The organism is Micromonospora sp. WMMD975, from assembly GCF_029581215.1.
In the GTDB taxonomy this organism is placed as follows: domain Bacteria; phylum Actinomycetota; class Actinomycetes; order Mycobacteriales; family Micromonosporaceae; genus Micromonospora.
In genome coordinates, this window is record NZ_CP120739.1 from 3,914,217 (window position 1) to 3,971,887 (window position 57,671).

52 protein-coding genes (2 of these 52 cut by a window edge) are annotated in these 57,671 nt (G+C 74.0%); 22 read left to right on the plus strand and 30 right to left on the minus strand.

Annotated features, from left to right (window positions below):
* Positions 1 to 505: the final stretch of a DUF3488 and transglutaminase-like domain-containing protein gene (locus O7613_RS16895; RefSeq protein ID WP_281587445.1), read on the plus strand. 1,949 nt of this gene lie to the left of the window's left edge; 505 of the gene's 2,454 nt are visible here — the last part of the coding sequence; its start codon lies off the left edge, out of view; the stop codon is at positions 503 to 505.
* Between the two features lie 122 nt (positions 506 to 627).
* On the opposite strand, the gene O7613_RS16900 is transcribed toward O7613_RS16895, so the two are convergent.
* The 9 genes from O7613_RS16900 to O7613_RS16940 all read right to left on the minus strand — a co-directional run bounded on the left by O7613_RS16900 (position 628) and on the right by O7613_RS16940 (position 11,582).
* On the minus strand, positions 628 to 1,032 hold the full coding sequence (locus tag O7613_RS16900; protein ID WP_281587444.1) for a DUF3040 domain-containing protein: 405 nt from the start codon (positions 1,030 to 1,032) through the stop codon (positions 628 to 630).
* Positions 1,033 to 1,147: 115 nt separating this feature from the next.
* Positions 1,148 to 2,410, minus strand: a complete 1,263-nt coding sequence (locus O7613_RS16905; RefSeq protein ID WP_282289266.1) for a DNA polymerase IV — start codon at positions 2,408 to 2,410, stop codon at positions 1,148 to 1,150.
* A 41-nt stretch (positions 2,411 to 2,451) separates the two neighbouring features.
* The gene (locus tag O7613_RS16910) at positions 2,452 to 3,615 is read right to left on the minus strand and encodes a nucleotide pyrophosphatase/phosphodiesterase family protein (RefSeq protein ID WP_282289267.1); all 1,164 of its coding nucleotides are present in this window, start codon (positions 3,613 to 3,615) and stop codon (positions 2,452 to 2,454) included.
* A complete protein-coding gene (locus tag O7613_RS16915; protein WP_282289268.1) occupies positions 3,612 to 4,361 on the minus strand; it encodes a methyltransferase domain-containing protein in 750 nt (249 codons plus the stop codon). Before O7613_RS16915 ends, O7613_RS16910 begins: the two co-directional genes overlap by 4 nt.
* A 149-nt stretch (positions 4,362 to 4,510) precedes the next feature.
* Positions 4,511 to 4,693, minus strand: a complete 183-nt coding sequence (locus O7613_RS16920) for a hypothetical protein (RefSeq protein WP_281587440.1) — start codon at positions 4,691 to 4,693, stop codon at positions 4,511 to 4,513.
* 97 nt (positions 4,694 to 4,790) lie between these two features.
* Entirely contained in the window at positions 4,791 to 8,186 is a 3,396-nt protein-coding gene (locus O7613_RS16925; RefSeq protein WP_282289269.1) for an error-prone DNA polymerase, read from the minus strand.
* 132 nt (positions 8,187 to 8,318) lie between these two features.
* Positions 8,319 to 10,007, minus strand: a complete 1,689-nt coding sequence (locus O7613_RS16930; RefSeq protein WP_282289270.1) for a DNA polymerase Y family protein — start codon at positions 10,005 to 10,007, stop codon at positions 8,319 to 8,321.
* A 161-nt stretch (positions 10,008 to 10,168) separates the two neighbouring features.
* Positions 10,169 to 10,924 carry a hypothetical protein gene (locus tag O7613_RS16935; protein WP_281587437.1) on the minus strand — a complete coding sequence of 252 codons (756 nt, stop codon included), beginning with the start codon at positions 10,922 to 10,924 and terminating at the stop codon, positions 10,169 to 10,171.
* Between the two features lie 169 nt (positions 10,925 to 11,093).
* The gene (locus tag O7613_RS16940; protein ID WP_281587436.1) at positions 11,094 to 11,582 is read right to left on the minus strand and encodes an SAV_6107 family HEPN domain-containing protein; all 489 of its coding nucleotides are present in this window, start codon (positions 11,580 to 11,582) and stop codon (positions 11,094 to 11,096) included.
* A gap of 544 nt (positions 11,583 to 12,126) precedes the next feature.
* Between O7613_RS16940 and O7613_RS16945 the strand changes: the two genes are divergently transcribed.
* The 10 genes from O7613_RS16945 to crtI all read left to right on the plus strand — a co-directional run bounded on the left by O7613_RS16945 (position 12,127) and on the right by crtI (position 21,216).
* Positions 12,127 to 13,524 carry a ferredoxin reductase family protein gene (locus O7613_RS16945; protein ID WP_281587435.1) on the plus strand — a complete coding sequence of 466 codons (1,398 nt, stop codon included), beginning with the start codon at positions 12,127 to 12,129 and terminating at the stop codon, positions 13,522 to 13,524.
* 20 nt (positions 13,525 to 13,544) lie between these two features.
* Positions 13,545 to 14,063, plus strand: coding sequence for an FMN-binding protein (locus tag O7613_RS16950; protein ID WP_281587434.1), 519 nt, complete (start codon positions 13,545 to 13,547; stop codon positions 14,061 to 14,063).
* Positions 14,060 to 14,857: an FAD:protein FMN transferase gene (locus tag O7613_RS16955; RefSeq protein WP_281587433.1), complete on the plus strand. Its 798-nt coding sequence runs from the start codon at positions 14,060 to 14,062 to the stop codon at positions 14,855 to 14,857. Before O7613_RS16950 ends, O7613_RS16955 begins: the two co-directional genes overlap by 4 nt.
* A 36-nt stretch (positions 14,858 to 14,893) precedes the next feature.
* Positions 14,894 to 15,664, plus strand: coding sequence for a TetR/AcrR family transcriptional regulator (locus O7613_RS16960; protein ID WP_282289271.1), 771 nt, complete (start codon positions 14,894 to 14,896; stop codon positions 15,662 to 15,664).
* 261 nt (positions 15,665 to 15,925) lie between these two features.
* Positions 15,926 to 16,414, plus strand: a complete 489-nt coding sequence (locus O7613_RS16965) for a YbaK/EbsC family protein (protein ID WP_282289272.1) — start codon at positions 15,926 to 15,928, stop codon at positions 16,412 to 16,414.
* Entirely contained in the window at positions 16,411 to 17,142 is a 732-nt protein-coding gene (locus O7613_RS16970) for a monooxygenase (protein WP_281587430.1), read from the plus strand. The genes O7613_RS16965 and O7613_RS16970 overlap by 4 nt, the downstream gene beginning before the upstream one ends.
* Entirely contained in the window at positions 17,139 to 17,693 is a 555-nt protein-coding gene (locus O7613_RS16975; protein ID WP_281587429.1) for a GNAT family N-acetyltransferase, read from the plus strand. Before O7613_RS16970 ends, O7613_RS16975 begins: the two co-directional genes overlap by 4 nt.
* A gap of 56 nt (positions 17,694 to 17,749) precedes the next feature.
* Entirely contained in the window at positions 17,750 to 18,592 is an 843-nt protein-coding gene (locus O7613_RS16980) for a carotenoid biosynthesis protein (protein ID WP_282294555.1), read from the plus strand.
* Positions 18,589 to 19,716, plus strand: coding sequence for a glycosyltransferase family A protein (locus tag O7613_RS16985; protein WP_282289273.1), 1,128 nt, complete (start codon positions 18,589 to 18,591; stop codon positions 19,714 to 19,716). The genes O7613_RS16980 and O7613_RS16985 overlap by 4 nt, the downstream gene beginning before the upstream one ends.
* 12 nt (positions 19,717 to 19,728) lie before the next feature.
* Complete coding sequence (crtI, locus tag O7613_RS16990; RefSeq protein ID WP_282289274.1) at positions 19,729 to 21,216, plus strand: phytoene desaturase family protein; 1,488 nt, start codon at positions 19,729 to 19,731, stop codon at positions 21,214 to 21,216.
* 64 nt (positions 21,217 to 21,280) lie between these two features.
* On the opposite strand, the gene O7613_RS16995 is transcribed toward crtI, so the two are convergent.
* Positions 21,281 to 21,970, minus strand: coding sequence for a CDP-alcohol phosphatidyltransferase family protein (locus O7613_RS16995; RefSeq protein WP_281587426.1), 690 nt, complete (start codon positions 21,968 to 21,970; stop codon positions 21,281 to 21,283).
* A 44-nt stretch (positions 21,971 to 22,014) separates the two neighbouring features.
* Complete coding sequence (gene metF, locus O7613_RS17000; protein WP_281587425.1) at positions 22,015 to 22,932, minus strand: methylenetetrahydrofolate reductase [NAD(P)H]; 918 nt, start codon at positions 22,930 to 22,932, stop codon at positions 22,015 to 22,017.
* A gap of 900 nt (positions 22,933 to 23,832) precedes the next feature.
* On the opposite strand from metF, the gene O7613_RS17005 reads away from it, so the two are divergent.
* Positions 23,833 to 24,915 carry a polyprenyl synthetase family protein gene (locus O7613_RS17005; RefSeq protein WP_281587424.1) on the plus strand — a complete coding sequence of 361 codons (1,083 nt, stop codon included), beginning with the start codon at positions 23,833 to 23,835 and terminating at the stop codon, positions 24,913 to 24,915.
* 141 nt (positions 24,916 to 25,056) lie between these two features.
* Here the strand turns inward: O7613_RS17005 and O7613_RS17010 are convergent, their stop codons facing one another.
* Positions 25,057 to 25,437: an Rv2175c family DNA-binding protein gene (locus O7613_RS17010; RefSeq protein WP_281587423.1), complete on the minus strand. Its 381-nt coding sequence runs from the start codon at positions 25,435 to 25,437 to the stop codon at positions 25,057 to 25,059.
* 143 nt (positions 25,438 to 25,580) lie between these two features.
* Here O7613_RS17010 and pknB point away from each other — a divergent pair, with 143 nt between their 5' ends.
* A complete protein-coding gene (gene pknB / locus O7613_RS17015; protein WP_281587422.1) occupies positions 25,581 to 27,566 on the plus strand; it encodes a Stk1 family PASTA domain-containing Ser/Thr kinase in 1,986 nt (661 codons plus the stop codon).
* 114 nt (positions 27,567 to 27,680) lie between these two features.
* A complete protein-coding gene (locus O7613_RS17020) occupies positions 27,681 to 28,559 on the plus strand; it encodes a deoxyribonuclease IV (RefSeq protein WP_281587421.1) in 879 nt (292 codons plus the stop codon).
* A gap of 330 nt (positions 28,560 to 28,889) precedes the next feature.
* On the opposite strand, the gene O7613_RS17025 is transcribed toward O7613_RS17020, so the two are convergent.
* The 4 genes from O7613_RS17025 to O7613_RS17040 form a co-directional block, all read right to left on the minus strand.
* Positions 28,890 to 29,924 carry a GntG family PLP-dependent aldolase gene (locus O7613_RS17025; RefSeq protein WP_281587420.1) on the minus strand — a complete coding sequence of 345 codons (1,035 nt, stop codon included), beginning with the start codon at positions 29,922 to 29,924 and terminating at the stop codon, positions 28,890 to 28,892.
* Positions 29,917 to 31,323, minus strand: a complete 1,407-nt coding sequence (locus tag O7613_RS17030) for a 3-deoxy-7-phosphoheptulonate synthase class II (protein ID WP_281587419.1) — start codon at positions 31,321 to 31,323, stop codon at positions 29,917 to 29,919. Before O7613_RS17030 ends, O7613_RS17025 begins: the two co-directional genes overlap by 8 nt.
* A 79-nt stretch (positions 31,324 to 31,402) precedes the next feature.
* The gene (locus tag O7613_RS17035; protein ID WP_282289275.1) at positions 31,403 to 31,888 is read right to left on the minus strand and encodes a hypothetical protein; all 486 of its coding nucleotides are present in this window, start codon (positions 31,886 to 31,888) and stop codon (positions 31,403 to 31,405) included.
* A 207-nt stretch (positions 31,889 to 32,095) separates the two neighbouring features.
* Positions 32,096 to 33,739: a glycosyl hydrolase family 18 protein gene (locus O7613_RS17040; RefSeq protein ID WP_282289276.1), complete on the minus strand. Its 1,644-nt coding sequence runs from the start codon at positions 33,737 to 33,739 to the stop codon at positions 32,096 to 32,098.
* Positions 33,740 to 33,883: 144 nt separating this feature from the next.
* On the opposite strand from O7613_RS17040, the gene O7613_RS17045 reads away from it, so the two are divergent.
* The gene (locus O7613_RS17045; RefSeq protein WP_281587416.1) at positions 33,884 to 34,372 is read left to right on the plus strand and encodes a glutathione peroxidase; all 489 of its coding nucleotides are present in this window, start codon (positions 33,884 to 33,886) and stop codon (positions 34,370 to 34,372) included.
* Between the two features lie 61 nt (positions 34,373 to 34,433).
* Here O7613_RS17045 and O7613_RS17050 read toward each other — a convergent pair whose 3' ends face one another.
* Positions 34,434 to 35,240: an SGNH/GDSL hydrolase family protein gene (locus O7613_RS17050; protein WP_282289277.1), complete on the minus strand. Its 807-nt coding sequence runs from the start codon at positions 35,238 to 35,240 to the stop codon at positions 34,434 to 34,436.
* A 303-nt stretch (positions 35,241 to 35,543) separates the two neighbouring features.
* Positions 35,544 to 35,894, minus strand: a complete 351-nt coding sequence (locus O7613_RS17055; RefSeq protein ID WP_282289278.1) for a DUF2203 domain-containing protein — start codon at positions 35,892 to 35,894, stop codon at positions 35,544 to 35,546.
* 450 nt (positions 35,895 to 36,344) lie between these two features.
* Between O7613_RS17055 and O7613_RS17060 the strand changes: the two genes are divergently transcribed.
* The gene (locus tag O7613_RS17060; protein ID WP_282289279.1) at positions 36,345 to 37,775 is read left to right on the plus strand and encodes a metallophosphoesterase; all 1,431 of its coding nucleotides are present in this window, start codon (positions 36,345 to 36,347) and stop codon (positions 37,773 to 37,775) included.
* Positions 37,772 to 38,707, plus strand: a complete 936-nt coding sequence (locus O7613_RS17065; protein ID WP_282289280.1) for an HAD-IA family hydrolase — start codon at positions 37,772 to 37,774, stop codon at positions 38,705 to 38,707. The genes O7613_RS17060 and O7613_RS17065 overlap by 4 nt, the downstream gene beginning before the upstream one ends.
* Here the strand turns inward: O7613_RS17065 and O7613_RS17070 are convergent.
* The 5 genes from O7613_RS17070 to O7613_RS17090 form a co-directional block, all read right to left on the minus strand.
* Entirely contained in the window at positions 38,659 to 39,303 is a 645-nt protein-coding gene (locus O7613_RS17070; RefSeq protein ID WP_282289281.1) for an SLATT domain-containing protein, read from the minus strand. The two genes, O7613_RS17065 and O7613_RS17070, sit on opposite strands and share 49 nt — an antisense overlap.
* Before the next feature lie 240 nt (positions 39,304 to 39,543).
* Positions 39,544 to 40,353: a pyrroline-5-carboxylate reductase gene (gene proC, locus O7613_RS17075; protein WP_282289282.1), complete on the minus strand. Its 810-nt coding sequence runs from the start codon at positions 40,351 to 40,353 to the stop codon at positions 39,544 to 39,546.
* Between the two features lie 85 nt (positions 40,354 to 40,438).
* Positions 40,439 to 41,467, minus strand: coding sequence for a 6-phosphofructokinase (locus O7613_RS17080; RefSeq protein ID WP_281590178.1), 1,029 nt, complete (start codon positions 41,465 to 41,467; stop codon positions 40,439 to 40,441).
* A 179-nt stretch (positions 41,468 to 41,646) separates the two neighbouring features.
* Positions 41,647 to 42,150, minus strand: coding sequence for a pyridoxamine 5'-phosphate oxidase family protein (locus O7613_RS17085; RefSeq protein WP_281587404.1), 504 nt, complete (start codon positions 42,148 to 42,150; stop codon positions 41,647 to 41,649).
* An 82-nt stretch (positions 42,151 to 42,232) separates the two neighbouring features.
* Positions 42,233 to 42,730, minus strand: a complete 498-nt coding sequence (locus O7613_RS17090) for a polyadenylate-specific 3'-exoribonuclease AS (RefSeq protein ID WP_281587403.1) — start codon at positions 42,728 to 42,730, stop codon at positions 42,233 to 42,235.
* A 246-nt stretch (positions 42,731 to 42,976) separates the two neighbouring features.
* On the opposite strand from O7613_RS17090, the gene O7613_RS17095 reads away from it, so the two are divergent.
* Positions 42,977 to 43,669, plus strand: a complete 693-nt coding sequence (locus tag O7613_RS17095; protein ID WP_091059444.1) for a Crp/Fnr family transcriptional regulator — start codon at positions 42,977 to 42,979, stop codon at positions 43,667 to 43,669.
* Between the two features lie 66 nt (positions 43,670 to 43,735).
* Here the strand turns inward: O7613_RS17095 and O7613_RS17100 are convergent, their stop codons facing one another.
* Entirely contained in the window at positions 43,736 to 43,939 is a 204-nt protein-coding gene (locus tag O7613_RS17100) for a hypothetical protein (protein ID WP_282289283.1), read from the minus strand.
* Positions 43,940 to 44,124: 185 nt separating this feature from the next.
* Here O7613_RS17100 and O7613_RS17105 point away from each other — a divergent pair, with 185 nt between their 5' ends.
* From O7613_RS17105 to O7613_RS17115, 3 genes are all read left to right on the plus strand, one after another.
* Positions 44,125 to 47,607, plus strand: a complete 3,483-nt coding sequence (locus O7613_RS17105; RefSeq protein WP_282294556.1) for an adenylate/guanylate cyclase domain-containing protein — start codon at positions 44,125 to 44,127, stop codon at positions 47,605 to 47,607.
* A 267-nt stretch (positions 47,608 to 47,874) separates the two neighbouring features.
* Positions 47,875 to 48,708, plus strand: a complete 834-nt coding sequence (locus O7613_RS17110) for a DUF308 domain-containing protein (protein ID WP_282289284.1) — start codon at positions 47,875 to 47,877, stop codon at positions 48,706 to 48,708.
* A gap of 162 nt (positions 48,709 to 48,870) precedes the next feature.
* Positions 48,871 to 50,289 carry a trehalose-6-phosphate synthase gene (locus tag O7613_RS17115; RefSeq protein ID WP_281587400.1) on the plus strand — a complete coding sequence of 473 codons (1,419 nt, stop codon included), beginning with the start codon at positions 48,871 to 48,873 and terminating at the stop codon, positions 50,287 to 50,289.
* 15 nt (positions 50,290 to 50,304) lie between these two features.
* On the opposite strand, the gene O7613_RS17120 is transcribed toward O7613_RS17115, so the two are convergent.
* From O7613_RS17120 to O7613_RS17145, 6 genes are all read right to left on the minus strand, one after another.
* On the minus strand, positions 50,305 to 51,129 hold the full coding sequence (locus O7613_RS17120; RefSeq protein WP_281587399.1) for an alpha/beta fold hydrolase: 825 nt from the start codon (positions 51,127 to 51,129) through the stop codon (positions 50,305 to 50,307).
* Positions 51,126 to 52,538, minus strand: coding sequence for an NAD(P)-binding domain-containing protein (locus O7613_RS17125; protein ID WP_282289285.1), 1,413 nt, complete (start codon positions 52,536 to 52,538; stop codon positions 51,126 to 51,128). The genes O7613_RS17120 and O7613_RS17125 overlap by 4 nt, the downstream gene beginning before the upstream one ends.
* Positions 52,539 to 52,998: 460 nt before the next feature.
* The gene (locus O7613_RS17130) at positions 52,999 to 53,700 is read right to left on the minus strand and encodes an endonuclease/exonuclease/phosphatase family protein (protein WP_281587397.1); all 702 of its coding nucleotides are present in this window, start codon (positions 53,698 to 53,700) and stop codon (positions 52,999 to 53,001) included.
* 1 nt (position 53,701) lies between these two features.
* On the minus strand, positions 53,702 to 54,649 hold the full coding sequence (locus O7613_RS17135; RefSeq protein WP_281587396.1) for an ROK family glucokinase: 948 nt from the start codon (positions 54,647 to 54,649) through the stop codon (positions 53,702 to 53,704).
* 73 nt (positions 54,650 to 54,722) lie between these two features.
* On the minus strand, positions 54,723 to 55,355 hold the full coding sequence (locus O7613_RS17140; RefSeq protein WP_281587395.1) for a hypothetical protein: 633 nt from the start codon (positions 55,353 to 55,355) through the stop codon (positions 54,723 to 54,725).
* Positions 55,356 to 55,397: 42 nt separating this feature from the next.
* Positions 55,398 to 55,853, minus strand: coding sequence for an SRPBCC family protein (locus tag O7613_RS17145; RefSeq protein ID WP_281587394.1), 456 nt, complete (start codon positions 55,851 to 55,853; stop codon positions 55,398 to 55,400).
* 95 nt (positions 55,854 to 55,948) lie between these two features.
* Here O7613_RS17145 and O7613_RS17150 point away from each other — a divergent pair, with 95 nt between their 5' ends.
* Positions 55,949 to 57,671, plus strand: partial view of a long-chain fatty acid--CoA ligase gene (locus tag O7613_RS17150; protein WP_282289286.1) — the 5' portion only. It continues 86 nt past the right edge of the window; the window shows 1,723 of its 1,809 coding nt (coding positions 1-1,723); it begins with the start codon at positions 55,949 to 55,951; its stop codon lies off the right edge, out of view.

Here is a 57,671-nt window from a genome sequence, read left to right on the forward strand (position 1 = left end):
CGTGCCGGCGGCCACCGCCGTGACCGTGCCCGGGCAGCGGGGCGAGACCCGCGAGGTGGTGGTCGGGGTGGACGCCGAGGCGGCCCGCGCCGACGCGCACGCCGTCTGGGACGAGTTGCTGGACACGCTTGTCGACTTCCACGTCCCGGTGGACGGCACGGAGACCCCGCGGGCGACCGCGGAGCGGTTGGCCCGGGAGGCGCTTGTCGAGGACGCGGGCGCGGCCACCGGGGTACGACTGCTGGGCCGGGCCGAGGAGCGGGCCCGCTACGCCCGGGACCCGCTGACCGGCGCGGAGTTGCAGCCGGCGCTGCGGACGGTACGCGGGGCTCTCGCGGCCGGCGCGAGCCGGCGGACCCGGCTGCTGGCGGCGGTGCTGCCGCCGTCGGTGCTGATCCGGTGGCGGACCGCCCTGGCCGAGCGGTCGGCCCGCTTGGTCATCACCACCGGTCAGGTACGGCAGCGGCTGCTGCGCTGGAATCCCCGTCGCCTGCTGGCCCGCTGACCCACCCCCCAGTGAATCAGGGGAGGACGGGGAGGGGACGGGAGGGCGCGCGGGGAGTGCGCCTGCCGGCACACGCCGGCAGGCGTCCGTCGCGGCCCGCCTCGGTCAGCGGTGGATCGCGGTCAGCGGTGGCCCTCCGGGCGCTGCCGCCAACGGTCCTCCATCCGGTCGAGGAAGGAGCCCCGACGGCCGCCGCTGCTGCGGCCACGGGGACGACGCCGGCTTGTCGTTGTGCCGCCCACCACGTGCAGGTCGGGCGTCTGGGACCGGCGGTGCGACTGCACCGCGTAGCCCGACGAGGCCAGCATGACGACGAAGCCCGCCACGGCCACCGCAGGAATCTTGATCACGACCCCGTAGATCAACAGGGCCAGACCAACGACGACCACGCCGGCAGCGACGAGCACGCGACGCCGCGCGTGGAAACGCGGGTCGCTGGCGCGCACAGCCGAGGCGAACTTGGGATCCTCGGCAAGCGACTGCTCGATCTGCTCGAACAGCCGCTGCTCGTGCTCCGAGAGCGGCACGGCACTCCTCCCCGGTCACGTTGGTCGGCCCGGTCGGGCCGACAGACCGTGGCAGCCAACCGGCTGCTTACCCGCAAGTCTACGAGGGTGCTCGCGCGTCGGAAAGCGGGACGACCTACGGCCGGGTCGGTTTTTCGACTCGGTGCTTATCACGCCGCCCGAGAAGACTGGCCGGACCTATGACGGATCGCCCGAAACGGGCAGCCGCCGCGTCGGCCGCCGCCTCCGCCTCCCGCCAGCCGCGCTCCGGCGCACCCAGGGTGAGCTGCTGTGGTGTCTCCTCCGCCACGGCGAGCCCTTCCATCCGCACGCCCACCAGGCGAACCGGCTCGCGCGGGGCGAGAACGCCCCAGAGCGCCCAGGCCGTGTCGAACATCTCGCGGGCCGTGTCGGTCGGCACGGCGAGGGTGCGGGAGCGGCTCACCGTGCGGAAGTCGGCGAACCGGACCTTCAGCGACACCGTGCGCCCCACCTGCCCGGCCGCCCGCAGCCGGGTGCCGGCCTTGTCGGCGAGGGCGAGCAGGGCCCGCCGGATCTCCACCGGGTCGGTGACGTCGGTGTCGAACGTGACCTCCGCGCCGATCGACTTCTCCACCTGTTCCGGGGACACCCCGCGCGGATCCCGCCCCCAGGCCAGCTCGTGCAGGTGCGTGGCGGACGCCTCGCCCACCGCCCGGCGCAGCAGGCCGGGCGGCGCCTCGGCCAGGTCACGCACGGTGCGCAGGCCGAGCCGGCGCAGCGCGTCCGCCGACCGCTCCCCCACCCCCCACAGCGCCGACACCGGCAGCGGGTGCAGGAACTCCAGCACCTGGTCGGCGGGCACCACGAGCAGGCCGTCCGGTTTGGCCCGGGTGGAACCGAGCTTCGCCACGAACTTGCTCGGCCCGACGCCGACCGAACACGTCAGCCGCTGTTCCTCGGCCACCCGGCGACGGATCAGCGCGGCGATCGCCGCCGGCGGGCCGAACAGCCGCCGGGCGCCCGCCACGTCGAGGAACGCCTCGTCCAGCGAGAGCGGCTCGACGAGCGGCGTGACGTCCCGGAAGATCCGCATCACCGCGCGGGACGCCTCCGAGTAGGCGCCGAAGTCGGGCGGCAGGTAGACCGCGCCCGGGCAGAGCGCGCGGGCGCGGGCGGTGGGCATGGCGCTGCGTACGCCGAACTGTCGGGCCTCGTAGCTGGCCGAGCTGACCACCCCGCGCGGACCGACACCACCCACCACCACCGGCCGACCGCGCAGCTCGGGACGGCGACGCACCTCGACCGAGGCGAAGAACGCGTCCATGTCGACGTGCAGGATCGGGCAGCCGGTGTCGTCGGCGTCCGGCCCGAAGCGCGGGTCTCCGCCGCCCCGCGGCAATGACTGGCTGCGCCCCATGCCCCGCAGGCTAACCCGCCGGTCCGACAACGACCCGGCGGTCAGCCCCGGACCACGAGCAGCGGAACGGTCATCTCCGCGGCGGTGTCCGCCCCGTGGTACGCCACCAGCCGCGACGCCATCGGCGGCTCCGAGCGGGTGGCGACCACCGCGTACGTGTCCCGGCAGACCACCACCACGTCGCCGATCCGGGCCAGGTGCGCCTCGGGCACCGCCCCGAACCAGCCGGTGGCCACCGCTTCGGCGCGGGTCAGCACGTCCGCCGCGCCGTCGAGCACCGCCGTCCAGGCGGCCACCACGTCGGCCTCGGCGCCCGGCTCGGTGTGCAGGTAGCGGACCCGGGGCTCGCCGGCCACCACCCGCACCCCGGCCCGCAGCCGGGGATCGGCGTCCAGGTCGAACCGGTGCCCGGCCGGCACGTCGAGCTGGCCGTGGTCGGCGGTGACCAGCAGCGCGGCGTCCGGCGGCAGTCCGTCCACCAGCCGGGCCAGCAACGCGTCCACCTCGGCGGCGGCGGTCCGCCACGGTACGGAGTCGACGCCGCTGAGGTGCCCGTGCCGGTCGAGGTCGGGGTGGTAGCCGGAGACCAGGGTGGGACCGGCGCCGGCGGCCAACGCGGTGAGCATCCGCGCGGCGAGCGCGTCGACCCCGGTCGCGCCCCGGTAGTCGCCGCCCCGGTTGGCGGCCAGGGTGAGACCGCTACCGGCGAACTCGGGCCGGCTCACCACGGTCACCGCCACGCCTGCCGCGCGGGCCCGCTCGTACCAGGTGGGCACCGGCTGCCAGCGGGACGGGTCGGGGTCGCCGGCCCAGTCGACGTGGGTGAGCACCCGGTCGGTGCCGGGCACCCGGACGGTGAAGCCGAGCACCCCGTGCGCGCCCGGCGGCACGCCGGTGCCGAGGCCGACCAGGCTGGTCGGGGTGGTGGACGGGAAACCCGCGGTGAGCGGGACGCCGGTGGCGGCGGCCAGCCCGGCCAGCGTCGGCGCGTACCGGGCGGCGGTGGGGATCTGGTACCAGCCGAGCCCGTCGACCAGGAGCACGGCGATCCGGCGTACCCCGGCCAGCCGGGGGGCCAGGCCGAGCCGGTCGACCGCGCCGGGCACCCCGAGCAGCGCCAGCGCGCTGGGCAGCACGTCGACCAGGCTGCCACCGTCGTAGCGGGGCGCGACCCGGTCGAGCGGACCCGGCGCCGGGCCGGTCATGCCGGGCGGCGGGCGAACAGGTGCAACTGGGCGGCGAGGTCCCGGTACGGCAGCTTCGCCGCCAGGGCGCACTCCAGGTCCAGCAGGGCGGCCGGTTGACCGTCCGCCACGGCCGCCGGGAGCAGGTCGGCGAGCACGCGTACGCCGTGGATCTCCTCGACGACGAGCCCGGCGGCGGTGAGCAGCGCGCCCGCGCCGTCGGCGTCGTAGCGACGGCGCAGGGTGTCCCGGCCGCCGGCGGTGCCCTGCGGGTCGGCGGCGAGCGCGACGGCGGCGTCGAGCTGACCGTTGATCGCCCGGCCGAGCACGGCGGCGGCCCGCGCGGCGACGAGCACACTCGCCGCGCCACCCGGGCGCAGCGCGGCGGCCAGCGCCGCGGTCACCGGCTCCGGGTCGTCGACCACCTCCAGGACGGAGTGGCAGAGCACCAGGTCCACCGCGGCCGGTTCGACAAGCCCGGCGAGCGCGTCGGCGTCGCCCTGCGTGGCGCGTACCCGATCGGCGACCCCGGCCTCGGCGGCCCGGCGGGTCAGCGCGGCGAGCGCGTCGGGACTGGCGTCGACCACGGTGACCTGGTGGCCGGCCTCGGCGAGCGGCACGGCGAAGCCGCCGGTCCCGCCGCCGACGTCGAGCACGGAGAGTCGTTCGCCGGCCCGCCGGTCCAGCTCGGCCCGGAGCACCGTCCAGATCACGGCGGTGCGGGGGGTGAGGGTTCGGGTCTGCTCCACGCCGCCGAGCCTAGCCATGGCCAAACGCACCGAACGCAGTGAGGGCCGTGCGGCCATGGCCAGTAGGACCAGCCATGGCCAAACGCACCGAACGCAGTGAGGGCCGTGCGGCCATGGCCAGTAGGACCAGCCATGGCCATCAGGGCCGGTCACCCCCCGGCCCGGGGTCAGGACTCGCCGCCGCCGGCCGGGTCCTCCTCGGCGCCGCGGGAGCGCTGCGCGTTGGCCACCGGGCCGTCGGTCACCTGGTGCTCGCGCGGCTCGATCTCGTGGGTGGGCGCCCAACCGGCGCCCAGGCGGGTCCGTCGGGCGTTGGCCACGCCACCGGGGTACGTGCGCTGAAAGGTCATCTGGTCATCCCCCATACCCGGGTGGGCCGCTCTGCCCACCCGTGTCCGGGAGTCTCCCGCGTCCGGCCCCGGGAAACCGTAATGTGGATCACTACGGTCAACGGAAATCCCGGGACGCCGGCGTGACGGGCGGCTCGATCGCGTCCAGCCGGTCCGCGGTGAGGTTCGTGACGCCCTCGTGCCGCTGCAACCGGCCCCGCACCACAAGTGCTCCGCTGGTGCGGGCGACTCGACGGTATCTCTGCCACAACCCCGGGGAGCAAGTGACATTGAGCATCCCGGTCTCGTCCTCCAGGTTGAGGAACGTGACCCCGCCGGCGGTCGCCGGCCGCTGCCGGTGGGTGACGATCCCACCGACCCGGATCCGCTGCCCCGGCGGCACCTGACCGAGCCGGGCGATCGGCACCGCGCCCAGCGCGTCGAGCCGGTCCCGGATGAACCGGGCCGGGTGGCTCTCCGGGGACAGGCCGGTGGCCCAGACGTCGGCGACCAGCCGGTCCACCGCCGCCATGCCGGGCAGGGTGGGCGGGTCGGCGCCGGTCACCGTGCCGGGCAGCCGGCCGGGCCGGTCCTGCGCCGCCGCGCCGGCGGCCCAGAGGGCCTGCCGCCGGGTCAACCCGAAACAGGCGAAGGCGTCCGCGGTGGCCAGCGCCTCCAGCTGCGCGGCGGTGAGACCGACGCGGCGGGCCAGGTCCGGCATGTCCCGGTACGCCCCGTGCGCCGTCCGCTCCGTCTCGATCCGCTCGGCCACGTCCTCGCCGAGGGTACGGACGCTGCCCAACCCGAGGCGGACCGCCGGACCGCCCAGCCCCCAGGCGTGCGGCGGCTCCCCGGGCAGGCTGCCCCAGCGGGTCTGCGGCGTCGACTCCAGCACCGCCTTGGCGCCGCTGGCGTTGATGTCCGGCCGGCGCACCTCCACGCCGTGCCGGCGGGCGTCCTCGGCGAGCGTCTGCGGTGAGTAGAAGCCCATCGGCTGGGCGTTGAGCAGCGCGGCCAGGAACGGGCCCGGGTGGTAGCGCTTGAGCCACGAGCTGGCGTACACCAGGTAGGCGAAGCTCATCGCGTGGCTCTCCGGGAAGCCGTAGCTGGCGAACGCGGTGAGCTTGCGGTAGACGTCGTCGGCCAGCTCACCGGTGATGCCCCGCTCGGCCATTCCGGCGTAGAGCCGGTCGGCGATCTGCGCCATCCGCTCCACCGAGCGTTTCGCCCCCATGGCCCGGCGCAACTGGTCGGCCCCGGCCGCGTCGAACCCGGCCAGGTCGATGGCGAGCTGCATGAGCTGCTCCTGGAACAGCGGCACGCCGAGCGTCTTCTCCAACGCGTTGCGCATCAGCGGGTGCGCGTACGTCACCGGCTCCTGGCCGTTCTTGCGCCTGATGTACGGGTGCACCGAGCCGCCCTGGATCGGGCCGGGACGGATCAACGCCACCTCCACCACCAGGTCGTAGAACTCGCGGGGCCGGAGCCGGGGCAGGGTCGCCATCTGCGCCCGGCTCTCCACCTGGAACACACCCACCGAGTCGGCCCGGCAGAGCATGTCGTAGACCTCGGGGTCGTCGAGCGTCATCCCGCCCAGGTCCAGGCTGGCTCCGATCAGGTCGTAGCCGTAGTGCAGCGCCGACAGCATGCCGAGGCCGAGCAGGTCGAACTTGACCAGGCCGACGGCCGCGCAGTCGTCCTTGTCCCACTGGAGCACGCTGCGGCCGGGCATCCGGCCCCACTCCACCGGGCACACCTCGATCACCGGCCGGTCGCAGATCACCATGCCGCCGGAGTGGATGCCCAGGTGCCGGGGAAACGTCTGCAACTCGTTCGCGTACGCGACCACCTGCTCGGGGATGTCCGCCACGTCGACCGCGGCGACCGAGCCCCACCTGTCGATCTGCTTGCTCCAGGCGTCCTGCTGGCCGGGCGAGAAACCGAACGCCTTGGCCACGTCCCGCACCGCCGACCGCGGCCGGTACGAGATGACGTTGGCGACCTGGGCGGTGTGCTCCCGGCCGTAGCGGGCGTACACGTGCTGGATCACCTCCTCCCGGCGGTCGGACTCGATGTCCACGTCGATGTCGGGCGGTCCGTCCCGTTCCGGGGCGAGGAAGCGCTCGAACAGCAGCCGGTGCCGGACCGCGTCCACGTTGGTGATGCGCAGCGCGTAGCAGACCGCCGAGTTGGCCGCCGACCCCCGGCCCTGGCAGTAGATGTCCTGCTCGCGGCAGAACATGACGATGTCGTAGACCACCAGGAAGTAGCCGGGGAAGCCCAGCTCGTCGATCATCCGCAGCTCGTGCTCCAGTTGCGCGTACGCCTCCGGGTGCGCCTCGGGCGGGCCGTAGCGCTCCCGGGCGCCGTCCATGGTCAGCTTGCGCAGCCAGCTCATCTCGGTGTGCCCGGCCGGCACCGGGTACGCCGGCAACTGCGGCGCGACCAGGTGCAGGTCGAACGCGAGTTCCGCGCCGAACTCGGCGGCCCGCGCCACCGCCCCCGGGTACGCGGCGAAGCGCGCCGCCATCTCCGCGCCGCTGCGCAGGTGGGCGGTCGCCGCGGCGGGCAGCCACCCGTCGATCTCGTCGAGGCTGCGCCGGGCCCGGACCGCGGCCACGGTGGTGGCCAGCCGACGCCGGCCCGGGGTGGCGTAGTGCACGTTGTTGGTGGCCACCGTGGGCAGCCCGGCCGCCGCGGCCAGGTCGGCGAGCGCGTCGTTGCGGTCGGCGTCCACCGGGTGACCGTGGTCGGTCAGCTCCACCGCCACCGTCTCCGCGCCGAACAGCGCGGTGAGCCGGTCCAGCTCCCGGGCCGCCGCGTCGACCCCGTCGGCGAGCAGCGTGGCCGGCACGTGCCCCTTGCGGCAGCCGGTGAGCACCAGCACGTGGTCGCGCAGCTCCTCGGCGATCTGCTCCAGCTCGCCGTAGACCGGGCGGCCCTTCTCCCCGCCGCGTAACTGGGCCCGGGAGACGGTGGCGGCGAGACGCGCGTACCCCTCATGCCCGTGCGCGAGCACCAGCAGATGCCGGCCGAGCGGGTCGGGCTCGCCGTTCTGCGGACCGGGCAGCCCGAGGGACAGTTCCGCCCCGAAGATCGTCGGCAGCCGCAGCGCGCGGGCCGCCTCGGCGAAGCGCACCACGCCGTAGAAGCCGTCGTGGTCGGTGACGGCGAGCGCGGTGAGCCCCAGCCGGGCGGCCTCCTCGGCCATCTCCTCCGGGTGGCTGGCCCCGTCGAGGAAGCTGAAGTTGGAGTGCGCGTGCAGCTCCGCGTAGGGCACCGCGTCGTCCGGGCGGGCCAGCTCCGGCGGCCGGTATTCCTGGCGCTTGCGACTCCAGGCCGGCGAGTCACCGCCGTCGGCGTCGACCGCGAGCGGGTCGACCACGTGCAGGTGGCGCTCACCGTCGGCCCGCCCACCCTCGGCCCGCCCACCGTCGGCCCGCCCACCCTCGGCCCGCCCGGAGAGCACCTGCTCCAGCTTCGACCAGGGCATCCTCGGATTGTGGAAGCTCACGCCGCGCTCCCCCACCCGGCGCCCGCCGAGATCTTGGAAGATTTCGGCCCCCCGAGGGGCCACGAGCTTCCAAGATCTTCCCTGCCGGCCCGCCGCGGCAGGGGGGCATACCAACGCGGCGCGGCACTCCGCTCAGTCATAGACGGCCTCCACCAGCCACTGCCCGCCCTCGACCGCGAGCAGCAGGGCCGTGCCGTCGGCCAGGCAGACCTGGAACCGGGCCCGGCGGCGAGCCTCGGCCGGCGCCCACCAGCGCTCGTCCACCGGCCACGGACCGGCCCATCCGGCGATCTCGGCCGGCCGGCCGGTGCCCACGGTCAGCCGGGCCGGCGCCGCGCTGACCGCCAGTCGGGCGCTCACCACGACCGGTTCCCCCGCCGAGTCGTGCACCTCGGCCGGCAGCGGGACGGGCAGGACCACGGCCGGTGCCGGCGGCGGGATCCGACCCGGCCACGGCGGCTCGGGCACCACCCTGACCCGGCCGGCCCGGCGACCGGCCCGCACCGCCATCCCGCCCGAATCGGCGGAACCGACCGGCGGGACGGGTGGGGTGACGCCCGGCGGCGGAAGGGCCGGCAGCGGTGGTGGGCCGGGGCGGGCGGGCACCCGCTCGTCGCCCCACGGGACCAGGCGCACCTGGTCGGCCGGGGAGCGCCCGCCGCCGAGGACGGCGGTGACCACCGCCTCGGGGCCGAGGATGCCCTGCACCCGGTGCAACGCGCGGTGCGCCCGCTCCCGCTCCGCGCCGGCCTCACCCCACAGGCCGGGTTGCAGACCAGCCTGGGCGAGCACGCCGTCCGGCACCAGCCGCAGCCGGATGATCCCGGCGGTCGGCCGGGTCGGGCGGGCCCCGCCCCGGCCGTTGCTGCCGGAGAGCCAGCCGTCGAGCTGCCAGCGGACCCGATCGGCGATGGCCGCCGCGGTGAGCAGGCCGTCGTGCCGCCACACCCGGTGCAGTTCCTGGCCGTGCGCGGTGACCGCCTCGATGCCGATCCGGGTGCAGGCCAGACCGTACGCGGCCAGCCGCTCGTGCAGGCTCTCGGCCAGCGTCCGGGCGGCGAACGCGGCGGCGTCGACCCGGTCGATCGGCTCGTCGTACTCGGCGGTGACAGTCAGGTCGGCGGGCGGCTGCCGGACGGCCAGCGGACGGTCGTCCCGCCCCGCGGCGAGCCGGTGGGCCAACGCCCCGTCGAAACCGAACCGGGCCAGCACGTCCCCCGCGGGCAGCACGGCGAAGTCACCGAGGGTGCGTACGCCGAGCCGGCGCAGCAGGTCGGCCAGGGCGGGCCGGCCGAGCGCCTCGACCGGACGGCCGGCCAGGAACTCCGCGGTGCCGCCGGCGGGCACGATCTGCCCCTCCCGGGCCGCCAGCCCGGCCGCGAAGACCCCGTCGGCGATGCCGACCTGGCTCTCCACCGCGCAGCTCTGGGCCACATGCTCGACGATCCGCTCGGCCGCCGCCTCCTCGCCGCCGAGGTAGCGGCTCGGCCCCCGGGCGGCGGTGGCGCACGCGCCGGGTCGGATCACCTCGACCCCGGCGACCACCTCCTCGACGGCGGCCACCACCGGCTCGAACGCCCGCGCGTCCCGGCCGGGGTCGTGGTCGACGACGGTGAGCCGGGGGCAGCGTCCCTGCGCCTCCCGCCGGCGCAGCCCGCGCCGGATCCCCTCGGCCCGGGCCCGCTCGGAACAGGCGACCACCCGGTTGGCGTGCAGCACCACGACCGGGTCGGTGGCGGGCACCCCGTCGACGATCTCGGCGGCCAGGACGGGCCAGTCCGAACACCAGAGCAGCAGGGCACGCGGCGGGCCGCCGCTCACGGGCTCACCTCAGCTCGCGACTGCGGGGCTCGCAAACCCGGCTCACTCCTCGCGCTCACGGGCTCACCTCAGCTCGCGACTGCGGGGCTCGCAAACCCGGCTCACTCCTCGCGCTCACGGAGCCCACCTCAGCTCGCGACTGCGGGGCTCGCAAACCCGGCTCACTCCTCGCGCTCACGCGAACCTCCCACCGGGGTCACCACGCGCAGCCGGCGGGCCGGGACGGTGGGTGGGACGGCGGGCCCGGTCGAGCGCGGGATCACCCGGGTCAGTTCGTCGCCGGGCAACCACACCTTGATCTCCTTGGGCCGGGCGGCAGCGCCCCGACCGCGGGCCGAGACGGTCACCTCGCGGCGGCGCAACCGACCGCGGCCCGGCCCGAGCCCCTGCCAGACGCCGCGAACCACCTGGAGCGTCACGTCCGCGCCGTCCCACCGGCCGTACGGGACCAGCACGCTGCCCCGCTGCCGGGCCCGGGCGGCCAGCCGGGCGGAGACCGAGGCGGAGACCGAGGTCGGCACGGCGGTGACCACCACGTCGATCCCGTCGATGAGCGCGGCCACGACGGTGGGCCACTCCGGCCCCGGGTCGGGCACGAGGGCGAGCCGGTCCAGCGCGATCCCGGCCTCCGCCGCCGCACCGGCCCCGAAGGTGGGTACGCCGACCACGGCGCACCACGAGCCGGCCCGGGACGCCTCGGCGAGCAGGGCGAGGATCAGCGAGGTGGCGCCGCTGTGCCGGGGCCGGCCGACGCCGACCGCGACGGTGCTCCCGCGCCGCAGCCCGCGGTTGGGCAGCAACCCGGTCAGCTCGGCCCGGACGGGAAGCACCCGGTGGCCGCCGGCCGGGTCGGGCGTGCTCGCCGGACGCACCAGCTCGGCCAGGGCGGCGGAACCGACCACCATGCGGCCCGCCATCGGACCAACCCCCCGTCGTGTTCTGCCCCGGGCCCGGCCCGTGGGTGGCGCTGTGGATCAGCAGTGCTGTGGATCGTGTGATGCGGTGGATCTGCGGTCGGCACGCGCGTGCCGTGGGGAGCGGCGCCCGGCCACCCGGGTCCCGCCGATGGCGGCCGGGCGCCACGACTCAGGCGGCGGCCGTCCCGCGACGCGGCACGGCAGCCAGGGGCCGGTGCAGGCCGTCGAGCGCCGGTTGGTGCGCCAGGCCGAGCGCGGACTCCACCACGGTCACGAACTGTTCGGCGCCGCGGAGCAGGTCGTCGGCCTCCCGGGCGGTGACCACCCGGGGGATGCCGGCCTCGGCGGCGGCCCGCTTGCTCGCGCCGGCGGCGAAGAGGGCGGCCCACTCGTCCAGCTCGGGGGCGACGGTGGCGAGCAGCACCCAGACACTGGTGACCCGGTTGCGCCGGGTCGGCGCGGGGCGGGCGCGGGCGGCGAGCACGGCGGCGGCGGCGCGCAGCGCCGCGAGGTGGGCGGCGGCATACCGGAGGCCGTCGGGGCGGGTGCGGGCGGCCTCGGCCAACCCGTCGCGGGCCACCACGAGCAGCTGAGCGGGGGTGCGGTGCGGCAGCACGTGCGCGGGCACCGTGGGCGCCTGGGCCGGACTGGTCGGCATGGGTCTCTCCTCCGCGTGTGGCCGGGGCGGGCGGTCGCGCGACGGGGAACCGTCGCCCGGTCGCCCGGAGCGGTCGGTGCGGAGGAAGACGCACCGGTGTTGGCGGCCGGCCGGGTGGGGACGCTTCCCCACACCCACACCCGGCCGGCGTGCCGGCGGGTCCGTCGCCCGCCACCCGGGGGTCGTGGGCGGCGGGCGACGACCTGCCAGATGGGCTCGGACTCGCGACGTCCGAAGCCCGGTGCGGCCCGCGGAGCCGCACCTTCCGGAAGCCGGTGCCGCGAAACACCGCTTCCGGAGCTTGCTGACGGTGTGCGACCCGATCGCGCGGGGACTGGATCAACCGCGACCGAATCGAACACTCGTTCTAACTGCCCTGACAGTACACCTCCCCGCCGACAAAAACGCAACGTGTGACGCACCGGAGACACGCCGGGTGGGCGACGCGATTCTCAGCCGGGGCACAGCCCCGGCAAAGGAGAACCGGAACTCACCGGCCCACGGTTTACCCCATGAGCGTCCGCCGTACCGAAAAGATCTTCCGGTGACCGCCGGCGTGGCCGGCCGACCGGCCGTACGCCCCGTCCCGCCGGCCGCTCCCACCTGGTGGGCCGACGTCGCCGGCAGTCTCGCGGTGCTCAGCCTGCTGGTCGTCACCGCCCTGTGGACCGCCGACCGCGGGGTGCAGGAGCTGCTGGCCGGCGCGGCCACCGGGCTCACCTCGCTCGGCCGGCTCGCCGGTCTGGTCAGCGCCGACCTGATGCTGATCCAGGTGGTGCTGATGGCCCGGGTGCCGCTGTTCGAGCGCCGCTTCGGCCAGGACCGGATCGCCCGCTGGCACCGACTCGCCGGCTTCGTCTCGTTCCACCTGCTCCTGGCGCACGTGCTGCTGACCGTCCTCGGGTACGCCGGCACCGCCCGTCAGGGAGTGCTCGCCGAGACCTGGGACCTGGTCCTCACGTACCCCGGAATGTTGCTGGCCACCGCGGCGCTGGCGCTGCTGGCGCTGGTGGTGGTGACCTCGGTCCGCGCGGCCCGGCGGCGGCTGCGCTACGAGTCCTGGCACCTGCTGCACCTCTACGCCTACCTGGGGGTCGCGCTGGCGCTGCCGCACCAGCTCTGGACCGGCGCCGACTTCCTCGCCTCGCCGCTCGCCCGCGCCTACTGGTGGACGGTCTACCTGCTGGCCCTGGCCAGCGTGCTGATCTGGCGGCTCGGCGTGCCGGCCTGGCGCTCGCTGCGGCACCGGGTCGAGGTGGCCGCGGTGGTGCCCGAGGCGCCCGGGATCACCTCGGTCTGGCTGCGCGGGCGGGACCTGCACCGGCTGCCGGTACGGGCCGGGCAGTTCCTGCTCTGGCGGTTCCTGGACGGCCCCGGCTGGTCCCGCGCCCACCCGTACTCGCTGTCCGCGCCGCCGCACGGGGACCTGATGCGGATCACGGTCAAGGACCTGGGCGACGGCAGTGCCCGGGTGGCCGCCCTGCGCCCCGGCACCCGGGTGCTGATCGAGGGGCCGTACGGGCGGCTCACCGGACAGCACTGGCGCGGCGGCGGGCTCACCATGCTGGCCTGCGGCGTCGGCCTCACCCCGCTGCTGGCGTTGCTCTGGGAGCTGCCGTACGCGCCCGGCCAGGCGGTGCTCGCCTACCGCGCGCGTACCGCTGATGACCTGGCCTTCCGCGACGAGCTGGACCGGCTGGCCGCCGAGCGCGGGCTGGTCGTGCACCACCTGGTCGGCCCGCGGGCGGCGCGGCCGTCCTGGCTGCCCGCGTACGCCGAGGGGCTGGCCGACGCCGAGGCGCTGCGCCGGCTCTCCCCCGACGTGGCCGGGCACGACGTCTTCCTCTGCGGGCCGGACGGCTGGGTCGACGCCGTCCGCGCCGCGACCCGCGCGGCCGGGGTGCCCGACGCCCACGTCCATCACGAACGCTTCGCCTGGTGACGGGCGCGAAGGGAGGATCCGTGCGACGGATCACCATCTGGCTGCTGTCCACCGTGACCGCGCTGGTGCTGCTGTTCAGCTACCGGACCAGCACCATGGGCGCGGGCGGGGAGACCAGCGCGGTCGCCACCGGCGGCGACCCGGGCGGCAGCTCGTGGAGCGGCAGCTCCGACCCCGCCGGCGGCGGCACCGGGCCCGAGGGCGGCACCGGGTCCGACGGCGGCACCGGGTCCGACGGCGGCAGCATCGGCGGCGGTGCGAGCGGCACGGCGACCGGATCGGTGGCGCAGACCCGATGGGGGCCGGTGCAGGTGCGGATCACCGTCTCCGGCGGGAAGATCACCGACGTGACGGCCGTCCGGGTGCCCGACGGCAACCGGCGGGACCGGGAGATCAACGACTACGCGGTGCCGATCCTGCGGCAGGAGGCCCTGACCGCGCAGAGCGCCCGGATCGACAGCGTCTCCGGCGCCACCGTCACCAGCGACGGCTACCGGGAGTCGCTCCAGTCCGCCATCGACGCGGCGCACCTGCGGTGAGCGGGCCGGACCGGCGGGCCTGGGTGGAGCAGGTGATGGGGCTGCCGATCAGCGTGCACCTGCGCGGCCCGCGGGTGCGTACCCGGGCGGTCGAGGAACGGGTGGCGCGGGTCTTCGCCGAGCTGCGCGCCGCCGACACGGTGTTCAGCACCTACCGTCCGGACAGCGTGCTGGGCCGCCTCCGGGGCGCGCCGCCCGGCCCGGCGGCCACCGCCGACCCGCTGGTACGCGAGGTGGCCGGGCTCTGCGAGGCGGCCCGCGCGCGTACCGGCGGACGGTTCGACGCCCGCCGGCTGCCGCTGCCGCTCGGTGGCCTCGGGTTCGACCCGTCCGGCCTGGTCAAGGGCTGGGCGGTGGAACGGGCCGCCCGGCACCTGACCGACCTGGACGGCCACGACCTGTGCCTCAACGCGGGCGGGGACGTACTGCTGCGGGCCGCGCCGGACCGGCCGGCCTGGCGGATCGGGATCGAGGACCCGGACCGGCCGGAGCGGATGCTCGACGTGGTCGAGCGGACCGGCGGCGCGGTCGCCACCTCCGGCACCGCGCGGCGCGGCACGCACATCACCGACCCGCGCGCGGGCCGGCCGGCCCAGGCCGTCCGGTCGGTCACCGTGGTCGGCCCGGACCTGCTCTGGGCCGACGTGTACGCGACCGCGGCCGTCGCCGGCGGCGCGGACGCGCCGGACTGGCTGGCCACCCTGGACGGGTACGCGGCCCTGCTGGTGACCGCCGACGGCCGGGTCCGGGCGACCCCGGGCTGGCCCGGGCGGGCCACCGTATCCTCTGCCTGACGGCGGACCCGGGCCGCCGGAGGTGGGAGGGCAACCGTGCGGGCCGGCGAGGTGGACAAGAAGCGGCTGTTCGAGCTGCTCTGGGGTATGCCGGCCGGGCCTCGGCGCGGGCCGCGCCCCACCCTGTCGCCGGCCGCCGTGGCCCGCGCCGGCATCGCCGTCGCCGACGCCGAAGGGCTCGACGGGTTGACCATGCAGCGGGTCGCCGAGACGCTGGGCGTCACCAAGATGGCGCTCTACCGCTATGTGCCGGGCCGGGCCGAGTTGGTCGCCCTGATGCTGGACGCGGCGCTGGGCGAGCCGCCACCGGTCGACGCTGGCTCGGACGCGGACGCCGGCTCGGACGCCGGACGGACCGCACCCGGCATTCCGTCGCCGGCCGGCGACGGGTGGCGCGTGCAGCTCGACGACTGGACCCGGCGGCTGGTCGAACGGTTCCGCCGGCACCCCTGGGCCCAGGCGGCGGCCGTGGGCGCCCGGCTGCCCGGGCCGAACGAGCTGTCCTGGGTGGAACGCGTCGTCGCCGCGCTCGCCGGCACCGGGCTCACCGCCCACGAGCGGCTCGACGTGGCGGCGCTGCTGGTCGGGCACGCCCGCAACCTGGCCGGCCTGCCACCCGACTCCGGCCGGGAGGCGGCGTTCGCCGCGCTGGTACGCGGTCGCGAGACCCGCTTCCCGGCCCTGGCCGCCGCCCTGACCGATCCCCCCGCCCCCACCGCTTTCTCCCCCGACCCCACCCTGGACTTCGGCCTCACCCGCATCCTCGACGGCATCGAAGCCCTCATCACCACCCGCGCAACCCGTTGACCAGTGAGTGAGGGGTCGGCCGGGCCGCTGAGGCGGGCCGCGCCAACCGGGTGTTCAAGGAGTTTGCGTCATCACCGAGGTCGAACCTCGACGCAAACTCCTTGATCAAGCCCACAAGAGACGCCCTCGGGCCGAGGCGCGGCGATCATGAAGTTGACGGCCCCGACAGAGATCCACATCGCCGTCAACTTCATGATCGCCAGGGCGAGGGCGGGGGCGGGGTGGGGTGGGGTGGGAGAGGGGTGGGGGAGAATGGGGGGCATGCAGCCACATCCGAATGTGCGGGCGGTGCAACTGGCGCTCGACGGGGCGGGGGCGCTCGACGGGTCCGGCCGGGCCAGCGTCGTTCGTCTGCTGCCAGAGGCGGTGCACACCGCCGCCGCGGCGGCCGGGGCGCTCGGTGTCGACGTCGGCGCCATCGCCAACTCGCTTGTCTTCGACGCCGACGACGCGCCACTGCTCGTGCTCACCTCCGGCGCGCACCGGGTGGACACCGCCGGTCTGGCCGCCACGCTGGGCGTGACCCATCTGCGCCGGGCCAGCCCGGACTTCGTCAAGCGACACACCGGGCAGGTGATCGGCGGGGTCGCCCCGGTCGGCCATCCCGGGCCGTTGCGCACCGTCGTCGACACCGCCCTCGCCGGGTACGACGAGGTGTGGGCGGCCGGCGGCGTACCGCAGGCGGTGTTCCCCACCACGTACGCGGAACTGCTGCGGATCACCGGCGGCGCCCCGGCCGAGGTGGCGTGAACCCCGACCTGGTCACGCTGCACGTGTGGCGCGTACCCCGGCGGTCCCTGCCCGGGGCGCTGGCCCGGATGGCGACCCACCCGGCGCGGCTGCGCCGGCTGCCCGGCGTCCGCTTCGCCAAGCTGCTCGGCACCGGGACCGGCACCGGCTTCGGGCCGGGCGACGCCGACCTGACCCGCTGGGCCGCGCTCGTGGTCTGGGACTCCCCCGGCGCGGCGGCCGGCTTCGACGCCTCCCCGGTCGCCCGCTCCTGGGCCCGGATCGCCCACGCTGCCGTCCGGTTGGACCTGCGCCCGCTGACCAGCCGGGGCCGGTGGTCCGGGCACGAGCCGTTCGGCACGCCGACCGGCGGGCGGGTCACCGGGCCGGTGCTGGCGCTGACCCGGGCCCGGCTGCGGCCCCGCCGGGCGGCCACGTTCTGGCGGGCGATCCCGCCGGTCGCCGCCGAGCTGCACGCCGCGCCCGGCCTGCTCGCCCGGCTGGGGGTCGGCGAGGCGCCGCTGGGCTGGCAGGGCACGGTGAGCGTGTGGCGTGATCCGACGGACCTGGTCGCGTTCGCGTACCGTTCCCCCGAGCACCGCGCCGCGATCACCCGCACCCCCACCGAGGGCTGGTACGCGGAGGAACTGTTCGCGCGGTTCGCGGTGGGCGACGTGGTCGGCGACCGTACGGTGCTCGGCTGGGTCGCCGCCGAGGGCGACCCCGACTCGGCGAGAGGGAACGCATGAGGCTGGTGCGCTGGACGCCGGACGACCTGGTCCGGCGGCTGGACGACGTGGTGGCCGTCTACGGCGAGGCGATGGGTTACCGCGCCGACCTGTTGGAGGCCCGGCGCGGCTACATCGCCACCCACGTCCGACGGCCCGGGTTCCGCGCCGTCGCCAGCCTCACCTCGGAGGGGCACCTGGCCGGCTTCGGGTACGGCTATCTCGGCGCCACCGGCCAGTGGTGGCACGACCAGGTGCACCGGGCGTTGAAGGCGGAGGCCCGGCAGCGCTGGCTGGGCCACCCGTTCGAGGTGGTCGAGCTGCACGTCCGGCCGCCGGCGCAGGGGCACGGCCTGGGCGCCCGCCAGCTCCGGGCGCTGCTCACCATGGCCGAGGGCGACACCACGCTGCTGTCCACCCCGGAGGCGGACGAGCAGGCGTCGCGGGCCTGGCGGCTCTACCGCCGGTTCGGCTTCGTCGACGTGCTGCGTCACTTCCACTTCCCCGGTGACGAGCGGCCGTTCGGCGTGCTCGGCCGGGATCTGCCGCTGCCCGCGCCGGACCGGACGTGAGCGCGAGGAGCGAACCGGGCCTGCGGGCCCCGCGGTCGCGACCGGAAGGCGGCACGATCAGAGGCGCCCGGCTGCCCTGGGCGCTGCTGGCCGTGCTGGTCCTCGCCCAGATCTGCTACCCGCTCACCGGCGGCGCCACCCGGGCCGGGCTGACCGTGGCCACCGTGCTGCTCGGCTGGCTGCTCTCGGTCGGCCACGCGCTGCTCACCCGCGGCGCCCGGGCCGCCGTCGCGCTCGTCGCGGTCGCCACCGGCGGCGGGTTCGCGGTCGAGGCGCTCGGGGTGGCCACCGGGTTCCCGTTCGGCAGCTACGACTACTCCGGCGAGCTGGGCCCGAAGCTGGCCGGCGTGCCGCTGATCATCCCGCTGGCGTGGACGTGGATGGCGTGGCCGGCGTGGCTCACCGCGGTCCGGATCACCCAGGTGTTAAGCGGGGGCCCCGCCTCTACCAAAAACGTTAAGCGGGGCCCCCGCCTTGCGCTCGCGGCGGTGGGGTTGGCGGCGTGGGATCTGTTCCTCGATCCGCAGATGGTCGCCGAGGGGTACTGGACCTGGCTCGGCGGCGGCCCGGCGCTGCCCGGGTTGCCCGGCATCCCGGTCAGCAACTACCTCGGCTGGCTGGGCTTCGCGGTGCTGCTGGCCGCCGCGCTGCGCCCGCTCGCCGGGCCGTCCGTCGACCGGGTCGACCGCCGCGACGCCCCGATGTTCGCGCTCTACCTCTGGACGTACGCCTCAAGCGTGCTGGCGCACGCGGTCTTCCTCCGGCTGCCCGCGTCCGCGTTGTGGGGCGCGGCCGGGATGGCGGTGGCGGCGGTGCCGCTGGCGGTGGTGCTGTGGCGCGGTCGCCGCGACCGCTCCGGCGCCGACGCTCCCCCGCCCCGGGTCGACGCGCCGGCATGACCGCCGCCCTCGCGCTCGTGGTGGCCGTCGCCGCGCTCACCGGGCACACGCTCGTCAACGCGGTCGCCTGGCTGCGCCGCCCGGCCGCCGGGCCGGCCGAGGTGACCGAGGCGGTGGCGGTGCTGCTGCCGCTGCGCGACGAGGCCGACCGGGTCACCCCATGCCTGCGCGCGCTGCTCGCCCAGCGCGGCGTACCCGGGCTGCGGATCGTGGTGCTCGACGACGGCTCCGGCGACGGCACCGCCGACGTGGTCCGCACGGTGGCCGGCGCCGACCCGCGGGTCACCCTGCTCACCGGCGTCACCCCGCCGCCCGGCTGGCTGGGCAAGCCGCACGCCTGCTGGCAGCTCGCCACCCGCGTCGACCCGGCCCCGACCGTGCTGGCCTTCGTCGACGCCGACGTTGTGCTCACCCCGTACGCGGTCGCGGCGGCGGTGACCGAGTTGCGCGCGGCGGACGTGACGCTGCTGTCGCCGTACCCCCGGATCGTGGCGCGGACGGCGGCGGACCGGCTGGTGCAGCCGTTGTTGCAGTGGTTGTGGCTGACGTTCCTGCCGCTGCGGGCGATGGAACGCTCGCGGCGGCCGTCCCTCGCGGCGGCGGGCGGGCAGTTCCTGGTCGTGGACCGGGCCGGCTACCTGCGGGCCGGTGGGCACGCGGCGGTGGCCGACCGGGTGCTTGAGGACATCGAGCTGGCCCGGGCGGTGAAGCGGGCCGGCGGCCGGATCGCCCTGGCCGACGGCTCCCGGCTGGCGTCCTGCCGGATGTACGACGACTGGCCGCAACTACGCGACGGCTACACCAAGTCGCTGTGGGCCACGTTCGGGCACCCGAGCGCCGCGGCCGTCGTGTTGGCGCTGCTGCTCCTGCTCTACACCGCGCCGCCGCTGCTGGCGGCCGGGGCGCTGGCGGCCGGCGCCCCGGTGGTGGCCGGCGCGGCGTTCGGCGCCTACCTGGCCGGGGTGGCCGGGCGGGTGGTCAGCGCCCGCGCCACCGGCGGGCGGGCCTGGCCCGACGCGCTGGCGCACCCCGTGTCGGTCGTGGTCCTCGGTTGGCTGACCGTCCGGTCGTACCATCTGCGGAAGCGACGCCGGCTCACCTGGCGGGGTCGCCCGGTCATCTAGGAGGGGCACGCCATGGCGCGCATCGTGGTCATCGGCGCCGGCGTGGGCGGCCTCGCCGTCGCCGCCCGGCTCGCGGTCACCGGGCACGAGGTCACCGTCCTGGAACGGGCCGGCACGGTCGGCGGCAAGCTCGGCCGGTACGCGCACCACACCGCGGAGGGGTCGTGGCGCTTCGACACCGGGCCGAGCCTGCTCACCCTGCCGCAGGTCTTCCACGACCTGTTCGAGGCCACCGGCGCGAAACTGGACGAATACCTCGACCTGGTGCCGCTGGACCCGATCGTGCGGCACGTCTTCCCCGGCGGCGGCCCCGCGCTTGACTCCTGCGCCGACCCGGACCAGTTCGCCGCCCGGATCGGCGCCGCGTTCGGCGACCGCTCCGCCGCCGACTGGCAACGGCTGTGGCGCCGCGCGGAGCGGGTGTGGACGGCCTCGCACCGGGACATCCTGCGCCGCACCGTGGACTCGCCGCGCGACCTGGCCTCGCTGGCCTGGCGGCTGGGTGACCTCGCCGCCATCGCCCCCGGCCGCACGCTGCGCGGGCTGGGCCGCAGGCACCTGTCCGACCCACGGCTGCGGATGCTGCTCGACAGGTACGCCACCTACACCGGCGCCGACCCGCGCCGCGCCCCGGCCGCGCTCGTCGCCGTCCCCTACGCCGAGCTGGCGTACGGCGGCTGGTACCTGCGCGGCGGGCTGGGCACGCTCGCCGACGCGCTGCTGTCCCGCTGCCTCGACCTCGGCGTGGTGGTGCGCACCGACGCGGCGGTCACCCGGATCGACGCCGCCGGCGGCCGGGTGCACGGGGTACGCGTCGCCGGGTCGGCCGTGCCGGTCCCGGCCGACGTGGTGGTGGCCAACACCGACGCGCTCACCGTCTACCGGGACCTGCTGCCGAACCCGCGCCGACTGGCCGCGCTCACCGACCGCAGCCTGGCCGGTTTCGTGCTGCTGCTGGGCGTACGCGGTGACTCCGGGCTGGCCCACCACAACGTCTTCTTCCCCCGCGACTACGACGCCGAGTTCGACGCCGTCTTCGGTGACCCCGGTCGCGGCGTGCGGGCCCGTCCGGCGTCCGACCCGACCGTGTTCGTCACCGTGGCCGACGACCCGGCGGTCCGGCCGGACGGCCACGAGGCGTGGTTCGTGCTGGTCAACGCGCCCCGGCACGGCACCGCCGCGGACGCGGTGGACTGGCGGCGGCCGGGGCTGGCCGAGGCGTACGCGGGGCGGATCCTCGACGTGCTTGCCGAGCGGGGCGTGGACGTGCGGGACCGGCTGGTGTTCTCGGAGGTCCGCACCCCGGCCGACCTGGACGCGGCCACCGGCGCGCCGGGCGGGGCGATCTACGGCACCGCGGGCGGGCTGCTGCGCCCGGCCAACCGGGGCCCGGCCGCCGGGCTGTGGCTGGTCGGCGGGTCCACCCACCCCGGTGGCGGCCTGCCCATGGTGACCCTCTCCGCGGAGATCGTCGCCGCCGCGGTCGGGCCGGGGTGGTAAGGCGGGGCCCCCGCTTAACGTTTTCGGTAGAGGCGGGGCCCCCGCTTAACACCCGTCGGGCGGGTCAGCCGGCGTCGACGAGCGCGCGGCGGACCGCGGAGAGCAACTGGCCGAGGCCGAAGCCGGCGAGCAGCACCCACACCGTGGTGGCCATGGTGACGGTGCCGGCGGTCAGGTCGACGTCGATCAGGCCGGTGAGCCCGGCGACCAGCAGCCCGACCAGGGCCACGCACACCCGGGTGGGCCGCTCCCCCACGGTCACCGCGCCGATCTCGCGCATCCCCGCCGACACGGACCGGGCCCGCACGTACTCGTGCAACCAGGACAGGCCGCCGGCCGCGGCGACCAACGCGCCGGGCGCGCCGAGCAGCCAGAACGCGATCAGCCACGCCACCTCGCCGAGCCGGTCGGCGACCGAGTCGTAGACGTAGCCCAGCCGGGTGGTCCGTCCGGTGGCCACCGCCACCGCGCCGTCGACGCTGTCCGCCACGGCGGCCAGCAGCACGAACAACGCGCCCAGGAACGGCCCGTCGCCGGCCCGACCCACGAGCAGGGGTACGCAGAAGCAGAGCAGCACCCCGAACACGGTCACCGCGGTCGGGCCGACCCGCAGCCGACCCAGGACGAAACCCACGTGGTACGCGAAGCGCAGCCAGGCGCGCACCACGGGCGCGGCGCTACGGGGATCGAACCCACCGTGCAGCCGCGCCCACGCGGTCGCGTACTGGTCCCAGTTCAGCTGTGTGCCCACCACCGGTCAACCGTAGAAGGGCGGCGCGGGTGTCGTGTGGCGGGTGGTCACACCCGCGCGTCGGCCCGCAGGAACTGCCACACCTCGCGGGTCGCGGTGGACCGGTTGAGCGTGATGAAGTGGATCCCGGGCACGCCCTCGTCCAGCAGCTTCGCGCACATCTCGCCGGCCTGCTCGACGCCGAGCCGGTGGACCGCCCCGGGGTCGTCGGCCACCCGCTCGAACCGCTCGGCGAGCGCGGTCGGGAACGGCGCGCCGGAGAGCTGCACCGAGCGCGCGATGGTGCCGATCTGGGTCACCGGCATCACCCCGGCGAGGATCGGGGTGTCGCAGCCGGCGGCGGCGACCCGGTCCCGCAGCCGCAGGTAGTCGTCGGCGTCGAAGAACATCTGGGTGATCGCGAACTCCGCGCCGGCCCGGCACTTGCGGACGAAGTGCGCGGTGTCGCTGGCCACGTCCGGCGAGCGCGGATGCTTGTACGGGAAGGCGGCCACCCCGACGCTGAAGTCTCCGCTGTCCCGCACCAGCCGGACCAGATCCTCGGCGTAGCGGACGCCCTCGGGATGCGTGATCCACTCGCCGCCCGGGTCACCCGGCGGGTCACCCCGCACGGCCAGCACGTTACGCACCCCGACCGAGGCCAGCCGGCCGATCACGTGCCGCAGCTCGGCGACCGAGTGGTTGACCGCGGTGAGGTGCGCCATCGGCAGCAGGGTGGTCTCGGTGGCGATCCGCTCGGTCACCGCGACCGTGGTGTCCCGGGTCGAGCCGCCCGCGCCGTACGTGATCGAGACGAACGAGGGACGCAGCGACTCCAACTCCCGGATCGCCTGCCAGAGCAGCTTCTCCCCGGCGGCGGTCTTCGGCGGGAAGAACTCGAACGAGAAGGTCGGGCGGCCGTCACGGATCAACTCCCCGATCGCCGGTTGCGGGTTGGGGAGGACCGAGGGAAGACCGAGCGCCACAGACCGACTGTAGCCGCACCGGGGCGGCACGCCGAGACCGTTCCCAGCCCGCGAGCGGTCCGGCCGGGACGTCGTACCCCGGGATCGGAAACGACGACGCGGTCCGGCCGGGACGTCGTACCTCCGGGGTAGAAACGACGCCAGCGCGGTGGGGCGGCCGACGGCCGGCCCCGGGGTCCCGCGCGGGGGTCGCCACGACAGCGACGCGCCGGCGCGCACGGCCGGGCGTCACCGCCCGCGTCCCCGCTCCGGAGGTCCCGATGATGTCGCCCGCGCCGTCCGTCGCCCGCCCGCTCGGGCCGCTCCTGGCCGAGCTGCGCGCTGCCCGTGGCTGGAGCCAGCGGCGGGTCGCCGCCGAGCTGTGCGCCGCCTCCGGCGTGCCCACCCTCACCCGACACGAGATATCCCGGTGGGAACGCCAGCTCCGGCTCCCCGGCGACTTCTGGTCCGCCTGGTTGGCGCGGGTCCTCGGGACGCCGGTCGAGCTGATCGCCAACGCCACCGCACGCAGTCGTCGGCTGCGCCGCGGGCGGGCCGGTCGCTCAACCGGGCCGACCGCCGGACCCGCTCGGGTCGCGGGGCTGCCCGACCCGGCCACCGGGCCCGTCCACGCCCTCACCCGGGCCCCGAGGACGCCCGTCCCGGCCACCGGGTCCGCCCACGCCCTCACCCGGGCCGCGAGGACGCCCGTCCCGGCCGCCGTCGCCGTCACGAGGGCCGCGGGGCGTCCAGGCCGGCCGACCGACGCCGATCCGGGTCACCCGCGGCCACCCACCCGCGCCGGCCGCTCCCCGCGCCGGTGTGGTCCCGAGGCGAGGCCGACGCGGGCCGTTCCGGGGCGGACGGCGCGCCGGGGGCGGCGACGGGGCGTGTCCGGCCGGGACCGACTAGCGTCGTGGCGTGACCCACGCTGCTCCCGTCTCCCCGGTCGACCGCGCCGGCCTGCGCCAGCGGATCGACAAGGCGCTCACCGAGTTCCTCGCCGGCCAGCGCGCCCGGCTGACCGCCGTCGACGACGGCCTGCTGCCGGTCGCCGAGGCGATCGAGGCGTTCGTGCTCGGTGGCGGCAAGCGGCTGCGGCCGGCCTTCGGCTACTGGGGTTACCGGGGTGCCGGCGGGATCGATTCCGACCAGGTCGTCGCCACCCTGGCCGCGTTGGAGTTCGTGCAGGCCAGCGCGCTGATTCACGATGATCTGATGGACCGGTCGGACACCCGACGGGGCGAGCCTGCGGTGCACCGGCGGTTCGCCGCCCGGCACCGTGACGCCGGGTGGGGCGGCGACGCCGGCTCCTTCGGCGACGCCGCCGCGATCCTGCTGGGCGATCTCTGCCTGGTGTGGTCCGACGAGTTGCTGCACTCCGCCGGCCTGGCCCCGGCGACGGTGGCGCGGGCCCGACCGGTCTTCGACGAGATGCGCACCGAGGTGACCGTCGGGCAGTACCTGGACGTGCTGACCCAGGCCACCGGCGACACCTCGCTCGACCGGGCCGGGAAGGTGGCCCGGTACAAGTCGGCGAAGTACACCGTCGAGCGTCCGCTGCTGCTGGGCGCCGCGCTGGCCGGCGCGCCGGCCGAGGTGCACGCGGCCTACTCGGCGTACGGGCTGCCGCTGGGTGAGGCGTTCCAGCTCCGCGACGACGTGCTGGGCGTGTTCGGCGACCCGGCGCGCACCGGCAAGCCGGCCGGCGACGACCTGCGCGAGGGCAAGCGGACGTACCTGGTGGCGGCGGCCCTGGAGACGCTCGACCCGGCCGGCCGGGAGCTGCTGCTGGGCGGCCTCGGCACGTCGGATCTGGACGCCGCCGGGGTGACCCGGCTGCGCGAGCTGATCACCGCGAGCGGCGCGTTGGAGCGCACCGAGCGCCGGATCGCCACGCTCACCGAGGGCGCGCTGGCCGCGTTGACCGCCGTCGACCTGGACACCGAGGCCCGCCAGGCCCTGGTCGACCTGGCCATCGCCGCCACCCGCCGCACCGACTGACCCCCACCCCGCCCACGCACGCCCCCCGCCCCGCTCTCCCGCGACCGGTCGATCATGAAGTTGGCGGCTGAGTTGATCTCCAATCGTGCCGTCAACTTCATGATCAGCGGGCGGGGAGAGCGGGGCGGGGGTGGGGGTGGGTCAGAAGGCGGTGGCCTGTGCTCGGCGCTTGACCTCGCGGGCCAGGTCACCGGCGAGCGCGGCGGCTGGGGTGCCGGGCAGGCTCGGGTCCTCCCGGTACAGCCAGCGCAGCGCCTCGTCGTCGTCGTAACCGGCGTCGGCGAGCAGGTTGAGCACGCCGGGTAGGTGCTTGAGCACGTTGTGGTTGGCCACCAGGTCGGCCGGGATCCGGCGGACGCCGTCGCGGCGCACCGCGAGCAGCTCGCGGTCCCGGATCATCTGGTGCACCTTGCTGATCGACAGGTCGAGGCGCTCGGCCACGTCCGGCAGGGTCAGCCAGCCGGCCGGGTCGGCCGGTCCGGGCAGGTCGGCGCCGGCCTCGGCGGGTACGGAATCGGTCACCCGACCACCCTGCCACGTGCCCGCCGCGCCGGGTGCACGGCACCCCCGGACCCGCCGGTGGAGCGTGGTGGCCCACCGGTGTCGGAACCCGGCGGTAGCATCCTGTTCATCCTTTGCCGCTCCGACACATAGACTGCCTGCCGATGGACACACAGGTCGCCGACACGTTGCTTGGCTCGCTTATCGACGGGCGCTACCGCATCCGCGGTCGCGTGGCCCGTGGCGGCATGGCGACCGTCTACACCGCCACCGACGAGCGCCTGGAACGCACGGTGGCGGTCAAGATCATTCATCCGACCCAGGCGCCCCAGGCGCGGGCCCGGACGGCCGGCTTCGTCGAGCGTTTCACCGACGAGGCCAAGACCATCGCCCGGCTCACCCACCCGAACGTGGTCGCGGTCTACGACCAGGGCATCCACGCCGGCCTTCCCTATCTGGTGATGGAGTACGTCCGCGGCCGCACGCTGCGCGACGTGCTCGCCGAGCGGCGCCGGCTCGACCCGGAGGAGGCGCTCGCGATCGCCGAGCAGATGCTCGCCGCGATCGCCGCCGCGCACCGGGCCGGCCTCGTGCACCGCGACGTCAAGCCGGAGAACGTGCTGGTCGCCGAGGCGCCCGCCGGCGGCCGAGGCGACCTGGTCGACAGCGTGGTCAAGGTGGCCGACTTCGGGCTGGCCCGCGCCGTCGAGGCCAGCGCCGAGGAGGAGAACGGCAACCAGCTCATGGCGACCGTGGCGTACGTGGCGCCGGAGCTGGTCACCCAGGGCCACGCGGATCCGCGCACCGACGTCTACTCCGCCGGCATCGTGCTGTTCGAGATGCTCACCGGCCGGGTGCCCTACGACGGTGACCGTCCGGTGGAGGTCGCCTGGCAGCACGTCGACCGCGACGTGCCGGCGCCGTCCACCCTGGTCCCGGCGTTGCCGCCGGCCCTCGACGCGCTCGTCGCCCACGCCACCCGGCGTGATCCGGCGGCCCGTCCGGCCGACGCCGGAGCGCTGCTGACCGAGGTTCAGACGGCCCACGAACAGCTGGGCAATCCGCACGCGCACACCGCCGTACTGCGCCAGATCGGCGACGACACGTCGGTGCTGAGCCAGCCGACGCAGGTGGTGGCCGCGCTCCGCCCGGCCGAGCGGCCGGCCTGGGCCCGGCTGCCCGAGGGCGGTGGTGGGCAGCGCCCGCACCGACGCCGCGCCGAAGAGCCGGAGGGGCCGGGCGCCCGGCTGGCCGCCCTGCGTACCCGGGTCATGGGCTCACCGCGCGGCCGGCTGGCGGTCGCCGCGGTGGTCGTGGTGCTCGGCCTGGTGGCCGCCGGCGGTGGCTGGTGGTTCGGGGTGGGCCGATACACGGTCGCGCCGCAACTGGTGAGCCTGACCAAGGCCGACGCGGAGGCGCAGGCCCAGCGCGGCGGGTTCACGCTGCGCTACGCCGATCCCCGCTACGACGAGAAGGTGCCCAAGGACACCGTGCTCGGGCAGACGCCGGGGTCGGCCGCCCGGATCGTCAAGGGCGGCACCATCACCCTGACGCTGTCGCTCGGCCCGGAGCGGCTGCCGGTGCCGGACGTGGTGGGCAAGGACTACGAGCTGGCCCAGGCCGAGCTGACCGATGCCAAGCTGGCGCCGGCCAAGGGCTCCTCCCGGTACGACGACGCGCTGCCCGCGGGCGTGGTGCTGGCCACCGACCCGAAGGTGGGCACGGTGGTCAAGCCCGGGTCGAAGGTGACGCTGATCCTCAGCAAGGGTCGTGCCCCGGTGACCGTGCCCAACCTGGTCGGCAAGAGCCTCAACGAGGCGCGGGGCATCCTCGGGCAGCTCGGGCTGAAGGCGGAGGAGAACTTCAAGGAATCCGACAAGCCGAAGGACGAGATCCTCGGCCAGAGCCCGGCCGACGGCACCGGCGTGGAGAAGGGCGCCAAGGTCAAGCTGGAGATCAGCAAGGGCCCGCCCCAGGTGACCGTCCCCCGGGTGATCGACATGCCGTGCCAGCAGGCCAAGCAGACGCTGGAGAGCCAGGGGTTCCCGGTCAACGTCCAGCTCAACCCGAACGGCACCGTCAAGCTCCAGAACCCGCCCGAGAACACTCCGGTGCCGCCGGGCACCACGGTCACGGTGACCTGCCTGTGAGCGCGAGGAGTGAGCCGGTCTTGCGAGCCCCGCAGTCGCGAACGAAGACGGACCCGTGAGCGCGAGGAGTGAGCCGGTCTTGCGAGCCCCGCAGTCGCGAACGAAGATGGACCCGTGAGCCCGGCGCACGGGGTCGGCGACCGCCGCCGGGTGGGCTCGCACACGCCCACCTCCGGCGGACTGGCCCGCGCCGCGCTGCCGTACGCGGAGGCAGCCGGCTCGGAGGTGGTGCAGGTCTACGTCTCCAATTCACGCGGCTGGGCGCTGCCGGCGGGTGACCCGACCCAGGACAGCCTGTTCCGCGACGGCTGCGGCGAACGTGGCCTGCCCGTCTTCATCCACGCCTCGCTACTGGTCAACCTCGGCTCCCCCACCCCGGCCACGGTCGCCCGCTCGGCGGAGACGCTTGCCCACGCGCTGCGCCGGGGCCGGGCCATCGGCGCCGAGGGCGTGGTGTTCCACGCCGGCAGCTCGGTCGACGAGGGGCACGCGGAGGCGGCCTTCCGGCAGGTCCGGGCCTCGCTGCTGCCGCTGCTGGACGAGTCGGCGGCCGTCGGCGGGCCGATGCTGCTTGTCGAGCCGAGCGCCGGGGGCGGCCGGTCGCTGGCCTCCCGGGTCGAGCACCTCGGCCCCTACCTGGACGCGGTCGACCGGCACCCCATGCTCGGCGTCTGCTTCGACACCTGTCACGCCTGGGCAGCCGGGCACGACCTGGCCGCCGAGGGCGGCATGACCGCCGCGCTGGACACGCTCGTCGCCACCGTCGGCGCCGACCGGCTACGACTGGTGCACGCCAACGACTCGAAGGACCTGTGCGGCTCCACCCGGGACCGGCACGAGAACATCGGCAAGGGCAGCATCGGCGAGCCGGCGTTCGCCGAACTGATGCGTCACCCCGCGACCGCCGGTGTCCCGGTGCTGGTGGAGACCCCGACCGAGAAGCACGTCGGCCACGCCGCCGACATCGCCACCCTCAGACGTCTTCACCCCTGACACCACTCCCCGTCGGCCCCGCCCCGGCCACTCCGGCCACTCCGGCCACTCCGGCCACTCCGGCCACTCCGGCCACTCCGGCCACTCCGGCCACTCCGGCCACTCCGGCCACTCCGGCCACTCCGGGTTGATCATGAAGTTGACGGCATCGAATCGGACAATTCGCGCCGTCAACTTCATGATCAACCCGGCCCCGGCTCGGCCCAGGCTCGGCCCCGGCCCGGCCCCGGCCCGGCCCAGGCTCGGCCCCGGCCTGGCCCGGCCGGGTAGTGGGAGGGGTGGGAGGGGTGGGAGGGGTGGGAGGGGTGGGAGGGGTGGGAGGGGTGGGGGTCAGGCGGCGCGCAGGATGGTGGTGAGGATCTCGGCGGCGCGGTCGGTCTGGGCGTCGGTGACGTCCAGATGGGTGACCAGCCGGGCGGTACGCGGGGCGAGCACCGAGATCAGCAGGCCCTCCGCCCGGGCGGCAGCCGCGAGGGCGTGCGCGTCGAGCGGGTGCTTGGTCAGGTCCAGCGGCACGATGTTGGTCCGCACGCCGGTCGCGAGCACCCCGTGCGGTGCGACCGCTTCGGCCAGCCGGGCGGCCTTGGCGTGGTCGTCGGCGAGCCGATCGACGTGGTGCGCCAGCGCGTACCGGCCGGCTGCGGCGAGGATGCCGACCTGCCGCATGCCGCCGCCCATCCGCTTGCGCAGGAACCGGGCCCGGGCGATCTTCTCGGCGCTGCCCAGCACCAGCGATCCGACCGGCGCGCCGAGGCCCTTGGAGAGGCAGACCGACAGCGTGTCGAAGAGCGCGCCGTACTCGGCCAGCGGCACCCCGTCGGCCACGTGCGCGTGCCAGATCCGGGCGCCGTCGCAGTGCAGGGCGAGCCCGTGTTCGTCGGCGACCGCGCGCAGCCGGCGCAGCGTGGACAGCGGGATCACCCCGCCGCCACCCCGGTTGTGGGTCTGCTCCACCGCGATCGCCCGGGTGGGCACCGCGAAGTAGCCGTCCGGCCGGATCATCCCCACGACCACGTCGGGGTCGATCTCCGCGCCCACCGCCGGCCAGGTCCGCGACGAGATTCCGCCGTACGCCGCCGCGGCGCCGACCTCGTACGTGACCACGTGCGCGTCGGCGTCGCAGAGCAGCTCGTCGCCGGGTGGGACGAGCAGTTGCAGGGCGAGCTGGTTGGCCATCGAGCCGCTCGGGGCGAACAGCGCCGCCTCGTGCCCGAACCGGGCGGCCACCTCGGCTTCGAGCGCGACGACGGTCGGGTCCTCACCGTAGACGTCGTCGCCCACCTCGGCGGTGGCCATGGCCTCGCGCATCCCCGGGGTCGGCCGGGTCACGGTGTCCGTCCGAAGGTCGATCAACGCGTCAGCCACGGAGCATCTCCGCGACCAGGAAGGCCAGCTCCAGCGACTGCTGGGTGTTCAGTCGCGGGTCGCAGGCGGTCTCGTACCGGCCGGGCAGGTCGAGGTCCTCGATGCCCTGGGCGCCGCCGAGACACTCGGTGACGTCCTCACCGGTCAGCTCGACGTGCAGGCCGCCCGGGTGGGTCTCCAGGCCGCGGTGCACCTCGAAGTAGCCGAGCACCTCGTCGACGATCCGGTCGAAGTGTCGGGTCTTGTAGCCGTTGGAGGACTCGTGGGTGTTGCCGTGCATCGGGTCGCACTGCCAGACGACCTTGGCGCCGGCGGCGGTGACCTTGGCGACGATGGGCGGCAGCGCGTCCCGGACCCGGTGGTTGCCCATCCGGCTGATCAGGGTGAGCCGGCCGGGCACATTGTCCGGGTTGAGCTTCTCGCAGAGCTCGATCGCCTCGTCCGGGGAGGTGGTGGGGCCGAGCTTGACGCCGATCGGGTTGGCGATCCGGGAGATGAAGTCGATGTGCGCGCCGTCGATCTGCCGGGTCCGCTCGCCGATCCAGAGGAAGTGCCCGGACAGGCCGTACGCCTTGCGGTCGGAGATCCGGGTCAGCGCCCGGTCGTACTCCAGGGCCAGGGCCTCGTGGGAGCAGTAGAGCGTGACCGTGCGCAGCGCCTCGTCGTCAGTCATCCCGCAGGCGCGGATGAGCGCCAGCGCCCGGTCGATCTCCCGGGCGATCGCCTCGTAGCGCTCGCCGGCCGGGGACCGCCGGACGAAGTCCTTGTTCCAGTCGTGCACCGCGTGCAGGTCGGCCAGCCCACCGGCCAGGTACGCCCGGAGCATGTTCATCGCGGCGGCCGAGTTGGCGTACGCCCGGATCATGCGTTGCGGGTCGGCGACCCGCGCCTCCGGCGTGGTCTCCAGCGAGTTGATCATGTCGCCGCGGTAGGCGGGCAGGCCGCGCGCGTCGGTGGGCAGGGACCGGGGTTTGGTGTACTGGCCGGCGACCCGGGCCACCTTGACCACCGGCAGCGACGCGCCGTAGGTGAGCACGATCGCCATCTGGAGCAGGGTGCGGGCGTTCGCCAGCAGGTGGCTCTCGGTGTTGTCGACGAAGGTCTCCGCGCAGTCACCGCCCTGGAGCAGGAACGCCTTGCCCTCGCAGACCATGGCCAGCCGCTGCCGCAACTGGTCGACCTCGTAGGGCGCGACCACCGACGGCACCGTGTCCAGCACCGTGCACACCTCGGTGACCTGCGCCGGATCGGTCCAGGGCGGGGTCTGCGCACGTGGCAGCTCCCGCCAGCGGTCGAGGCCGAGGGCCACGTCCTCGGCGGAGTCGGCGGTCGGGCGGCTGGTCTGCAGACCGGGGCTGCCCACGGCGGGGTGACTCAGCTGATGCCACTCTTGGCGCATACCCGAGAGCGTACGGCGATCGTCCGGGCACGTCTTCCCGAGGGGGACGGTTCCGGTGGGTGGGAGACCGGCGGCCGGGTCAGGGCGTGCCGCTCGGCGGGGGCGAGTTGCCGCCCGGCGCCTCGCCGGCGATGCACCAGTCCGCGCCGGTGCGGGTGACCGTGAACAGCAGCGCGCGGTCGGCCTTTCGGGAGCCGGCGGCCACCGTGATCACGGCGCTCACCTCCTGGCCCTTCGAGCCGGTGCGGACGTCGGTGATGGCCGCCTGCGGCACCGTGAAATGGTCGGCGAAGTCGCCGTTCGGGCCGGTGGCGGCGGCGTCGAAGGCGGCCTGCATGGGCGCGCAGAGCTGGCTGCGGCCGGCGTCTGCGTCCCGCGCGGCCAGCGCGTCCAGGTATGCCTGCACCCGCTCCCGGCTCTTGGCTGCGGCCTCCTCCGCCGGGGCCCGGCCGGTGGGTGCGGCAGGGCCGCCGTTGCCGTCGCCCGCGCCGCAGCCGGCCAGGCCGATCGGCAGGAGCGCGAGCACGGCAAGTGCGGCCAGCGGGGTGCGGTGCTGGGGAGCCATCGACCCTCCTTCTCGGCGCATACCGTTGGTCGGCGAGTGTGCCACACCGGCCCGCGCGGCGGCCGGCGACCTCCCCATCCTCGCTCCGATCGCCCCCGTTCGACCAGGGTGGCACGCGGGCGGGGAGGGGCCGGTGCGGCCCCTCCCCGCCGGGTGGGTGGTGCGTCGACCCTCGGCCGGGCCGAGGGGTGGTGCATCGACCTCGGCTCAGCCGAGACCGCCCTTGATGGCGCCGATCAGCTCACCGTTGCTGGTGTCACCGGAGAGCTCCCAGAAGAACGCGCCACCGAGGCCCTGGCTGTTGGCGTAGCTCATCTTCCCGCCGATGGTGGACGGGGTGTCGTAGCTCCACCAGTTGCTGCCGCACTTGGCGTAGGCCGTGCCGCCGACCGTGGCGGTGGCCGGGCAGGTGTTCTTGAGGACCTTGTAGTCCTCGATGCCCGCCTCGTAGGTGCCCGGCGCCGCGCCGGTGGCGCTGCCGCCGGGAGCGGTCTGGGTCACGCCGGTCCAGCCGCGTCCGTAGAAGCCGATGCCGAGCAGCAGCTTGTTGGACGGCACGCCCTTGGACTTGAGTTTCTGGATCGCCGCGTCCGACCAGAAGCCCTGCTGCGGGATCCCGGAGTACGAGTAGAGCGGGGAGTGCGGCGCGGTCGGCCCCTGGGCGGCGAAGGCGCCGAAGTAGTCGTACGTCATCGGCATCAGCCAGTTGAGGTTCGACGCCGCGCCGGCGTAGTCGGTCGCGTCGATCTTGCCGCCGTTGCTGCCGTCGGCGGTGATCGCCGCGGTGACCAGGAAGCTGGAGCCGAACTTGCTCCGCAGCGCCGAGACCACGTTCTTGAACGCGTTCGGGCCGCTGGCGTCGCACTGCAGGCCGCAGGCGTTCGGGTACTCCCAGTCGATGTCGATGCCGTCGAAGACGTCCGCCCAGCGCGGGTCCTTGACCAGCGAGTAGCAGGAGTCGGCGAACGCGGCCGGGTTCTGCGCGGCCTGGGTGAAGCCGGCCGACCAGGTCCAGCCGCCGAAGGACCAGAGCACCTTCAGGTTCGGGTACATCTTCTTCAGCTTGCGCAGTTGGTTGAAGCTGCCGCGCAGCGGCTGGTCCCAGGTGTCGGCGACGCCGTCGACGCTGTCCGCCGCGGTGTACGCCTTGTCGTAGTCGGCGTAGCTGTCGCCGATGCTGCACCGCCCGCCGGTGGTGTTGCCGAAGGCGTACAGGATGTGGGTCAGCTTCGCGGCGGAGCCGCTGGTGTGGATGTTCTTGACGTGGTAGTTACGGCCGTAGACGCCCCACTCGGCGAAGTAGCCGACCACCTTCTTGCCGCCGGTGGGCGGCGTGGTGGTGGGCGGCGCCGTCGTGGTCGGCGGCTTGGTGGTGGGCGGCGCCGTCGTCGCCGGCGGCTTGGTGGTGGGCGCCGTCGTGGTCGGCGGCGCGGTGGTCGGGGTGCCGCCGCCGGCGCAGGCGCCGCCGTTGACGGTGCAGTTCGACGGGCCCTTGTACGCGCCGGTGCCGTTGTAGCCCCAGTTGAAGCTGGCGCCCGGGGCGAGCGACCCGGCCCAGCTCTTGTTGACCGCGACGTAGTGGTTGCCGCTGCGGGTCACGTCGGCGTCCCAGAAGCTGCCGATCGTGGTGCCCGACGGCAGGTCGAACTCGATGCGCCAGCCGTTCACGCTGGCGCTGGTGCCGTTGGTGACGGTCACCCGTCCCTCGTGACCGGTCCCCCAGTCCTGCACCTTGGTGAACGTGGCGGTGACGCTGCCGGCGGCCGAGGCGGTGGTCATCGGCACCGCGGCGGCCACGAGCGCGACCACGGCGCCGGTGGCCCACAGGGCTCGGCGGAGCGATCTCTTCATACGGCGTCTCCCCAAACAGTTAGGAAACTTTCCAAATTGATTGCTGAGACGCTACTCACGCCGTCATCAGTTCGTCAAGATGCAGCGGCGTCGATTTCGCGGGTGGCGCGGGGTGAGCCGGGCGTCGGCCCGTAGCCTCGTCCCATGACCGTTTTCGACGTGCAGATCGACGCCCTCACCGGCGGCCCGGCCGACCTCGGCCGCTATCGCGGCCAAGCCCTGCTGGTGGTGAACGTGGCCTCCCGCTGCGGCCTCACCCCCCAGTACGCGGGCCTTCAGGCGCTCGCCGACGCGTACGCCGGGCGCGGGTTGACCGTGCTCGGGGTGCCGTGCAACCAGTTCGCCGGCCAGGAGCCGGGCAGCGCCGCCGAGATCGAGGAGTTCTGCCAGGTGAACTACGGCGTGACCTTCCCGCTCACCGAGAAGGTCGACGTCAACGGCCCGGACCGGCACCCGCTCTACGCCGCGCTGGTGTCCACGCCGGACGCCGAGGGACACACCGGCGACGTACGGTGGAACTTCGAGAAGTTCCTGGTCGCGCCGGACGGCGGCGTGGCCGCCCGGTTCGCCCCGCAGGTCACCCCGGACGACCCCGAGCTGCGGGCGGCGATCGAGAAGGTGCTGCCGGCCTGAGGGTACGACGCGGCGGCGCGCCTCCGGCCGGAGGCGCGCCGCTCACGGCCGAGTGCTCCGGTCAGCCGGCGGCGGACCGGAAGACCGGGTAGTAGCCGCCGGACTGCCCAGCCGTCGTGGGGTGATAGGAGACGGTCAGGTTCAGCACGTTCAACGCGTGCAGCCACTTCTCCCCGTAGCTGCACAGCTGGTGGCCGACGAAGGCGGACCGCACGTCGGCGAACGTGAAGCCGGCGGAGGTGGCGGCCGTCCGGGTGATGTCGTCGACCAGGTTGATGCCCTCGTTGATCTTTGCGCGCGAGGTGGCGGTGAGCCCGACGCAGACGGTGCCGAGCTGGTAGAAGACCGGATAGCCGACCACCACGACGCGGGCCGAGGGGGCCCGGCCCCGGATGCCGTTGTAGACGTTGGCGAGCCGGCCGGGCAGTTGGGCACGCGCCACGGTCATGGCCGAGTTCACCGCCGCCACGCACTGCGACTCGCCCTGGAGCACGCAGGTGCTCATGATGCTGGCGAAGCCGACGTCGTTGCCGCCGATCGTGACGCTGACAAGCGTGGTGGTCGAGGAGAGCGCGGAGAGCTGGCCGCTGATGACGTCCGCCGTGGTCGCGCCGGAGCAGGCGACCGAGCGGTACGAGGCCGGCCGGATGTTGGCGTTGTAGAGGGCCGGGTAGGCGTTGGTGCTGCGCAGGCAGTTGCCGCTCTCGGAGGTGTAGCTGCCGGCGCCGACACCGGAGGCGTACGAGTCGCCGAGCGCGACGTAACGGTCGGACGGGGCGGCCTGGGCGGGCGCGGCGGCCAGGGTCAGGGTGACCCCGATCGAGGCGGCCAAGGTCAGGGCGAGGGTGGCAAGACGGGATCTCCGCACGTCGCACTCCTGGGGGTGGGAAGTGGTGGTGAGAGATAGATATCAATAAGATCACTAACCATGGAAGCTTGTCGATTCGCGACACTCGTCCATAGAGACTTGTCCATACAAAAGGCTGCGGTGGCCCCCGGCTACGAGGTGGTGCTCAAGCACCTCACCGGCCCCGGAGACACTCCGGGACCCGGTGGTCGTCGCGACCCCGCCGCGCGCCTACCGGCAGACGCCCGCCGCACCGCTCGCCGGGAACGACTTCGGCGGGCCCGCTCAACTCGTCGGCGCGACCGCACAGACCGGTGCGACCGCTCAGACCGGGCGGCGGCCGGCGAAGCCGCACTCGACCCGGTGGTACCAGCGGACGTCCGTGTCCCCCTCCAGCCAGCACCAGAGCACCGCCCGGCCGTCGCGCTCCCCCGGGAAGTCGAGCAGCACCGGGGCGATGCCCTTGACCTCGATGTCGTGCTGGTGGAACTCCTCCACCACGGCGTGCAGCCGGGCCTCCAGCGCCTTCACCTCGGCGAGCCCGCCGAGCGCGCTGGCGCCGTGGTCGGCCAGGTCGACCCGCAACTCGGCGAGGTCGGCCCGACACCGGATCAGCTCGTCGACACGGGGCTTGAGGGTGGCCACGAGGTGTCGCGCCTGGGCGAGAGTGAACACCGGGCCAGTATGGGGCACGGACTCTGACTCTCGTAGGCGCGTCGACCATGCGCTCACCGTTCGCGAGGCATCACCCGACCGGGGACATCGAACGGCGGACAAGGGATATCACCCGTCGATGCACTCCGGTATACAAGGGATCCGACCCGGATCAACCCTTCACATGATCCCGACACTCTTCGGAGGCTCACTGGCATGAGCGATGGATCGGCACCGCCCAGGGTCCCGGACCTCCTATACCTCTTCCGCTACCGGGATCTCGTCGCTGACACCCTGCCCGAACATCGCACGGTCATGCGTGAGCGAGGTTGGTGCTGGTGGGGATGGTGGAAACGCCCGAACGAGCCTGGACGCCTGGAGGTGTGGGAGGCACTCGAACGTAAGACGCGGAGCGGACAACGAGTCCGGGTCGGACTCTTCCACTCCGGCACGGGCACGGTCCATCCAGCCATGGTCGAGCGGGTGATCCTGCCCCGGGCAGACGAGCTGGGCGCCTTTGTGTCGCTCAGCCCGCCAGCCGCCGAATTGGAGGGTGTGCCACCGTATTACCGGTCGAGTCGGCACAGTCGAGGTTGGTTGAAGCTGTTAGCTCTGGCCGATGAGCCGATCGAGTTCTTCGGCAAGTTTTCCTTCGCCACCGCACCCCCGCTGCCCCATCACCCGTCCAGCCAGTTGGAGCGACTGGTGGGCAAGCGGATCCTCGATGCCGATGAGCTGCGCGCGATGGATACGACCATCTGGGAGATCCGGCCGGCTGAGCCCGCGGATTCCAGCGAACGGTTCCTGACCGCGTCACAGCGCCAAGACACGGCGCTCGCCACAGAACCGGTCGCATGCCCCGGCCCGTGGCTGCTTCACCTCACCGATCCGCACTATGCGACGGGTCGGTTTCGAGACGAGCATCAATGGCGGCTGGAGACCGAGGACGGACCGACCCGTCCGACGATGGTCGACGCTGTCTCCAACGCCCTGGCTCATCACGAACGCTCGGTCGGGGCGGTTCTCGTCACGGGCGACCTCACCTACGTCGCTGCTCAAGAGGAGTTCCGGGCCGCGCGGGCAGCTCTCTTCAAGTTGACCAACGGCCTGCTTGGCTTAGGCATGGAGCATCTCGTCGTCATACCCGGCAACCATGACATAGCTTGGACACGCAGTGAGTCCTACGAGTACGGAGCGCCGGTGGACGTCGCCCCGGCCGAGGCAACCGCCAACTACCGGGAGTTCTTTCACGCGCTCTACGGATATCCAGCCTCCCCCCACCTCTCGATGGCTCGCCGCTTCGTGTTTCCGGGCGGCAACCTCGTCGACATCGCCGCCGTCAACTCGAGCTCCTTGGAACAGGGCCAGGCGTTCCTGGCCGGCATGGGGCGGGTTCAGGAATCCGCATACCGCGAGGTGACGAGCGCCCTGACGTGGTCGAGTCCTGGATCAGCACTGCGCGTGCTGGCGCTTCACCATCATCTCGCGCTGACCGAGGACCTCGAATCCGCAGACGAGTACGCCACCGGCTTCGGGATCGCCATCGATGCGCCCAGGATCCAGCGCATGGCCGCCCGGGACGGTGTGCATCTCGCGATCCACGGGCACAAGCACCGTGCCTTCGTGTGGCGCGCCGAGGCGTACCATCTCCCCGAATACAGCAACGAACGCTGGGATCTGGGCCGTTTCAACATCGTCGGAGGCGGGAGCAGCGGCTCGAAATCGTCAGACGGTCGGCGTAACTTCTTCAACCTGATCCGAGTGGCGGGTCCTGTCGTGGAGTTGGAGATGTACCGAAGTCAGCAGCAAGGTGCGTTCGAGCGCTTCATGACCTGGCGAGCGCCGCTGGTTACCGGGCGAGACGGCCGGCTGGAGATGGCACCCTGGCAGGTCGTTTCGTGACGCCCCCGCAGTCCCGCGTTGTGCAAGCGCTGATCCTCGACCTGGACAACACGCTGTACGACTGGATCGCCTACTTCGTGCCTGCGATACAGGCGATGGTCACCGCAGCGGCCAACCTTCTCGACGTCACGGAGGAAGAGTTACGTGGCGATCTCCAACTGGTGCATCGCAGACACGGCAACACCGAGCACCCGTTCGCGCTGCTCGAAACCCCTGCAGTCGAGCGGCGCCTACCCGGGATGAGCCCTCGGGACCGACACGCGCATCTATTACCCGCCTTCGCCGCCTTCAACAAGGTCCGACGCGACCACCTGCGCCTCTATCCGGGTGTCGAGAGCACCCTCCGGGCTGTCAGGTCCACCGGCTGTCGCATCGTGGGTCACACCGAGGCCAAGGATGTGAACATCAGCAGTCGGGCGAGAACTCTCGGACTCGATGCGATGCTCGAGGCTGTTTACGCGCCGCGGTTCGTCGGACCGCCGCACCCCCTGGGTGCGGATCGGAGACAGGCTCCGGCCCCGATCGAGGTACGGGTGCTCCCGCCGGCAGCCCGCAAGCCCAACCCCGAGATCGCCCGCCAGATCTCCGAGCAGCTCGGCGTCCCGGCCAGCCGCTGTCTCTACGTAGGCGACAATCTGAGCAAGGATGTGGCGATGGCCAAACGCGCGGGGATGTATGCCGCGTGGGCACGCTACGGCACCCGCCACGACCCTGTTCTCTGGCACCATCTGGTCAACATCTCGCATTGGGATCCCGTGGCCGTCACCGCGGCTGAGACCGACAGTGAGGATGCCTCACGATTCGCACCGGACGTCACGCTCGACGCCTTCCGAGAGTTGCGGGATCACTTCAACTTCGCCGCCGCGCCTGGTGCGGAGCGACTTCAGTGCGAGGTGACATCCGAGTTCCTGGCGGCCCGGTCGACGGAGTGAGCAGCGCCAGCCGACGGATGGGCGGGCAGCGATGGCCACCCGCTCCGCCGGTTCAAGTCACCGATGTTGCTCCGAAATTCGCTCAACCACTCACCGGTCTCCGCCTCCACCAGGTCGGCCGTGCGCATCACCAAGGAGCGGATGAGGGCCTCGCGATGTCGCAGCATGCCGGAGGACGCGGCACCAGATCCGGCCGGGTCCGCGCCGGGAAGCGCGGACGCCGCCCAGTCCAGCCGGAATTCGGTGACGGCCCGCTGAATCGCCTGCGCGGCGGTTATGTCACGCATCCACGCTGAGGACAGCCCGAAGAAGTGGTCAAAGGCGAGGCATCCACCGGCGACGGCCAACAACACGTATCCCCAGCTGCCGTCGCTCGCGGAGCGGGCCGCGCTGACCAAAGGCACCATGCCGCCAGCAACAGCCAGCAGGATGGCGCAACCACGCAGTACGCGGGAGATCTTGCGCCGGACCGCCTTGTCGCGCAGGTACCAAGCGATCGAATCCTCGGCATGCCCCTCCGCCCACTCGCGCAGCTGGTCCAGAAGGACTTCAGGCCGTTCCTCGCCAGCGAGCTTCGGAAACGGGCGAACGGTCATGTCCCGTCTGGGCGCCCTCGTGTCCTGCCGAGGTGCCTGCCCGTTGCCGCTCACCATCGTTGGCCCCCGTCCATTGGAACGGGCAGGTCCTGACCGGGTTGCGGATCACGCATCGAGAAACACATCCGTCCCATGGAGACAGCCTGCGCCATCGGCTCGTAGCCCTCAAGCACGAGCATTCTGCCCCGGGCTCACCACGCCTCCGGTCCTGGGCGGGCGCGGTGGGGCGGGGCCTTCGCCTCATACCTGGGCGGCGAGTTCGCGGGCGCGGTCGCGGGCCGCCTCCAGCGCCGCCAGCATCGCCGCGCGTACCCCATGGTTTTCCAGCTCGCGGATCGCGGAGATGGTGGTGCCGGCGGGCGAGGTGACCGCCTCGCGCAGCTTCACCGGGTGTTCGCCGGAGTCGCGCAGCATCACCGCCGAGCCGATCGCGGTCTGCACGATCAGCTCGTGCGCCACCTGGCGCGGCAGGCCGAGCAGGATGCCGGCGTCGATCATGGCCTCGACCAGCAGGTAGAAGTAGGCGGGGCCGGAGCCGGAGAGCGCGGTGACCGCGTCCTGCTGCGACTCGGGCACCCGGAGCGTGGCGCCGAGCGGGGAGAACATCTCCTCCGCCAGGGCCAGGTGCGCGCCGGTGGCGTGCGCGCCGGGCGAGATGGCGCTCATCGCCTGGTCGACGAGCGCCGGGGTGTTGGTCATCACCCGGATCACCGGGGTGCCCTCGGGCAGCCGCCGGTTGAAGAAGCTTGTGGGCAGCCCGGCGCAGAGCGAGATGACCAACTTGTCGGCGGGGACCTTGGGACCGACCTCGTCGAGCAGCGCGGCGGCGTCCTGCGGCTTCACCGACACGGCGAGCACGTCGGCCTCGGCCACCGCGGTGAGGTTGTCCACCACCCGTACGCCGTAGCGGTCGGTCAGTTCCTGCGCGCGGGCCGGACGCCGGGCGGTGGCGAGCAGCCGCTCCACCGGCCAGCCGGAGCGGAGCAGCCCGGAGAGCATCAGCTCGCCGATCTTGCCCGCGCCGATCACCGCTACCGTGTTCCCGCCCACCACGCCTCCTCGTCCGACTCCGACACCTGTTAAGCGGGGCCCCCGCCTATGCAGAAGGCGTTAAGCGGGGGCCCCTCCTTACATCTCAGCTGCCGAAGAAGACCTCGGCCTCGGTGTAGCGCTCCAGCGGCACCGTCTTCAGCTCGCGGGTGGCGTCGGCCAGCGGGACGCGGACGATGTCCGTGCTCTGCATCGCGACCATCTTGCCCCAGTCGCCCTCGTGCGCGGCGTCGATGGCCTGGAGGCCGAGACGGGTGGCGAGCACCCGGTCGAACGCGGTCGGGGTGCCGCCGCGCTGGATGTGGCCGAGCACCACGGTGCGGGCCTCCTTGCCGGTCTTCGCCTCCAGCTGCTCGGCGAGCCACTGGCCGATGCCGCCGAGGCGGACGTGGCCGAACGAGTCGAGCTCCTGGTTGTGCAGCACCATCTGGCCGTCCAGCGGCTGGGCGCCCTCGGCGACCACCACGATCGGGGCGTACTGGTGCTGGAAGCGCTTCTCGACGTACCCGGCGACCTGCTCGACGTCGAACTGCCGCTCGGGCAGCAGGATCACGTTGGCGCCGCCGGCGAGGCCGGCGTGCAGGGCGATCCAGCCGGCGTGCCGGCCCATCACCTCGACGACGAGGGTGCGGTGGTGGCTCTCGGCGGTGGTGTGCAGCCGGTCGATCGCCTCCATCGCGATGTTGACCGCGGTGTCGAAGCCGAACGTGTAGTCGGTGGCGCCCAGGTCGTTGTCGATCGTCTTCGGCACGCCGACGACGTTGACGCCCAGCTCGTGCAGCTTGGTGGCGACGCCCAGGGTGTCCTCGCCGCCGATCGCGATCAGGGCGTCCACGCCCTGCGCGGCGAGGTTCTCCTTGATCCGCTCCACCCCGTTGTCGATCTTGAACGGGTTGGTCCGGGACGAGCCGAGGATGGTGCCACCGCGCGGCAGGATGCCCCGCACCTCCGCGATGCCCAGCGGCTTGGACAGACCCTCGAGCGGGCCCTTCCAGCCGTCCCGGAAGCCCACGAACTCGTGACCGTAGGTGGCGACGCCCTTTCGGACCACCGCCCGAATCACCGCGTTGAGACCAGGGCAGTCGCCCCCGCCGGTGAGCACGCCGATACGCATGATCCGCTCATCCTCCTGAGACATCGGGTGAAGCCCGGATAAGCCCCAGGATATGTGTCAGATCAGACCATCGGCGCCGTTGCCGGCCCGGGGCGGGCCGTCCGTGCGAACTGTAGTCGCCGCTGGTGCGGGCCGGCACCGCGCCCCGGGCCGTTTCCGACCGATGGTCGGCTTACCGGTCAGTAGCCGACCTCCTGGTTCTCACCCGCCTTCGGCGGCTTGCCGGTCACCGCCGCCTTGGCGAAGCCGAGCAGGTTGACCACCGTGCTGCCCGGCGAGTCCCAGTACTCGGCCGAGCCGGCGTGCACCCTGATCAGGGTGATCCCCGGCGTCTGGAGCCCGTCCGGGAACCACGCCTTGAGCACCGGGCTCCACAACTCCTTCGCGCGGGCGTCGTCCCACTCCTCGGTGGCGGTGCCGGCCACCGACACCCAGGCGTTGTGCCTCTGGTCGGAGAAACCCACGTTGACCTGCGGGTTCACCCTGATCTGGCGGATCTTCGCGGAGTCGGCGTAGGCGAAGAACCACAGGTCGCCGTCGAAGTCCGCCTCCTGCAACCCCATCGGCCGGCTGACCAGCCGACCGTCCACGGCGCTGGTGGTGAGCAGGCAGATCCGAGCGTCCCGGATCAGCTCGGTGACCTTGCGCCGGGCGTCGGCGGCGTTTGTCGGCTCGTTGCTCATGGGCCCTCCTCGGATCGGCGTGATGCCGCCTCCGATGCCCCGGGCAGAACGGGTCAAACCTGCCGCCCTAGCCGGGCCTGCGCTAACGCGCGGTCATCGCCCGCCAGCGGGCCAGGTTGTGCCGGGCGTCGACGAGCGCGTCGTGCCGGTCGGCCTCGGCGTCCGGCAGCCGGGGCCGCCCCCGGTCGTCCCAGAGCTGGCGCAGTTCCTTGGTGAACCGGGGGATCTCCCGGGGCAGCGCCGGCATGGCGCCCCAGAGCTGGGCCAGCACCACGTGGTCGTACGCGGCGTACCAGGCCCACAGCTCCACCTGCTCGCCCGGGCGGTCCCGCACCGGCGCGAGCAGGAACTCGTGCAGGTCGTCCCGGATCCGCTCCCGGGACCGCCAGGCCCGGTCGGCCGGCGAGGGGAGCTTGTCCAGCACGTTGCGCCGCACCCAGGGCACGGCGCGGGAGTCGTCGAACTCGGTGGAGACCGCGTAGAACTCGCGGCCGTACTCGTCGACGACGCCGATCGACACCAGGTCGACGGTGCGGCCGTCCTCGATGAATTCGCAGTCGTAGAAGTAGCGGTAGACCATCGCGCCCATCCTCGCCCATCGGCCCCGCCGGGCCGCCGTCGGGGCGTCCGCCGAGGTCGGCGCCGCACCGGTCGCGAGCCGCCATGGTCACGGAAGTGTCTCCGGGGGTGTACAGCACGCTACCGGGCCGTCATGATCTGATGTGTACCGCCGTCGGGCGCCGAACCGGTTGAGCTGCCTAATACCGGGACTGACAGCTTCACCCGGTGTGCGAGTGGTGACTTCTGACCGGGGAGGAGTTGAGCCGTGGAGTCTCGCCTGCCGGAGCCGGGTGACGCGCTCACGGGCGTGGAGATGTTCGCCGGGCTGGAGCCGGAGGTGCGGCAGCGGGTCATCGCTGCGGCCGTGCCCCGCACCTACCGCAAGGGGCAGTTGCTCTTCGTCGAGAACGATCCCGGCGAGTCGCTGATCGTGCTGCGCCGCGGCGCGGTGGCGGTGTTCCGCACCGCCCCCACCGGCGAACGGGCCGTGCTGTCGGTGATCCGACCACCGGACGTGCTGGGCGAGGTCTCGCTGCTGGACGCCTCGACCCGGTCGGCCTCGGCGGAGGCCATCGAGGACTGCGCGGCGCTGGCGCTGTCCCGCCCCGCCTTCATGGAGCTGGTGCACTCCAACCCGCGCATCCTCGACGCGGTGATGCGCTCCCTCGGCCAGCTGATCCGCCGGCTCACCGAGCAGAACGCCGACCACGTCTTCCTCGACCTGCCCGGCCGGGTGGCCAAGACGCTCGTGCGGCTGGCCGGCGAGAGCCAGGCCCCGATGATCACGATCGAGCTCAACCAGAGTCAGCTCGCCGAGATGGCCGGCGGCTCCCGGCAGAGCGTCAACCAGGCCATCGGCTCGTTCGCCAGCCGCGGCTGGCTGCGTACCGAAGGGCGCCGCATCGTGGTCACCGACGTGGCCGCGCTGCGCCGCCGCGCCGGCATGAGCGACCGCTGAGCGGTACGACGACGGGGCCCGGCGGTCGTCCCGCCAGGCCCCGCCGGGTGTCACCGGTCCGTCGTGTCACTTGTCCTTGCTGTCGGCCGGCGGCGCGCTCGGGCCGGGGCCGATCTTCGACGGGTCGGTCTTCTTCGACGGTGTCGTGGTGGTCGTCGTGGTCGTGGTCTCGGTCGATCCGCTGCCTGCGGGCTGCTCCACCATGCCTTTTTCCTCCAGTTCGGCGAGTGTGACGGCGTCCACGTCGACCGTGTCGCCCGGGGCCCACACCGTCCCTCGTGGATCGATCCATGGGGCGGAAAGCCGGACGTGCACGGCGCTCTCCCTGTCGACGGGACTTCCTGCTAGAGGAGACTAGACCCGGCCGAACAGCCGCATCGTCCCGTCGACCCGTCGGGTACCCGACTGGGGCGGCGGCGCGGCACACTGGGTACCTCACGCGTACGGAGCCGGACATCGACCTCACCTGTGGACACTGCACCCGGACCGCCGGGCCGGACGACCGCTTCTGCGGCGGGTGCGGCCGGCCGCTCGCGGCGGCCTGCCCGGGCTGCGGCCACGCCAACGACGCCGGCGCCAACTTCTGCACCAACTGCGGCCAGCCGCTGCGCGACCACGCGGTCGCGGTGCAGGAGGACCGCCGGCAGGTGAGCGTGCTCTTCATCGACATCGCCGACTTCACCACGTACGCCGAACGGGCCGACCCGGAGCAGGCCCGCGGCCTGCAACAGGCATACTTCGCCACGGTGCGCCGGCTGGTGCACCAGTACGGCGGCGTGGTGGAGAAATACATCGGCGACGCGGTGATGGCGTTGTTCGGCGCGCCGGTGGCCACCGACAACGACGCGCTGCGCTGCGTACGCGCCGGGTTGGAGCTGCAGCGGAGCCTGGCCCGGCAGCCGGCCGGGCCGCATCCGCCGCTCGGCTTCCGGGTGGGCATCGCCACCGGCGAGGCGCTTGTCGACCTGGCCGCGGCGCGCGACGGCGGCCAGGCCTTCGTCACCGGTGACGTGGTCAACACCGCGAGCCGGTTGCAGGCGCTGGCCCCGGTGGGCGGCGTGGTGGTCGACGAGAGCACCTGGGCGGCCACCCGGCGCGAGATGGAGTACGCCGACCGGCCGCCGGTCACGTTGCGTGGCCGGTCGGCGGTGAGCCGCATCTGGCTGGCCGTCCGGGCCCGGCCCCGGCGTGACCGGCAGGGCCCCGAGCTGACCCCGATGGTCAACCGGGACCACGAGCGCGGTCTGCTGGTCAGCGCGCTGCACCGCACCGTCACCGAGCGCACCTCCCAGCTCCTGACCGTCTTCGGTCCGGCCGGGGTGGGCAAGAGCCGGCTGCTGCGCGAGCTGGCCCGGCACGCGGCCAACCTGCCCGGCGCGCGGGTCACCTGGCTGACCGGTCAGTGCCCGCCGTTCGGCGAGAACGTCACCTACGCCGCCCTGGCCGACATCGTGCGGGGCTGGGCGGGGCTGGTCGGCGCCGACGACCCGGCCGCCAGCCGGGAGCGGCTCCGCGACCGGCTGGGCCGGCTCGCCGACCCGCACGCGGTCCGGCTGGCCGAGGCGCTGGGGCCCCTGGTCGGCGTACCCGGCGAGCGGCTCACCTCGGCCGAGACCGAGGCGGCGTGGCGGCGTTTCCTGCTCGCGCTGGCCGCGACCGGCCCCACCGTGCTCGTCTTCGAGGACATGCACTGGGCGGACGAGGCGATGCTCTCCTTCGTCGAACAGCTCGGCGCGGCGGCCCGCAACGTGCCGCTGCTCGTCGTCGCGACCGCCCGGCCGGAGCTGCGCGAGCGGCACCCGGCCTGGACCGGCACGATCAGCGGCGCGATGTCCATCTCGGTGCCACCGATGCACGACGGGGACATCGACACCCTCTACTCGCTGCTGCTCGGTCAGGCCACGCTGCCCAGCGAGGCCCGCGCGCCGCTCATCGAGTTCGCCGACGGCAACCCGCTCTACGCCCAGGAGTACGCCCGGATGCTGCTCGACGGCGGCCTGGCCGAGCGTACGGCGAGCGTGGCGCTGCTCGACCCGACGGGCGGCGCCGGGATGCCCCGCACCGTCCAGGCGGTCATCGCCAACCGGCTGGACCTGCTCGACCCGGCCGACCGCACGGTGCTTCAGGCCGCCTCCGTGGTCGGCGTGCAGTTCTGGGCGGCGCCGGTGGCGCTGGCCCTGGGCCGGCCGGTGGAGTGGGTGGAGCGGGCGCTGCATCGCCTCCAGCGGCGTGACCTGGTCTTCGAGCTGCCCAGCTCGACCATGCCCGGTCAGTCCGAATATCGGTTCCGGCACGTGCTGGTCCGGGACGTCTGCTATCAGCGGTTGCCGCGGGCGGAGCGGGTGGCCCGGCACCAGGGCGCCGCCGACTGGCTGGAACAGCTCGCCGACGGCCGGCAGCACGACCTGGCCGAGGTCCTGGCCAACCACAGGTGGGCGGCGCACGAGATCGCCCGCACGGTGGGGCTCGACCAGGCCCCGCACGCCGCCGCCACCCGGTCGGCGCTGCACCGGGCCGCCCGCCGGGCGTACGAGCTGCACGCGCTGGAGACCGCGGCCACGCTTGTCGGGCGCGCGCTGAGCGTCGACTGCGGGCCGGACCCGGCGCTGGAGCTGTTCCAGGCCGAGCTGGCGTTCTATCGGGACCGCGACGGGTTCCTGGTCGACGGCGGCACGGCACGACTCACCGGCCTGGCCGGCCGGCTGGCCGACGCCGGCGATCTGCCCGGCGCGGCGACGGCGTGGCGCCTGCTGGCCACGGCGGCGTGGGCCCGGGCCGACCGGTCGGAGACGTTGCGCTGCCTGGACCGGGCGATCCGGCTGCACGCGGAGCTGCCGGACAGCGAGGACAAGGTCGGCGCGCTGCTGGAGCTGGCCCGGGCGCACATGTTCGACGCGCAGACCGAGCCGGCCTGCGTCGCCGCGAGCAGCGCCGCCGAGCTGGCCGAACGGCTGGAGCTGCGGGAGGCGCGGGCGAACGCCCGGATCACCCTGGCGGTGGCCCGCTACCAGGCGGGCGCCGAGGAGGCGTACGCCGAGCTGGCCGAGGTCACCGAGGAGTGCCGGGTGGAGCGGCTCACCAGCCGCCGTCGGGCGGTGCACAACCTGGCCTGGGCGTTGCAGGAGGAGGGCGACCTGGCCGGCTCGGCCCGGCTGGTCGCCGAGCAGCGGTCGCTGGACCTGGCCGGCCTGCACGGCCTCACGGTGACTTTCAGCGACCAGTGGACCCGGTCCTACTACAGCGGGGACTGGACCGCGGCGCTGCGGATGGCCGAGGGGTCGACCCGGCGCCCGACCGACGAGTGGGACCTGCACGTCGTGGCGATCTCCGGCTGGATCCGGGCGCTCGGCGACGGCCCGGCCGCCGACATCCCGACCGCCGCCGACGACGCGCCGGACCTGGTGGACCAGGCGCTTGTCGCGGCCCGGCGCAGCGGCTTCCACCGGGTGCTGCGGTCCACCGTGGCGCACGCCGCGCTCTGCCGGGCGGTGCAGGGTCGCCGGGACGAGGCGCTCGCGCTGCTCGCCGAGCTGGACGAGGACTGGCGGCGGACCCGGATGATCCCGTTCGCCGAGTGGGTGCCGGCGGTCGGTCACGTCGCCGGCCTGCTCGGCGGCGACGCGGCGGTCCTGGTGCGCGACCTGCTGGCCCGGGCCCCACGGGCGACCCGCTGGGCACGGGCGGCCGGCCGGTCGGCCGACGCGGCGCTTGCCCACCGTGACGGCGACGCCGCCCGGGCGGGCCGGTTGTTCACCGCCGCGGCGCAGGACTACGCGGACATGAGCGACGTCACCGACCATCTCCTCGCGTCCGCCCTGGCGGTGCGGCCGTTGACCGAGGCGGACCCGCCGGCCGCGGCGGCGACGCTGGCCCGGGTACGCGCCTTCGCGGAGCGGCACGCCGCCGTCGGCCTGCTCCGCATCGCGGCGGCCGGCTGAGCGGTCCGGATCCGTTAAGACAGGTTTTCGGCTTTCGCGGAGAAGGTGACTTTTCGCGCTCCGGGGCCGGCTGTGGCGGTGGGGTACGGGTGAGATCCACCGGCGTTCCTTACCGCGCCGGGTCCGCCCAGGTGGGGCGGGGACCCGCCGAATCGGCCGGGAAGTGGGCAGGAACCCGTACGCCGCGCCACAACGCACTCCCGGAACCGGGTCCCGGCGTGTCAGGATTCAGGACACGACGTCAGGCCGTGGTGAAGGGGGTGTCCGGTGTCAGGGGGCGGGCCTCGCCGAGGACGGCGGGACAACGGGCTCGACGCGGCCGAGTACGCGGTCGCGGGCGACGTCGATCCGCGCGTCGGTGAGCACCTGCTCGACGTGCTCGCCGCCGGTGGCATCGCCGCCTACCTTCAACCCTCCGCCGACCTCAATCCGGTCACCCGCACCACCACGGTCCCGGCCCGCCCGGTCGACCGGCTCTACGTCGACCGATCGCACCTGAGGACCGCCCGGGACTACCTCACCCAGCTCGCCGACGAGGGTGGCGGCGAGCCGGCCCGCGCCGACGAGCCCGACATCGAGGCCGAGTGGGCCAGGATCGTGGCGGGCTTCCACACCACGCCGACCGCCGGCAGCCACCCCTGGCCGGCCGCCGAGGACGTCGACGACCCGGCCGCGCCGGGTGGCGCCGCCGCCGGCCGCGCCGAGGAGCCGGCCGGTCCGACCGCCACCGACGTGCGCCGGCTGCCCTACGCGGCGGACGTCTCCGGCATCTCGGTGAGCCGCGACCGGCACGACGAGCCCTCCCTGCTGGACGGCCTGGACACGTTCGGCGCCGACCTGCCGGACGACGCGGAGGAGCACTACACCCCGCCCCCGCCGCCCCCGCTGCCGCGATTCTCGAAATACGCGGTGCTGGGCGTGCTCTCCATCGTCCTCGGCTTCCTGCTGTTCCTCTCCCCCACCGTGATGTCGCTCGTCGACCCGTCGGTGGTGACCCTGCTCGGCTTCACCGGCATCCTCGCCGGTTTCGTGATGCTCATCTGGCGGCTGCGCCCGGGCGACCGGGACGACCAGGATCCGGACGACGGCGCCGTCGTCTGAGCGGTGCCCGGATTGCGGGACGCCGCTCGCCCGAGCCGATCGGGTAACAGGGGTGTAACTTACGGTCAGTAGGAATACCGCTGAACGTCACCGTCCCGCACCGGCTGTCCGGTTCGCGCTCCGCTCCGGTCGCCGGCACCCCTGCTGAGCGGATTGCCCGAGATGCGACAGAGCCCCCTGGTGGTGGTGGCCAACCGCCTCCCCATCGACGACAGTGTGGCGCCGGACGGCGCCTTCGAGTGGCGCCGCAGCCCGGGCGGGCTGGTGAGCGCCCTGCACCCGCTGCTCCGGCACACGCCCGCCACGTGGGTGGGCTGGGCCGGCGGCACCGGTCCGGCGCCCGACCTGCCCGACGTGGACGGGGTCCGGATGCGCAGCGTCGCGCTCAGCGCGGAGGACTTCCGCGACCACTACGAGGGTTTCGCCAACGCCACCCTCTGGCCGCTCTACCACGACGCCGTGGAGCAGCCCGAATATCATCGCCGCTGGTGGGAGGCGTACCAGCGGGTCAATCAGCGCTTCGCCGAGGCCGCCGCCGAGGCGGCCGAGCCGGGCGGGCTGGTCTGGGTGCAGGACTACCACCTGCAACTCGTGCCGGGCCAGCTCCGCGCGCTCCGCCCCGACCTGCGGATCGGCTTCTTCCTGCACGTGCCGTTCCCGCCGCCGGAGCTGTTCATGCAGCTTCCCCGCCGGTCCGAGCTGCTGCGTGGGATGCTCGGCGCCGACCTGATCGGCTTCCAGCGGGCTCAGGCGGCGCACAACTTCGCCCAGCTCGCCACCAAGGTGCTCGGCCTGTCCGCGACCGACCGGCGGATCGGGGTCGACGACCGGGTGGTGCGCATCGGCGCCTTCCCGGTCGCCATCGACACCGCCGAGATGGCCGCGCTCGCCGCCCGGCCCGAGGTCGCCGAGCGGGCCAACCGACTGCGGCAGGACCTCGGCCGGCCCGAGAAGGTGATCCTCAGCGTCGACCGGATGGACTACACCAAGGGCATCGAGCAGCGGCTGAAGGCCTACCGCGAGCTGTTGGCGAGCGGCGACGTCAAGGTGCGGGACACCGTGCTGGTGCAGGTGGCGGTGCCCAGCCGGGACCGGGTGGCGCAATACCAGATCCTGCGCGACCGGGTGGAGCACCAGGTGGGCCGGATCAACGGCGAGTTCGGCCGGGTCGGCGAACCCGCGATCCACTACCTCACCCAGCCCTTCGACCGGGCCGAGCTGGTCGCGCTCTACCGGGTCGCCGACGTGATGGCGGTGACCCCGCTGCGCGACGGGATGAACCTGGTGGCCAAGGAGTACGTGGCGGCCCGGGTCGACGGCACCGGGGCGTTGCTGCTCAGCGAGTTCGCCGGCGCGGCGGCCGAGATGGAGCATGCCTTCCTGGTCAACCCGCACGACCTGGACGGGCTCAAGCAGGGGCTGCTCGCCGCGCTGCGGGCCGGACCGGAGGACGTGTCGGCCCGGATGCGCGCGATGCGGGAGCACCTGGCCCACAACGACATCCACGCGTGGGCGGCGTCCTACCTGAGCGCGCTCGAGGAGAGCGGGTCGCTCGTCGGCCGCCGCTCCGTCTCCCGCTGAGCCACCGCCCGGCGCTCACCCGAGGGTGGGCGCCGGGTCCTTGTCCAGCCAGTCCAGGATCGCGTCGATCGGTTCCCGCCAGCGGGCGTCGAGCATCAGGTCGTGACCCATGCCGGGGAAGAGCAGCGGTGCCGAGGCGTGGCGGCGCGCCGCCCGGGTCAACGCGCTCGCCGGCAACACCCGGTCGTCGGGGCTGCCGAGCACCAGCACCGGCGGTCGGCCCACCGCCGGCTCCGGCGACCGGCCGGTGAGCAGCTGCCACTGCGCCCGGCGGCCGGCCCGGCCCAGCCGGGCCAGGTGCCGGCGAGCGTCGGCGTCGGACAGTTCCCGGCTGAACAGCTGACGCCGGTTCAGCCGCAGCCCGGCCCCGAAGACCGCCGGCAGCGTGCCGACCGGGTTGCGGCGCAGCGCCGCGCCGAACGTCGACCAGCCGCCGAGCACCGGCGCGACAAGCACCGCGGCCCGCGCCGGATAGCGGGCCAGCGCGTGCGCCACCACCCGGGCGCCGGCGCCGTGCCCCACCAGCACCGCCTGCCGCGGCAGGCTCGCCGCCACCTGCGTCACGTCATGGGTGTACGCACGCAGCGTCGCCTCCGGCGCCGGCTCACTGCCGCCGTGCCCGCGCAGGCTCAGCGCGTACGCCGGGAAGCCCCGCCCGGCGGCGTGGCCGAGCCAGTGTTCGGCGAACGCCCACGCGCCGTGCCCGAAGCCGGGCACGAACAGCAGCGGCGGCTTTGCCTCCTCCTGCTCGGGCACCGCGGCCAGCACCTCGCGGCGCACCGGCCGCTCCGGCCGCGCCCACTCCCAGGCCCGGACCACCCGCACCCGCTCGCTGGTCACCGGGGCTGCCCTCCGTTCACGCCTGCCTCCAGCTCGTACCACGCCCGTTGCAGCGCGCGCAGGTAGTCGGCGTGCCCGACCTCGAACCAGTGCCGGGTACTGTCCTTGACCTTCGCCGAGTACCGCTCACCGAGGCCGGCGCGGACCCGGCGGTCGAACGCGGCGACCCGGTCGGGGCGGGTGGCGCGCAGCGTGAGCAGCCGGGCGAAGAGGGCGCTCTGCCAGTGCGAGATGGCGAAGATGCCGGAGTCCGGCTGGACCAGGCCGACCACGGCCAGCGTGGGGTGGCCGGCGGTGAAGGCGTTCAACCACAGCCGGGGCCGCCCGGAGCCGTCCTCGTCGCCGAGCACCCGGCCCTGCATGAACTCGAAGCGCGGCAGATAGCCGGTGGCGAACACCACCAGTTCCGGGTCGATCCGCCGGCCGTCGGTCAGCTCGACCGTGCGGTCGTCGAACCGGGCCACGTCGGGCACCGGGGTGATCTCCCCGTGCCCGACGTAGTAGACGAGTTGGCTGTTGGCGATCGGGTGCGTCTCGTAGACCCGGTGATCGGGCTTCGGCAGGCCGAACCGGGTCAGGTCGCCGACGGTCAGCCGCAACGTCATGTGATAGAGCCACTGCCGCACCCGCAACGGCACCCGCAGCGCCAGCAGCGTGTCGTTGACCTGGTCGGCCGGGCGGCCGAGGACGAACTTCGGGGCGTACCAGTAGCCGCGTCGGGTGGAGTGCCAGCAGTGCGACGCCTGCTGGGCGGCCTCGACCGCGATGTCGCAGCCGGTGTTGCCGGCGCCGACCACGAGCACCCGCTTGCCGCGTAGCTGGGCCGGGTCCTTGTAGGAGGACGCGTGCATGACCTCACCGCGGAACTCCGCCAACCCCTCGTACCGGGGCAGCTTCGGCGACCAGTTGTGGCCGTTGGCCAGCACCACGGCGGCGTACCTGGAGGTGCGCTCGGGGCCGTAGCCGCCGGTGCTGCGGGTGGTCACGTCCCACCGGTCCCCCTCGACCGGCTCGACCCGGACCACCTCGGTGCCGAACCAGACGTACTGCCGCAGGTCGAAGTGGTCGGCGTAGCGCTCGAAGTAGGACAGCAACTGGCTGTGGTGCGGGTAGTCCGGCCAGTCGTCGGGCATCGGGAAGTCCGGGAACTGGGTGAACGGCCGGGACGAGATGAGGTGCGTGCTGGCGTACACCGGGCTGCGGTCGTGCCGCCAGTTCCACGCCCCGCCGACGCCTGTCTCGCGTTCGTAGCAGTCCACGCCGAAGCCGGCCTCGCGAAGGTTCTTCACCGCGGTCAGCCCGCTGGCGCCGGCGCCGATGACGCAGACCGTGTCGCCCCGGTCGGAGACCGGATCGGGGCGACCGAAATCGGGGCGACCGAGATCGGTGGGGTCGGTGGGGGAGGACACCGCGAATTCTCCTTCGTACGGCACGCGTGCCGGGTCGGTGCGAAATCCTGCCGACAATGCCCTCCGTTGTCCAGCCACCCGAGTGTCGACACCGTCCGCCCGGAGCGCATCTTCACGCTCGGTCACCGTCCGCCGATTCACTCAGAGTGAGGACAGGGCCGGGCCGACGCAGTGCCCCTCTCCCGCCTTTGCTCTGCAGCCACCGACGCAGCGCGACAATGACCTGGGCGGTCCCGGATGGAGCTTCGGGTCACACCTCGCCCCCGCAGTGACCGTGGGTATCTGATGCGTATGGGGCTGCAGAGCAAAGGCGCCAGCGATCCCCCTGCCTCACCCACCGGTATCTCACGTTCCGTAACCACCCGGACCGGCCGCGCCGCACGGCCCGCACCACCGCAGCCCGCACCGCGCGGCCACCACGCGGCTCGCGCCCGTCGGGCACCGGCCGACCGTCGTGGGGTCAGTCGGCGGCGGGCAGCAACAGGTCGACCAGGACCGGGAAGTGGTCGCTGGCCCTGCGGGTCGTCGGCGTGTCGACCACGTCGTAGTCGACCACGCTGATCCGCGGGTCGACGAAGAGCGCGTCGATGCGACGGCGCGGGTCGGCGCAGGAGAACGTGTGCCGGTCGGCCCGGTCGGCGGCGACCGCGGTGTCGGTCAGCCCGTCGGCCACGGTCCGCCAGGCCGGCCCGTCCGGCCCTTCGTTGAGGTCCGCGCCGGCCACCACCGGCAGCGTGGACGCGGCAAGCGCCCGCTTGAACGCCGCCGCCTGCGCGGGCCGCTCCGCCGGATCGGTGGACAGGTGCGAGCCGGCCAGCAGGAAGTCGACGCCGCCCACCCGGCACCGCGCGTACGCGGCCCCGCGCAGGTGCCGGCCCGGGGTCAGCGGGTAGCGCTCGCACCGGGTGTCGGTGACCCGGACGCGCAGGCTTGTCAACAACACGTTCCCCAGCGACGGCAGGCCGCCGGCGGCGAACACCAGGCCGAACGAGTCGGCGAGCGTGGCGCACTTCTGCCGCCACCGGAACCGGCGCGGTCCCTCCTGGACGATCACCACGTCCGGCGCGGCCTGCCGGACCACCTCGGCCAGCGCGGCGGTGTCGTCGCGCTGGCTGTGCACGTTGTACGACAGCACCCGCAGCGGAACTCCCGGACCCGGCACGTCAGACCCGCCGAGCCAGGTCGGCGGCGCCGATCACGCCCGCGGTGTTGCCCAGTTCGGCCGGACGCACCTCGGCCACCGGCAGGCGGCTGCGCTGGGCCAGCGCCTCCGTGAACGAGCGCCGGGTCGGGCCGAGCAGCAGGTCACCGGCGTCGATCACACCGCCGCCGACCACGAGCACCTGTGGGTCGAGGATCTGCGCCATGTCGGCGAGGCTGGTGCCGAGCCAGCGGCCGACCTGGGCGAACGCCTCGGTGGAGACCGGGTCGCCACCCTTGGCCGCGGCGGTCACCATCGGGCCGGTGATCGCCTCGGCCTCACCGTCGGCCAGCTCCAGCAACGCGGTGGCCCGGTGCGGCTCCTGCCGGGCGGCGGCCCGGGCGAAGCGGACCAGGGCGCTGCCACTGGCGTACTGCTCGATGCAGCCCAACCGGCCGCAGCCGCACTGGTGGCCGTCCGGCACGGTGAGCATGTGCCCCAGCTCGGCCGCGATGCCGTTGGCGCCGCGGACCAACTCGCCACCGAGCACGATGCCGCCGCCGACCCCGGTGCCGATGGTGAACATGACCATCGAGTCGTCGGCGTCGCGCGCCGCGCCGTAGCGGAACTCCGCCCAGGCGGCCACGTTCCCGTCGTTCTCCACGATCACCGGCAGGCCGGTGGCGTTGCTGACGTAGGAGCGCAGCGGCTCGTCCCGCCAGGCCAGGTTCGGGGCGAAGAGGACGGTGGAGCGGGCCGCGTCGATCCAGCCGGCCGCGCCGATCCCGACCGCCTCGACGGTACGGCCGGCGGACAGCTCGGTGACCACCTCGATGATGACGTCGCGGGTCTTGGCCACGTCGTCGGCGGGGGTGTCCCGTCGCGTCTGCACGAGTACCGCGCCGGTGTCGTCCACGACACCGCCGGCCACCTTCGTGCCACCGACGTCGACTCCGATGGTCAGCGTCACCGCCGCCACTCCCCTCTGCTGTGCTGCCCCGGCACCGGCCGAACCGGCCGTGCGTACCCGGGATGTCCGGTGGTCAGGCCCCGTCGCCTGGTGCGTCCGCGCCCGCCTCCCCGGACGCCCGCGAGGCGGGCACCACGGGACGACCGGCCGGCGGCCGGCTCGCCGCCGGCTCGTCCCGAGTGGCGGCGGACCATACGTCCTGCTCGGGCGCCGGCTGAGAATCATGCCCGGTACGGGTCGCCTCGCGCCACACGTGGTCACCCGCGCCGGCCGGCGCGGGACCACCGGCACCCGCGGGCGTCGTGGTCGCCGCCGGCTCGTCGCGTCCGTCCGGTCCGGCCGGTTCCGCCGGTTCGGGCCGTTCGGCCGGTTCGCCAGGTGCGAAGGCCCGCAGCACGCTTGCCACGCCGGCCGCGAGGTCACCGGCGCCGGTGGCGAGCCGCTCGGCGAACTCCGGACTCGGGTCGCGCAACGCGGCGATCCCGCGGCAGACCGGGCAGACGCAGCATTCCGGCGACCCGGTGGCGAAACCGGCGGCTCCGCCGGAGGCGTTGCCCCCGGCCGTGTGACCGAGGACACCCGAGAGGATCCCACCGAGCGGGCCCCCGGGGCCGGACGGGGTGGTGGCCAGCCGCGCGGCGGCCAGCAGACTGACGACGAGGCGCTCGGCCTCTTCCCGGGCCGAGCCCGGATCGGTGGTGCCCATGGCGCGGCTCCTCAAGCGTGACGACCGGGACGGCGAACGGAATCAGTCTGCCGCACCGGGTGTTTCTACCCGGCGCTTGAGCTGCTTCAACGCCGCGTCCATGATCATTTTTTCGGCCTTGCGGCGGAACATGCCGAGCATCCCCACCGACAGCTCCACCTCGAGCGTGTAGGTCACCGTGGTCGTCCCGTCCGGGTTGCCCACCAGGTCGTACGACCCGTGCTGGGACCGCTGCATCTTCGACGGCGCGACCAGGTGCCACTCGATCCGGGAGATGTCCTCGGCGTACTCGTAGGCGAGCACGTACTCGTCGGCCAGCACGCCCGCGTCGAGCGTGAACCGGACCTGGCTGGCGTAGCCGTCCTCGTACTCCTCGACCACCTCGGCCGCGCGCACCGCCTCGGTCCACTCCGGGTAGCGGGGGAAGTCACAGATGACCGCCGCCACCCGGTCCGGTGACGCGCCGATGGTGATCGACTGGGTGGAGGAGTCCGCCATGGGGGGAGGCTACCCGGCCGCCCACCCGCGCGGGCGGGTAGGTTTCGACTGAGCCGACCACGCCGGCCCGCCGGCGCGAGCACGAGGGAGTGCAGGTGCGCGAGTTCTCCGTCCCGCCGATCGTCACCGTCGGCGACGCGGCCAACCTGACCGACCCGGTCTGGGACAACGCCGAGGTCGCCCCGGACACCGTGCAGTTCGTCCGGGTCGCCGGCGACGCCGGAGCGCCGTCCCGCACCGAGGTGACCTGCCGGCAGTTCCGGGACGAGGTGGTCGCGGTGGCGCGGGGCCTGGTCGCGGCCGGCGTCTCCCCCGGCGACCGGGTCGGCCTGATGAGCCGCACCCGCTACGAGTGGACCCTGCTCGACTACGCGATCTGGGCCGCCGGCGCGGTCACCGTGCCGATCTACGAGACGTCGAGCGCCGAGCAGGCCGCCTGGATCCTCGGCGACTCCGGCGCCGTGGCCGTGGTGGTGGAGAGCACCGCACACGCGACCCTGGTCGCCGGCGTCCGGGACCGGCTGCCCGAGCTGCGCGAGATCTGGCAGATCGAGCTGGACGCGGTGACCCGACTGGTCACCTCCGGCGAGTCGGTGGACCCGGCCGAGATCGAGGTACGCCGCTCGATGCTCAAGGCCGACGACATCGCCACGATCATCTACACCAGCGGCACCACCGGCCGCCCCAAGGGCTGCGTGCTGACCCACCGCAACATCTACGCCGACATCGCCAACGCGGTGCCGGTGCTGCCGAACCTGTTCCGGGAGGGCGCCTCCACCCTGCTCTTCCTGCCGCTGGCGCACGCGTTCGCCCGGCTCATCCAGGTCGGCGTGGTGCAGGCCCGGGCCACCATGGCGCACTGCGCGGACACCAAGGACCTGGTCGGTGAGCTCCAGGAGTTCAAACCGACGTTCGTGCTCTCCGTACCCCGGGTCTTCGAGAAGGTCTACAACGGCGCCCGGCAGAAGGCCGAGGCCGACGGCAAGGGCGCGATCTTCGACCGGGCGGAGAAGGTCGCCATCGCCTGGAGCGAGGCCCAGGAGCTTCCCGGCGGGCCGGGGCTGGCGCTACGTGCCCAGCACGCCCTCTTCGACCGGCTGGTCTACGGCAAGCTGCGCGCGGCGCTCGGCGGCCGGTGCCGCGACGCCATCTCCGGCGGCGCGCCGCTCGGCGCCCGGCTCGGGCACTTCTTCCGCGGCGTCGGGGTGACCATCTGCGAGGGGTACGGCCTCACCGAGACCGCGCCGGCAGCCGCCGCCAACCTGCCCACCGGCACCCGGATCGGCACGGTCGGCCGCCCGCTACCAGGCGTCGCCGTCCGGATCGAGGACGACGGCGAGATCCTGATCTCCGGCGACATCGTCTTCCAGGGCTACTGGCACAACGAGACGGCCACCGCCGAGGCGCTCACCACCGACGGCTGGTTCCGCACCGGCGACCTGGGCCAGCTCGACGAGGACGGCTACCTCAGCATCACCGGCCGGAAGAAGGAGATCATCGTGACCGCCGGCGGCAAGAACGTCGCCCCGGCGGTGCTCGAGGACCAGGTGCGGGCGCACCCGCTGATCAGCCAGTGCGTGGTGGTCGGCGACCGCCAGCCGTTCATCGCGGCGCTCGTCACCATCGACGAGGAGGCGCTGCCGAAGTGGCTGGCCGGGCACGGGCGCCCGGAGACCACCACCGCGGCCGACCTGCGCGACGACGAGACGCTGCGGGCCGAGATCCAGACCGCGGTCGACCAGGCCAACCAGACCGTCTCCAAGGCCGAGGCGATCAAGGTGTTCCGGATCCTGCCGCAGGACTTCACCGAGGCGACCG

Bases quoted from the DNA above. Each gene is read 5' to 3' on its own strand.
- O7613_RS17035 (WP_282289275.1), bottom strand. From the start codon at position 31,888: ATGGCTCCCCAGCACCGCACCCCGCTGGCCGCACTTGCCGTGCTCGCG.
- O7613_RS16940 (WP_281587436.1), bottom strand. From the start codon at position 11,582: ATGCCGACCAGTCCGGCCCAGGCGCCCACGGTGCCCGCGCACGTGCTG.
- O7613_RS17115 (WP_281587400.1), top strand. From the start codon at position 48,871: ATGCGACAGAGCCCCCTGGTGGTGGTGGCCAACCGCCTCCCCATCGAC.
- O7613_RS17040 (WP_282289276.1), bottom strand. From the start codon at position 33,739: ATGAAGAGATCGCTCCGCCGAGCCCTGTGGGCCACCGGCGCCGTGGTC.
- O7613_RS16905 (WP_282289266.1), bottom strand. From the start codon at position 2,410: ATGGGGCGCAGCCAGTCATTGCCGCGGGGCGGCGGAGACCCGCGCTTC.
- O7613_RS16975 (WP_281587429.1), top strand. From the start codon at position 17,139: ATGAGGCTGGTGCGCTGGACGCCGGACGACCTGGTCCGGCGGCTGGAC.
- O7613_RS17145 (WP_281587394.1), bottom strand. From the start codon at position 55,853: ATGGCGGACTCCTCCACCCAGTCGATCACCATCGGCGCGTCACCGGAC.
- O7613_RS16915 (WP_282289268.1), bottom strand. From the start codon at position 4,361: ATGGCTAGGCTCGGCGGCGTGGAGCAGACCCGAACCCTCACCCCCCGC.
- O7613_RS17030 (WP_281587419.1), bottom strand. From the start codon at position 31,323: ATGCGCCAAGAGTGGCATCAGCTGAGTCACCCCGCCGTGGGCAGCCCC.
- O7613_RS16965 (WP_282289272.1), top strand. From the start codon at position 15,926: ATGCAGCCACATCCGAATGTGCGGGCGGTGCAACTGGCGCTCGACGGG.
- O7613_RS17060 (WP_282289279.1), top strand. From the start codon at position 36,345: ATGGTCGAGCGGGTGATCCTGCCCCGGGCAGACGAGCTGGGCGCCTTT.
- O7613_RS17085 (WP_281587404.1), bottom strand. From the start codon at position 42,150: ATGAGCAACGAGCCGACAAACGCCGCCGACGCCCGGCGCAAGGTCACC.
- crtI (WP_282289274.1), top strand. From the start codon at position 19,729: ATGGCGCGCATCGTGGTCATCGGCGCCGGCGTGGGCGGCCTCGCCGTC.
- O7613_RS17045 (WP_281587416.1), top strand. From the start codon at position 33,884: ATGACCGTTTTCGACGTGCAGATCGACGCCCTCACCGGCGGCCCGGCC.
- O7613_RS16985 (WP_282289273.1), top strand. From the start codon at position 18,589: ATGACCGCCGCCCTCGCGCTCGTGGTGGCCGTCGCCGCGCTCACCGGG.
- pknB (WP_281587422.1), top strand. From the start codon at position 25,581: ATGGACACACAGGTCGCCGACACGTTGCTTGGCTCGCTTATCGACGGG.
- O7613_RS16920 (WP_281587440.1), bottom strand. From the start codon at position 4,693: ATGACCTTTCAGCGCACGTACCCCGGTGGCGTGGCCAACGCCCGACGG.
- O7613_RS16910 (WP_282289267.1), bottom strand. From the start codon at position 3,615: ATGACCGGCCCGGCGCCGGGTCCGCTCGACCGGGTCGCGCCCCGCTAC.
- O7613_RS17090 (WP_281587403.1), bottom strand. From the start codon at position 42,730: ATGGTCTACCGCTACTTCTACGACTGCGAATTCATCGAGGACGGCCGC.
- O7613_RS17080 (WP_281590178.1), bottom strand. From the start codon at position 41,467: ATGCGTATCGGCGTGCTCACCGGCGGGGGCGACTGCCCTGGTCTCAAC.
- O7613_RS17070 (WP_282289281.1), bottom strand. From the start codon at position 39,303: ATGACCGTTCGCCCGTTTCCGAAGCTCGCTGGCGAGGAACGGCCTGAA.
- O7613_RS17140 (WP_281587395.1), bottom strand. From the start codon at position 55,355: ATGGGCACCACCGATCCGGGCTCGGCCCGGGAAGAGGCCGAGCGCCTC.
- O7613_RS16935 (WP_281587437.1), bottom strand. From the start codon at position 10,924: ATGGCGGGCCGCATGGTGGTCGGTTCCGCCGCCCTGGCCGAGCTGGTG.